The sequence below is a fragment of the Marinobacter sp. C2H3 genome (genome assembly GCF_037080155.1).
Classification (GTDB): Bacteria; Pseudomonadota; Gammaproteobacteria; order Pseudomonadales; family Oleiphilaceae; genus Marinobacter.
Map to the genome: position 1 here is coordinate 630,325 of NZ_JBBBNZ010000002.1, position 57,671 is coordinate 687,995.

49 protein-coding genes (2 of these 49 only partly in view) are annotated in these 57,671 nt (G+C 59.6%); 7 read left to right on the forward strand and 42 right to left on the reverse strand.

Annotated elements, in window-relative coordinates; all coding sequences use genetic code 11:
• The 6 genes from V3388_RS07975 to V3388_RS08000 form a co-directional block, all read right to left on the reverse strand.
• On the reverse strand, positions 1–930 hold the 5' portion of the coding sequence (locus V3388_RS07975; protein ID WP_336366994.1) for a flagellin N-terminal helical domain-containing protein. Its footprint begins 558 nt before the window's first position; the window shows 930 of its 1,488 coding nt (coding positions 1–930); the start codon lies at positions 928–930; its stop codon lies off the left edge, out of view.
• 157 nt (positions 931–1,087) lie between these two features.
• Positions 1,088–4,717: a glycosyltransferase gene (locus V3388_RS07980; protein WP_336366995.1), complete on the reverse strand. Its 3,630-nt coding sequence runs from the start codon at positions 4,715–4,717 to the stop codon at positions 1,088–1,090.
• Positions 4,714–5,535, reverse strand: a complete 822-nt coding sequence (locus V3388_RS07985; protein WP_336366996.1) for a sulfotransferase — start codon at positions 5,533–5,535, stop codon at positions 4,714–4,716. The genes V3388_RS07980 and V3388_RS07985 overlap by 4 nt, the downstream gene beginning before the upstream one ends.
• Positions 5,532–6,218, reverse strand: coding sequence for a class I SAM-dependent methyltransferase (locus V3388_RS07990; RefSeq protein ID WP_336366997.1), 687 nt, complete (start codon positions 6,216–6,218; stop codon positions 5,532–5,534). The genes V3388_RS07985 and V3388_RS07990 overlap by 4 nt, the downstream gene beginning before the upstream one ends.
• Positions 6,215–6,931, reverse strand: coding sequence for a WbqC family protein (locus V3388_RS07995; RefSeq protein WP_336366998.1), 717 nt, complete (start codon positions 6,929–6,931; stop codon positions 6,215–6,217). The genes V3388_RS07990 and V3388_RS07995 overlap by 4 nt, the downstream gene beginning before the upstream one ends.
• Entirely contained in the window at positions 6,932–7,984 is a 1,053-nt protein-coding gene (locus tag V3388_RS08000; RefSeq protein ID WP_336367302.1) for a DegT/DnrJ/EryC1/StrS family aminotransferase, read from the reverse strand.
• 396 nt (positions 7,985–8,380) lie between these two features.
• Between V3388_RS08000 and V3388_RS08005 the strand changes: the two genes are divergently transcribed.
• From V3388_RS08005 to V3388_RS08015, 3 genes are all read left to right on the forward strand, one after another.
• Positions 8,381–9,889 carry a flagellin N-terminal helical domain-containing protein gene (locus V3388_RS08005; protein WP_336366999.1) on the forward strand — a complete coding sequence of 503 codons (1,509 nt, stop codon included), beginning with the start codon at positions 8,381–8,383 and terminating at the stop codon, positions 9,887–9,889.
• Positions 9,890–9,926: 37 nt separating this feature from the next.
• On the forward strand, positions 9,927–11,930 hold the full coding sequence (locus V3388_RS08010) for a hypothetical protein (protein WP_336367000.1): 2,004 nt from the start codon (positions 9,927–9,929) through the stop codon (positions 11,928–11,930).
• A gap of 222 nt (positions 11,931–12,152) precedes the next feature.
• Entirely contained in the window at positions 12,153–12,791 is a 639-nt protein-coding gene (locus V3388_RS08015) for a transposase (RefSeq protein WP_336367001.1), read from the forward strand.
• A 247-nt stretch (positions 12,792–13,038) separates the two neighbouring features.
• On the opposite strand, the gene sbcB is transcribed toward V3388_RS08015, so the two are convergent.
• Positions 13,039–14,487, reverse strand: coding sequence for an exodeoxyribonuclease I (gene sbcB / locus V3388_RS08020; RefSeq protein WP_336367002.1), 1,449 nt, complete (start codon positions 14,485–14,487; stop codon positions 13,039–13,041).
• Positions 14,488–14,534: 47 nt separating this feature from the next.
• Positions 14,535–15,422 (reverse strand): hypothetical protein, encoded by an 888-nt coding sequence (locus tag V3388_RS08025; protein WP_336367003.1) that lies wholly within the window; start codon positions 15,420–15,422, stop codon positions 14,535–14,537.
• Between the two features lie 252 nt (positions 15,423–15,674).
• Between V3388_RS08025 and V3388_RS08030 the strand changes: the two genes are divergently transcribed.
• Positions 15,675–16,703 carry a response regulator gene (locus tag V3388_RS08030; protein ID WP_336367004.1) on the forward strand — a complete coding sequence of 343 codons (1,029 nt, stop codon included), beginning with the start codon at positions 15,675–15,677 and terminating at the stop codon, positions 16,701–16,703.
• Between the two features lies 1 nt (position 16,704).
• Entirely contained in the window at positions 16,705–17,658 is a 954-nt protein-coding gene (locus tag V3388_RS08035) for a GGDEF domain-containing protein (protein WP_336367005.1), read from the forward strand.
• Positions 17,659–17,712: 54 nt separating this feature from the next.
• Here the strand turns inward: V3388_RS08035 and V3388_RS08040 are convergent, their stop codons facing one another.
• The 6 genes from V3388_RS08040 to cysC form a co-directional block, all read right to left on the reverse strand.
• Positions 17,713–18,081 (reverse strand): histone-like nucleoid-structuring protein, MvaT/MvaU family, encoded by a 369-nt coding sequence (locus V3388_RS08040; RefSeq protein ID WP_336367006.1) that lies wholly within the window; start codon positions 18,079–18,081, stop codon positions 17,713–17,715.
• 161 nt (positions 18,082–18,242) lie between these two features.
• Complete coding sequence (locus tag V3388_RS08045; protein ID WP_336367007.1) at positions 18,243–18,947, reverse strand: hypothetical protein; 705 nt, start codon at positions 18,945–18,947, stop codon at positions 18,243–18,245.
• A gap of 93 nt (positions 18,948–19,040) precedes the next feature.
• On the reverse strand, positions 19,041–20,258 hold the full coding sequence (locus tag V3388_RS08050; RefSeq protein WP_336367008.1) for a methyl-accepting chemotaxis protein: 1,218 nt from the start codon (positions 20,256–20,258) through the stop codon (positions 19,041–19,043).
• Between the two features lie 182 nt (positions 20,259–20,440).
• Positions 20,441–21,577, reverse strand: coding sequence for a glycerate kinase (locus V3388_RS08055; RefSeq protein ID WP_336367009.1), 1,137 nt, complete (start codon positions 21,575–21,577; stop codon positions 20,441–20,443).
• A gap of 39 nt (positions 21,578–21,616) precedes the next feature.
• A complete protein-coding gene (locus tag V3388_RS08060; protein WP_336367010.1) occupies positions 21,617–23,392 on the reverse strand; it encodes an SLC13 family permease in 1,776 nt (591 codons plus the stop codon).
• A gap of 43 nt (positions 23,393–23,435) precedes the next feature.
• Complete coding sequence (gene cysC, locus V3388_RS08065; protein ID WP_336367303.1) at positions 23,436–24,041, reverse strand: adenylyl-sulfate kinase; 606 nt, start codon at positions 24,039–24,041, stop codon at positions 23,436–23,438.
• A 92-nt stretch (positions 24,042–24,133) separates the two neighbouring features.
• Here cysC and V3388_RS08070 point away from each other — a divergent pair, with 92 nt between their 5' ends.
• Positions 24,134–25,582: a phosphomannomutase gene (locus V3388_RS08070; RefSeq protein ID WP_336367011.1), complete on the forward strand. Its 1,449-nt coding sequence runs from the start codon at positions 24,134–24,136 to the stop codon at positions 25,580–25,582.
• Positions 25,583–25,666: 84 nt separating this feature from the next.
• Here the strand turns inward: V3388_RS08070 and V3388_RS08075 are convergent, their stop codons facing one another.
• From V3388_RS08075 to V3388_RS08210, 28 genes are all read right to left on the reverse strand, one after another.
• Entirely contained in the window at positions 25,667–26,827 is a 1,161-nt protein-coding gene (locus tag V3388_RS08075) for a glycosyltransferase family 4 protein (RefSeq protein WP_336367012.1), read from the reverse strand.
• The gene (locus V3388_RS08080) at positions 26,803–27,693 is read right to left on the reverse strand and encodes an NAD-dependent epimerase/dehydratase family protein (protein ID WP_336367013.1); all 891 of its coding nucleotides are present in this window, start codon (positions 27,691–27,693) and stop codon (positions 26,803–26,805) included. Before V3388_RS08080 ends, V3388_RS08075 begins: the two co-directional genes overlap by 25 nt.
• Complete coding sequence (gmd, locus tag V3388_RS08085) at positions 27,693–28,748, reverse strand: GDP-mannose 4,6-dehydratase (protein ID WP_336367014.1); 1,056 nt, start codon at positions 28,746–28,748, stop codon at positions 27,693–27,695. Before gmd ends, V3388_RS08080 begins: the two co-directional genes overlap by 1 nt.
• 101 nt (positions 28,749–28,849) lie before the next feature.
• Complete coding sequence (locus V3388_RS08090) at positions 28,850–32,560, reverse strand: glycosyltransferase (protein ID WP_336367015.1); 3,711 nt, start codon at positions 32,558–32,560, stop codon at positions 28,850–28,852.
• A complete protein-coding gene (locus V3388_RS08095; RefSeq protein WP_336367016.1) occupies positions 32,560–34,155 on the reverse strand; it encodes a hypothetical protein in 1,596 nt (531 codons plus the stop codon). The genes V3388_RS08090 and V3388_RS08095 overlap by 1 nt, the downstream gene beginning before the upstream one ends.
• Positions 34,152–35,441 (reverse strand): ABC transporter ATP-binding protein, encoded by a 1,290-nt coding sequence (locus V3388_RS08100; RefSeq protein ID WP_336367017.1) that lies wholly within the window; start codon positions 35,439–35,441, stop codon positions 34,152–34,154. Before V3388_RS08100 ends, V3388_RS08095 begins: the two co-directional genes overlap by 4 nt.
• Positions 35,441–36,238 carry an ABC transporter permease gene (locus tag V3388_RS08105; RefSeq protein ID WP_442915632.1) on the reverse strand — a complete coding sequence of 266 codons (798 nt, stop codon included), beginning with the start codon at positions 36,236–36,238 and terminating at the stop codon, positions 35,441–35,443. The genes V3388_RS08100 and V3388_RS08105 overlap by 1 nt, the downstream gene beginning before the upstream one ends.
• A complete protein-coding gene (locus V3388_RS08110; protein WP_336367019.1) occupies positions 36,219–37,643 on the reverse strand; it encodes a mannose-1-phosphate guanylyltransferase/mannose-6-phosphate isomerase in 1,425 nt (474 codons plus the stop codon). Before V3388_RS08110 ends, V3388_RS08105 begins: the two co-directional genes overlap by 20 nt.
• A 6-nt stretch (positions 37,644–37,649) precedes the next feature.
• Positions 37,650–38,792 carry a glycosyltransferase gene (locus tag V3388_RS08115; protein ID WP_336367020.1) on the reverse strand — a complete coding sequence of 381 codons (1,143 nt, stop codon included), beginning with the start codon at positions 38,790–38,792 and terminating at the stop codon, positions 37,650–37,652.
• 5 nt (positions 38,793–38,797) lie between these two features.
• A complete protein-coding gene (locus V3388_RS08120) occupies positions 38,798–39,805 on the reverse strand; it encodes an NAD-dependent epimerase/dehydratase family protein (RefSeq protein WP_336367021.1) in 1,008 nt (335 codons plus the stop codon).
• Between the two features lie 149 nt (positions 39,806–39,954).
• Entirely contained in the window at positions 39,955–41,904 is a 1,950-nt protein-coding gene (locus tag V3388_RS08125; protein ID WP_336367022.1) for a polysaccharide biosynthesis protein, read from the reverse strand.
• Positions 41,901–42,455 (reverse strand): sugar transferase, encoded by a 555-nt coding sequence (locus tag V3388_RS08130; protein ID WP_336367023.1) that lies wholly within the window; start codon positions 42,453–42,455, stop codon positions 41,901–41,903. Before V3388_RS08130 ends, V3388_RS08125 begins: the two co-directional genes overlap by 4 nt.
• A 51-nt stretch (positions 42,456–42,506) precedes the next feature.
• Positions 42,507–42,785: a hypothetical protein gene (locus tag V3388_RS08135; RefSeq protein ID WP_336367024.1), complete on the reverse strand. Its 279-nt coding sequence runs from the start codon at positions 42,783–42,785 to the stop codon at positions 42,507–42,509.
• A 34-nt stretch (positions 42,786–42,819) separates the two neighbouring features.
• Complete coding sequence (locus tag V3388_RS08140; RefSeq protein ID WP_336367025.1) at positions 42,820–43,218, reverse strand: hypothetical protein; 399 nt, start codon at positions 43,216–43,218, stop codon at positions 42,820–42,822.
• A gap of 13 nt (positions 43,219–43,231) precedes the next feature.
• Positions 43,232–43,600, reverse strand: a complete 369-nt coding sequence (locus V3388_RS08145) for an STAS domain-containing protein (protein ID WP_336367026.1) — start codon at positions 43,598–43,600, stop codon at positions 43,232–43,234.
• The gene (locus V3388_RS08150; protein WP_336367027.1) at positions 43,581–44,018 is read right to left on the reverse strand and encodes an ATP-binding protein; all 438 of its coding nucleotides are present in this window, start codon (positions 44,016–44,018) and stop codon (positions 43,581–43,583) included. Before V3388_RS08150 ends, V3388_RS08145 begins: the two co-directional genes overlap by 20 nt.
• A gap of 2 nt (positions 44,019–44,020) precedes the next feature.
• Positions 44,021–46,405 (reverse strand): GAF domain-containing SpoIIE family protein phosphatase, encoded by a 2,385-nt coding sequence (locus V3388_RS08155; protein WP_336367028.1) that lies wholly within the window; start codon positions 46,403–46,405, stop codon positions 44,021–44,023.
• Positions 46,406–46,409: 4 nt separating this feature from the next.
• Positions 46,410–48,239, reverse strand: a complete 1,830-nt coding sequence (locus V3388_RS08160; RefSeq protein ID WP_336367029.1) for a pilus assembly protein TadG-related protein — start codon at positions 48,237–48,239, stop codon at positions 46,410–46,412.
• The gene (locus V3388_RS08165; RefSeq protein ID WP_336367030.1) at positions 48,220–48,555 is read right to left on the reverse strand and encodes a hypothetical protein; all 336 of its coding nucleotides are present in this window, start codon (positions 48,553–48,555) and stop codon (positions 48,220–48,222) included. Before V3388_RS08165 ends, V3388_RS08160 begins: the two co-directional genes overlap by 20 nt.
• A gap of 48 nt (positions 48,556–48,603) precedes the next feature.
• On the reverse strand, positions 48,604–49,476 hold the full coding sequence (locus tag V3388_RS08170; RefSeq protein WP_336367031.1) for a type II secretion system F family protein: 873 nt from the start codon (positions 49,474–49,476) through the stop codon (positions 48,604–48,606).
• Complete coding sequence (locus V3388_RS08175) at positions 49,469–50,383, reverse strand: type II secretion system F family protein (protein WP_336367032.1); 915 nt, start codon at positions 50,381–50,383, stop codon at positions 49,469–49,471. The genes V3388_RS08170 and V3388_RS08175 overlap by 8 nt, the downstream gene beginning before the upstream one ends.
• Positions 50,380–51,573, reverse strand: a complete 1,194-nt coding sequence (locus tag V3388_RS08180) for a CpaF family protein (RefSeq protein ID WP_336367033.1) — start codon at positions 51,571–51,573, stop codon at positions 50,380–50,382. The genes V3388_RS08175 and V3388_RS08180 overlap by 4 nt, the downstream gene beginning before the upstream one ends.
• 11 nt (positions 51,574–51,584) lie before the next feature.
• On the reverse strand, positions 51,585–52,778 hold the full coding sequence (locus V3388_RS08185; protein WP_336367034.1) for a response regulator receiver-like protein: 1,194 nt from the start codon (positions 52,776–52,778) through the stop codon (positions 51,585–51,587).
• Between the two features lie 10 nt (positions 52,779–52,788).
• On the reverse strand, positions 52,789–53,955 hold the full coding sequence (locus V3388_RS08190; RefSeq protein ID WP_336367035.1) for a type II and III secretion system protein family protein: 1,167 nt from the start codon (positions 53,953–53,955) through the stop codon (positions 52,789–52,791).
• The gene (cpaB, locus tag V3388_RS08195; RefSeq protein ID WP_336367036.1) at positions 53,945–54,829 is read right to left on the reverse strand and encodes a Flp pilus assembly protein CpaB; all 885 of its coding nucleotides are present in this window, start codon (positions 54,827–54,829) and stop codon (positions 53,945–53,947) included. The genes V3388_RS08190 and cpaB overlap by 11 nt, the downstream gene beginning before the upstream one ends.
• A 43-nt stretch (positions 54,830–54,872) precedes the next feature.
• Entirely contained in the window at positions 54,873–55,319 is a 447-nt protein-coding gene (locus tag V3388_RS08200; protein ID WP_336367037.1) for a TadE/TadG family type IV pilus assembly protein, read from the reverse strand.
• A 160-nt stretch (positions 55,320–55,479) separates the two neighbouring features.
• Positions 55,480–55,695: a Flp family type IVb pilin gene (locus V3388_RS08205; RefSeq protein ID WP_336367038.1), complete on the reverse strand. Its 216-nt coding sequence runs from the start codon at positions 55,693–55,695 to the stop codon at positions 55,480–55,482.
• A gap of 256 nt (positions 55,696–55,951) precedes the next feature.
• Positions 55,952–57,397, reverse strand: coding sequence for a hypothetical protein (locus tag V3388_RS08210; RefSeq protein WP_336367039.1), 1,446 nt, complete (start codon positions 57,395–57,397; stop codon positions 55,952–55,954).
• A gap of 98 nt (positions 57,398–57,495) precedes the next feature.
• Between V3388_RS08210 and V3388_RS08215 the strand changes: the two genes are divergently transcribed.
• Positions 57,496–57,671, forward strand: the start of a protein-coding gene (locus tag V3388_RS08215) for a hypothetical protein (protein WP_336367040.1). 427 nt of this gene lie beyond the right edge of the window; the window shows 176 of its 603 coding nt (coding positions 1–176); its start codon is at positions 57,496–57,498; its stop codon lies beyond the right edge, outside the window.

A 57,671-nucleotide genomic window follows, 5' to 3' on the forward strand; every position in this document is an offset into this window, starting at 1 on the left:
GTTGCGCAGGACCACGGAAGCGCCGTCTTCGGAGACTTCGGCGGTGATGCCGGTCTTGGCAGACTGGTCATTGATGGCGGCCACGGCGGCGGACAGAGAGTCCTGGCCACTGGTTGCATCAATGGTGAACGAGATGGACTGAGCGGTGTCGTTCTCGCCGGACAGATTCAGGGTGTAGCTGCCGGAGGCTGCGAACGCCAGATCCACTTCCGTACGGGCCGTGGCGGTGACGCCGGTGCTGCCGGTTTTGGAGTTGATGTCGCTGGCGATGTCGTTGGCTTCAGCATTGGCGGCGATGCTGATGGTCTCTGAACCCAGGTAGCCGTTGATGGCAACGGAACCGGAGGTTACGCCGTTGACGGCAGCGCCGCCGGATGCGGCTGTACCGGCAGCCGCGCCGCTGGCCAGTACCTGGTTGTTACCGAAGCTGCTGGTTCGCAGGTTGGTGGTGGACGCCGAGATGGTCTCGTTGGCGTTGGCACCGACCTGGAACTGGGCGGTCCCGAAGGTACCGTCGAACAGCTTCTGGCCGTTGAAGTTGGTGGTGGTAGCGATGCGATCCAGCTCGGAAACCAGCTGGTTCACTTCGTCCTGCAGCGCCTGACGGTCAGACGAGCTGTTGGAGGCGTTGGCAGACTGAACCGCCAGTTCACGCACCCGCTGCAGAATGTTGCTGCCTTCACCCAGCGCACCCTCAGCGGTTTGCGCCAGGGAGATGCCATCGTTGGCGTTGCGGGTTGCCTGGTTCAGGCCACGAATCTGGGCCTCGAAGCGGTTGGAGATCGCCAGACCAGCGGCATCATCCTTGGCGGAATTGATGCGCAGGCCAGAGGACAGCCGCTCAAGTGCCTGGTTGGACAGCTTCTGGGACTTATTCAGCTGGTTCTGGGCGGACAGTGACGCCACGTTGGTGTTGATACCGAGAGCCATGATGCTTCTCCTTGAACAATTTGGTTTTCTCTAGAAGTGGTCTGGCGCCCTTCCTGAGAGTTGGGTGCGCCGCCCTACTGTTCCGTTTAACGGCGCTACCCCGACCAACTTTAAGGAGCTGGGCACTTTTTTTGTAAATGAATGTAAAACGTTGAATTCAGCGCCCGGTCCAGGCTTTTCTCCAGTCCGCCAGTGCCTGTCCTTCGAGCATCCAATCGGCCCGCACGGCCTGCTGAAGGCCATCTCCTTCCCGGGCAAGATCGTCCAGATTCGCAAGCCGCTCGCGAATGGCGTCCATCCAATCCTTATAGCGGTTCTTGACCCGGGTCACCGGTAACCCCGCCCGACGATAGGGCAACACGTCACTGCAGATGACCGGATACCCGCACACGCCGTACTCCAGCAAGCGAAGGTTGCTCTTGCAGCGGTTGAACAGGTTGTCTTCGAGCGGCGCCAGGGCCAGGTCCAGATTCAGCGAGGCCAGCTTTCGGGGGTAATCCTGGATATCGATACCATCGTGATACTCAGCGACGAAGGGCCGAAGAGATTCCGGACACATGCCAAAAAACACCCACTCAACCTCATCCGCCAGGTCTCGGACCACGTCCGCAATCAGCTCCAGATCGCCCGTATGCCCCATACCTCCGGCCCATCCCACTCTGGGGCGCGCGCCACGCTGGCGTAGGCTGCTGACCCCACCCCACCAGTCCACCGGCAGCCGGTTCTCCACCACTCGGATATCCGGATGCATGCCCTCAAGCGCCTCAGCCAGCGGCGCCGTGGAGACCACAAACCGGTCGACGTGGCGAACCGCCCTCCGCAGGGATTTGAGGATGTCCCTGGGCATGGCATCGCGATAGGCACTCTTCATCGGAAGGTTGGGGAGGTAATCGTCCAGTTCATAGACGAGGGGTGTGCGGGCCAGCTCGCGGATACGACGCATCTCGGCAATCTGATCGTCCGTGACCTGCCGCTGGACAACCACCACATCCGGATTCATCCGCGCCAGCTCCGGCAAGGTGAGTGGCTCCCGCGCCAGTATTCCGGCCACTTGCCCGTCGGCGACCATGGCCTCGTAGGGTTTGATCATCCGGTAGTGCCCGCAGCCCCAGGGATCCGCCGGATAGCAGACCACGGATGGCCGGCCATTGCCCGCAGCCGGCCGCCAGGTGAGGTCGATCCGCTGCTCCACCTCAAAGCCCTGGCCCACCAGGGTCAGGTTTGGATTGTACGCCGGGTCATTGGCAATAACCGGCAGCCAACGCTCGTAGATGCGATCCTGCTCGCCTTCGAAACGCACCCGCTTCTGCGTCAGCGCCGTCTCATCCACCGTATTCTGGCTGGCGTTGGCCACATGCATGACCAGAGAGTGCGGCGTCCAGACCACGAGATAGCCCGCCTCGCGAACCCGCAGGCAGAAATCGACGTCGTTGTAGGACACACTGAAGGCGTCCTCATCCAGGCCACCGAGCTCCTGGTACAACGATGCCCGGACCATCAGGCAGGCGGCGGTGACCGCGCTGTAGTTCTGGTCCACCTGCAGGCGGTTCATGTAGCCCGGCGCCTCCGGGGACTGGTCAACGAAGGCGTGTTCCGCGGGCCCTCTCAGCCCGAGAATCACGCCGCCATGCTGAACCCGTCCGGACGGAAACAGCAGCTTTGCACCGACAATCCCCACCTCAGGCCGCAACGCGTGATTGAGCAGCGCATCCAACCAGTCGCCACGGAGCACGCCCGTATCGTTGTTCAGCAGGACCAGGTATTCCCCTCGTGCCTGGCGGGCGGCCTCATTGTTGATGGCCGAGTAATTGAATGGTTTGGTGTACCGGAGCACCCGCACATGGTCGAGGCCCATGTTTTCAAGGCCGGCCAGCCAGGCCCGCGCCTCGGCGGTCTGGCTGTTGTTGTCCACAATCAACAGTTCAACGTTCGGATATCGGGTCTTTTCCAGCAAGGACTCCACACAGGTCTGCAGCAGGGGCAACTGGTCCTTGGTGGGGATGATGATTGACACCAGCGGTGTCGCATTGTGATTGTACCGGACCCGAAAGGTGCCCAACCCCGGATTGGGTTCGACATCGGCCTGGTAACCCCGCCGTTCAAGGTGGGACTCAATGACCCGCTGCTCCTGCCCCAGGTCTCGCACCGGGCGACCGGGCTCGCTGATCACCAGTGGCTCCGGCACGTGGCCGAAGGCACCAAAGCCCGCTGCCTCCAGCAAGCGGAGCGCAAAATCGAGCTCGAACGCCATCGGATAGCTGGAATCAAACCCGGACAGCTCCGTCACCGCGTTGGTCCGAAACAGCCAGTGGCGCGCCAGCGCCCCGGGATTGCTCAGCAGCATGTCGAGATTGAAGTCGGGGCGGAACGCGCCGCCACCGATAAAACCACCCTCGCGGACCAACCCATCGCCGTAAACCGCATGGCAGGTGTCCGGGGCCTCCGACAATTCCTGTGCCAGCCGCCAGACCCCTTGGGGATTCAGTTCATCCCAGCTGTCCATCAGCATCAGCCAGCCCGGGTGCTCACTCGCCAGTTGCGTCAGAACCTCCGGTACGTCCCCCGGCGCAGCCTGCACCATCAGAACATCGCGGAAGTACGCCTCCGGGTACCGGCTGACGTCCTCGGTGATCACGATTCCGCGCAGGGTCGGCACAATGTGCCGTGTGATCCTGAGGGCACTGACGGCCAGCGCCAGTCGCTGATCCCCTGGAGAACGATCCCAGATGCAACAGTGTATGACGGGCCCGGTTTGCGACGCTTTTGCCTGACGATCGGCGGGGCCCGGAATGCGGCTGGCCAGCCAATGGCCAAGGGCGATGGGGTATCCCCGCTCCCGGGAAACCTGGCGGGCCTCATCCAGCGCGAACACCGAGAGTGCTTGCGGGTCAATCTGGCCCACCGTCAGCAGGTGCTCCATCAGGGGAAACTGGCCAAAAGCACCGTCGTCCCCGAGTCGCCTCACCCGCACCCGCCCGTCCAGCGGCAGAGGCTCAACGCCCAGCCGGTCCAACTGGGCCAGGAACACCGAGCGGCCGTAATCGCCCACGACGTTCGCCGTTGCCTGTCTCTGGGCCTGGCCGGCGTGGGTCCGGAAACAGGACTGGGCGTCTGACAGGTAGGCCAGGTGCCGATGATTACCGAGGGCATTCACAAACAGGGCCAGGTCGTTCACGGAATTGACCATGCGGTTACCGAGGGCGCTCATATGGGGCCAGCAGGCCCGCAGAGGCTCAGCGCGGAGCAACACACTCGTCGGCTCCCCCACGAAATTGATCGGGAACCGGGACCAGAACCGAAGCAGGTCCTGGCCATGAACGAGCGCGTCTTCGTCGAACGGGCAGTGCGTGGCCAGGATGTCCGGCAAGGTCTCGCCCTTGTCGTCGATCAACCGGCGCCGACCGGTCACCAGGCCGATGTCGTCGTTGGCCTCCAGGACGGCCACCATCCGGGCGGTCGAGCCTGGCAGGAGCAGATCGTCGTCGTTCACAAACCGGAGGTAGGTGCCCTTTGCCCGCTCAAAGCAACGATGCATATTGATCAGGCCGCCGCACTGCGGGTTGTTCCGCTCATAGCGGACCGGCAGCGACGTTGTTTTTGTGAATCGCTCAACAACCTTCTGCACTTCGTCGTCCGGCGAGTCGTCACCTACGATGATTTCAGCGTCGGTAACGCCCTGGTGCTCAATCGACTGCAGCGCTTCGAGCAGAAAATCCGGCTTGAACGCAGGCACAAGATAACTGACGCGAACGCGAGCGCGGTCAGCGTTGGAGGTTGAGAGAGTCATAGGTCGAAATCAGTATCGTCAAGAAATTGGTCGAGGCCCCGTTCGCGGGTCTCCCGGATAATGGTATTTGCCAGCACTGGATCAAGCTCGTCCCGCCAGCGATCGCTGACCGACCGATCTTTGAACACCGCGTAGGGGTCGTCGTGATGGTGCTCGTTCGCCGTCTCCAGAAACCCCCTGGTCTGCGCCGTCCACTGGAGTCCAGCACGCTCGAAGATCCATTGGGAGGTCGCCACCGATGCCTGAAGTAATTGCGCATAGTGAACCAGCGTAAACCGCTCCGGGTAGGCGTCGGCCAGCTCCACGAAACGCTCCGTCACCGCGAGCCAGTCGTCAAAGCCCCAGTATTCACCCACACCGTCTTTGCGGCAGGCCCCGCTGCGCCAGTCCTTGTCAATCTCGCATCCCTTCTTGGCAAACTCTCGGTGGGAGTGAATCCAGGAATTCATCGCGGCGCAGGGGTGCCGCACGATACCCACGATGTGGATATCCAGCGACGACGTCAGAAAGCGCTCCAGCAATTCATGGTGCCGGGACGTCTTGTAGGCCAGCACGGACGGCGCGGTCTTGGTGAACGCCGGATAGGCTCCGGACGCCACCAGGTGACGCTGCATCAGGAAATCGTCGTCGTCCGCCGCCAGCAGGTCCGTCAGGAAGGCCGAGATCGCCTGGTCAGAGTCGTCCGGGTGCAAACGATTCTTGAAGCGATAGGCAAACAACGGTTCGGTACGAAAGGCCACTGCCGGATCGCTGTTAACGATCTGCCCGAGCCAGCTGGTACCCGACCTAGGCATACCAGTCACAATCACCGTTTTCATGCTTCAGGCTTCTCCAGTACGCAGTCAAAACGATATCCCTGGGTATAGAGCGCCTCGGGTTGCGCGTGAATGCGGCAGACCAGGCCCAGGGACCGGGCAACCTCATTAAAGAACTGCGGATGGAACCAGGTCCCCATCACGTCGGCGCCGTCGGCCAGTGCAGCCAGATACTGCCTCAGGCGCTGCCCTTCACCGTAGAACGACCATTGTTCCAGCGCGTTCGGAACACCGCCAATCAGGACGCGCCCGCCGGGCGGCAGCGCTACGGACAACCGCGCCAGGAAGGCCGCCATGTCTGAATAGGAAAGGTGTTGTGCCACTTCATACAGATAGACCTTGGAGAACGCCAGGCGCTGCCAGTCCTGCGTCATCAGCGATCCGCAGATGTAGGCAATCCGCTCACCCGCCGAAGACGCTTCCGCTTCCCGGACCAGATCGGCGTTGCGTTCAATGCCGGTCACCTGCCGGCAACGCCGGGCGACCCGACGCGTCAGTAACCCATTACCCGCCCCAATATCCAGAACACAATCCGATGGCGTAAGGGACAGCAGCGTCGAGATCTGCTCCACGATCAGGTCGATTTGGGCTTCCGATACGGGTTCGCCGTTGACCGTCTTGCCCACTTGCCAGAGCGGGTTGCGGCTCTCGCGGACGCGTCTTGAATAGTAGTCATCGGTACTCACGCTGAGAATACTCCCTGTTGCACCATACGCCGGGTATCGCTGACGCCGTTCCACAGCAGCACGTCCAGAATCGAGAGGCCCGGCACGAACGGGCGGTGGCCCTGTTCGTAAGGCGTCAGCAAAGGCTCGTGGAAGGCCAGCTCAATGCCCGAAGCGTCGAACTCCTCTTGCCGAAACAGAGCCGCGCCGCCGGCTGGATTCAGGTACCGGGTCGCGCCCAGAGCCTCGGCAAGGCGCAGCGCCCATTGTCCGGCGTGCTCGACGTCTCCAAGCGGCAGATCGGCGCCGCTGAGGGTCACCCACTCAGGCGCAAGATCCAGAACCCCAGCCATTCGACGCAACGTCTCGCACACAAGGACGGACAGATTCTCCGTTTCAACGTCCACGCAATGATCAAACACGTCCATTGCCTCGGCAAAACAGGGCGCGCGCCTTTTGAGAAACGAAAGTTGGCCCCGAATGCGGCCGCGCCAATCCGCCTGGGCGATGGCAATGTCATTAATGGCATCGAAGCGGCTTTTCCCGGCCAGCGGGACCGTCATGAACTGCCACTCTTTCGCAGGGTCCGGATGCAGGATCCGGTTTCGATTGACCCACCCCTTGTTCACAAACTGGATACGATCAAAAAAGACCCAGGTATCCACGCTGGCCATGAGCTGGAAGTACCCGATGTAGGGGAAAAAGTACGGCTGCATGGCGCCCAGCGTCGTCATTCAGCGCCCCGCCGCCGACGTGAGAACGTCCGAAATGCGCAGAAAATCCTGTTCCGACAGGTCGGGGTACAGGGGCAGACACAGAATCTGTTCCGCCGCTTGCCGGGCATTGGGCAGCGGCAACTGGCGTGCCTGCCGATACATCGGAAAGTCCGTGATCAGCGGATAGAAATAGCGCCTCGCCAGGATGTTGGCGCGCCGGAAGCGATCGTAGAGCTCGTCCCTTGAGCAGGGAAACGTGGGGCGGACCAGGACGGGGCAGTAGGCATAGTTCCAGGATACCCCGTCGGGCTCCGGCATCAGCTCCAATCCCTCCAACGTTGACAGGAGCTCACCATAGCGGCGATACCAGCGCTGTCGGTCGGCAATCACCCGCGGCATATTGGGTAACTGGAGGAGGCCAACCGCCGCCTGGAACTCGTTCATCTTCCCGTTGATGCCCGGCGCCACGACGGTCACCTCATCCGCAAACCCGAAATTCTTGAGGTAATCGATCCGGCGCTTGGTCTTCAGATCCGGGCAGACAAGCGCCCCACCCTCAAACGTGTTGAAGATCTTGGTGGCGTGAAAGCTGAGCACCGAGAGGTCTCCGGCGTTCAGCAGACTCTCGCCATTGGCCTCGACGCCGAAGGCATGGGCTGCGTCATAAATCACGCTCAGCCCATAGATGTCGGCAATCCGCTGGATTTCCGCGGTATTCGCAGGCACGCCGTAGCAATGGACCGGGAGGATGGCTGTGGTTTCGGGTGATATTGCTGCCTCAATCGCCGCAGGATCCAGATTGAACGATCCCGGCTCAATATCCACGAACACCGGCTTGAGTTTGTTCCAGATCAGGGAGTGGGACGTTGCCACGAACGAATAGGGCGTGGTGATGACCTCGCCCGTCACCCGCAACGCCTGGAGGGCCGTGACCAGGGCCAGGGTGCCGTTGGCAAACAGGGACAGGTGCTTCACGCCCAGGTGACTGCAGAGCTGGCGCTCCAGCTCAGCGTGGAACTGGCCACCGTTGGTCAACCGCCCACTCTGCCAGATGGCCTCCAGCATCGGCATGAGGTCACCGAGTTCCGGGAGCACCGGGCGCGTGACGGTAATGTCTTCGTAACGGGCTTTATCGCTCTTATTGGTCAACGTCTTTTCTCTCCACCGACGCGCTCTTCAGTCTGAACACATCCTAGCATCATAACTCTGAACGCTCGCCAGACCGCGCCAAATAACCGGCAACGGTCTGCCGTTTTTTTGCCCATTCGCCGGTTTCGACCCATCACCGACGAACACCAAACGCCGAAAAAGTCCGCCTAGCTCATTGTTTATTAAAACATTCCAAAGATCATGGCACGCCCTTCGCTTTGTGCAACCCAGCGGCACCTCAATTTGAACCGCCGGCGGGGCATCCTTTCTCGGGTGGACTCAGAGTACCGGCGACTCTGCATGGTAGGGAGAACAGCTATGCCTCAGATCATTAATACCAACATTGCTTCGCTGAACGCTCAGCGGAATCTCAACGCGTCTCAGTCCGACGCCAACACTACGTTGCAACGCCTGTCCTCTGGCCTTCGTATTAACTCGGCGAAAGACGACGCCGCGGGCCTCGCCATCGCAGAGCGCTTTACCTCCCAGATCAAGGGCATCAATCAGGCGGTCAGAAACTCTAACGACGGCGTGTCTCTGGCGCAGGTCGCTGAGGGGGCCCTGGGTGAATCCGGCAATATTCTCCAGCGGATGCGGGAGCTGTCCGTGCAGGCGGCCAACGCCACCAACTCCGCGTCTGATCGAAAGGCGCTTCAGTCCGAGGTGAACCAGCTTAAACAGGAGCTGGAGCGGATTGCGACCACCACCGAGTTCAACGGGCTCAAACTGCTAGACGGCACGTTCCAGGCGCAGAAATTCCAGGCCGGGGCCAACGAGAACCAGACCATTTCGGTTTCGATCACCGGCTCTCGCATCGACAGTCTGGCCAACAACACGATCACCGCCAGTAACGCGGTATCCGGCCAGGGCACCGGGTCTGCCATCGGGCCGGCCAGCGGCTCGGCGCCGGCGTTGAACGGCCTGGCACCCCAGGACATCACCATCGCCAGCTCGCTGGACTCAAAGACCGTGTCCATCACGGCCTCTGGCGCCACGGCCGGTGATATTGCCGCCGAAATCAACAAGCAGGCGGAAACCACCGGCGTGACCGCCACGGCCCGAACCACGGCAACCCTGGATGGCCTGGCGGCCAGCGGCACGGTCTCGCTCAAGCTGTCCAGCGGTGGCTCCAGCTCGGCGACCATTTCCGCCCAGATCTCCGACGTCAACGATCTAGAGCCGCTGGCCCGTGAGATCAACGCCGCGTCCGGCAAAACCGGCATCACCGCCGAAGTGGACAACGGCAAGATCACGCTGATCGAGGAGACCGGTCGAGACATCACCATCGAAGGCTTTACCTCAAACGCGGGTGCCGGCACCACCGTCAACTTCCAGGGCTCGGCCGATACGTCGGCCATCCAGTTGACGTCTGGCAGCACCGACAGCGCCAGGACCTCCGGTGAGATTACCTTCGACTCGGCGCAGTCCTTTGCCATCACGTCAACAGCTGATGCCGCGGCAGGCAGCATTCTGAATGTGGCGGCGAACACCGCCATCGGGTCAACGCCGGAAACCATTGCCGACGTGGATATCAGCAGCTTCGAAGGTGCCAGCAGTGCCCTGAGGGTGATCGACTCCGCGCTGGAAACGATCAACGGCATCCGGGCCGATCTGGGTGCGGTTCAGAACCGCCTGCAATCAACCATTGCCAACCTGAGCACCACGTCCGAGAACCTGTCGGCGGCCCGCTCACGGATCCAGGACGCAGACTTTGCCGCAGAATCCGCCAACCTGGCCAGAACCCAGGTTCTGCAGCAGGCCGGCCTATCGGTCCTGGCCCAGGCAAATGCCCGGCCGCAGCAGGTGCTTCAGCTGCTGCAAGGCTAACCCACTACTCTAAACCCAGGCGGCTGACGAGGTCATCATGCACGCACACCATCAAACGGCAGAACAGTCCCGGCAGGCCCAGGCCCAGGTTGCGCGGCTGGTACTGCAGGCCAACCTGGCCTACGGCGAATCCAACAGCCAGGAGCTGAGCTACGTGCAGCGCCTCAAGGCCCGCCAGGAGTGCCGGGAGTACCTGACCCGGGCGCTCACGGAGGAGCCGGGCAGCGCACAGGCCCTGGGCCTGCTTGGCCGGGTCGAGCTGGATGATGGCGAGCTGGAGCGGGCCCACGCGCTGTTCAACGCCAGCCTGAACAGCCAGCCGGGGCAGAGCCAGCAATACTGCAACCTCGGCTACTGGGCTTTGAAATCCGAGCGGCCGTCTCTGGCGGAAGCCTATTTCCTTCAGGCCCTGGAGTGCGACCGGCAATCCGCCGCCGCTTTCTGCGGCGTTGCTCACGCCAAGCGCCAGCAGGGGCAGTTTGATGTGGCCTACCTGCACTATCGCAAACTGCTGCGCACCGGCGCCGAGTGGCCGTCGGTGTACTCCGGCATGCTCACCTGCGCCCAGCACCTGAAGGTGCACCAGGCGGACACAGAGCTGGCGGCCGATGCCATCGCCCTGCTCCGCCAGGACGGCCTGCCCCATCAGGACATCGGCGGGTTTGTCGCCGCTATCCTGACCCAGCAGTACGATCTGATAAACCCAAGCGCCGAGGTTTTCCTGGATGCGGCCGCCGATGACGAGTTGCTGATCCTCGCCCTGCGACGGACGTTGATGTCCAGCCCCGAAGTGGAAGAGCTGGTGGCCCTGCTTCGCCGGGCCATTGTGGCGGAGGTGGCTCACACCACCACCCTGCGGGACGAGTTGCAACCCTTGTGCCTGGCGATAGCCGAGTATGCGGACCGCACCGGTTACGCCCTGGCCGCGGAAGACGATGAAGAACGGCTGGTTGACGCCATTAACGACAGCCTCAGCGCGCAGTTCGCCCTCGCCGAAGACCTGGACTCCCTGGTCGGCTCGCTGATGATCAGCGCGCTCTACGGGGCGCTGTTTCACCAGCCCTTTGCCACCCAGCTCGGCCGCTGGGACCTGTCTGACTGGCCGGCGGCCATGCAGCCCATGATGGCGGCCAGCTTCTATCACCGGGCAGCGGAAGAAGCGGTGAAACAGAACTTCGAGGAGAAAGCCGACGAACTGTGCCTGGCCAAGACCGATGTTCCCCAGGCCTGGCCGGTATGGAGCCAGTTGGCCTACCACAACGAATCGAGCCTGCACGCCGTGATGGAGCAGGAGCTGGGCCTGGCCTCCGGGCGCCTGCCGGACACCCTCCGTTTGATGGTCTGCGGAGCCCAGTCCGGCCAGCGAGCCCTGGAGTTGGCCCGCTACCTCGAGGATGTTGAAGTAATTGCCGTGGACGAGTCCCTGGCCAACATTGCCAAAGCCACCCGCATGGCCGGGGAGCTTGGCCTGGACAACATCGTGTTCTGGCCCTGGTCCATTGCCCAACGCTTCGTGGCGGACGGCCATCAGGTTCACTGGGTGGAAGTCGGTCGGCTGCCCTCCCCCGCCATGACGGGGCTCTCTCTCGCGGCCCTGATTAACAGCGCCGCCTGCGCCGGCGCAGTCGTGCACATGCACACGGCCATGGCGGAACAGACTGACGGCGACCGGCAAATCCGGCAGCTGATTACCGATCACTCCCTGGCACCCACACGGGCAACGCTGCGCCAGCTGCGCCGCATGGTCCTTGCCAACCGGCAGGATGCACTCTGGACGGCCCTGCTGAGCGATAACGATTTCTACAGCCTCGGCGGTTGCCGCGACCGCTGGTTCTGCCCGCAGGATCCCGCCCAACTCCGTGACTTGATGGCTCTGGTCAGCAATGAAGTGGAATGGAAGCTGATCAAGGCCCGTGACGAGGACGGCCACAGCCTTGCCACCGCGCCGGTACAGCGCCAGATCCAGGCTGAGGCGCTAGGGAGTGAGGTTCAGAGCCTGATGGGGCAGAATCTCAGCGTGTACTTCGTTCGGCGCCGGTAAGTAAAACGGGGTCAGATGAGCTTCATCTGACCCCAGGTCCAGCCTCCAGGTTCGCAAAGCGGGGTCAGATGACATTCATCTGACCCCAAGCTCTACGCCTGTTCCCGGGGTCAGATGAAGCTCATCTGACCCCAACGCCAACATGACCCCAACACCAACAAACCATGGTATAGTCCTCGCTCGTTTTCGAAACTCACTTAACGTCACAAGGACTGTGATGCCATGCCCAGACCAGGACGGCTCTGCCCCCCAGGCGTTCCCCAACACATTATCCAGCGCGGCAACAATCGGCAGGCGATCTTCGGTGGCCGTGGCGATTTCGCGTTTTTCTCCGGCCTGTTAAAGCGGTACAGCGAAGAGCACGCCGTTGCCATTCATGCCTGGGCGTTAATGACGAATCACGTGCATCTGCTGGTTACCCCGTCCGATGAAACAGGGGTGTCGGATTTCATGCAGTCCATCGGCCGGCGCTACGTACGGTTTTTCAACCGCCGTCACGACCGTACCGGTGGCCTTTGGGAAGGTCGTTTTCGGTCATGCGTGATCGATTCAGAAAACTACCTGCTGAGCTGCCAGCGCTACATTGAGCTGAACCCGGTGAAAGCCGGCATGGTCAAGAACCCGGAAGACTACTGGTGGACCAGCTACCAGTGCCACGCCCTCGGCCAGCAAAATCCGATGCACCAGCCCCATGAGGTCTACCAGTCCCTGGCGAAAAGCCCGTCTGAACGTAAACGTCGCTACCGGCAGCTGTTCAATCTCCCTCTGCCGGAAGATGTGGAAGACCGGATCCGCAAGAGCATCAAGAATGGTAAGCCGCTCGGGGATGAGGCATTCCGCCGAAAGTTTGGGGAGGAGTAAAAGCAGGGGGCAGATGTAAAAGGCAGGGGTCAGATGAAACTCATCTGACCCCGGTGTACGAAGGTAAGTCTGGCGTTGAACCTCTGGGGTCAGATGAGTTTCATCTGACCCCGATTTACGCCGGTGAGTCCGGAGCTGGACCTCTGGGGCCAGATGAGTTTCATCTGACCCCGATTTACGCCGGTGAGTATGGAGCTGGACCTTTGGGGTCAGATGAATTTCATCTGACCCCTTTCCCGCCCCGTTCTCACATATACGGAATCAGCGACTCACCGTACAAATGCAGATCCTCCAGGATATGCTGGCGTTCCGGGGTCAGGTTCGGGTCGGCCGCGAGGCGCTGGAGCTCCTGGCCATAGGCCTCAAGCGATCGCCAACCTTTCTTGGGGTGCATCAGGCGCTCGGCGCGGAATTGCTCCCACCGCTCCATCTCTTCCCCATCCAGTGTTGCCGGGTAATTCCGGGCGCGGTAGCGAAACAGCATCTCCGGCAGGCGCGTGTCATCAAATCGCACTTCCTGCTCGCCCAGACTGTCAACGGGCTGAGCCAGCAGCCAGTCAAGTTTTTCCCGGTCGGTCCGGCTCATGAAACCACCGGTGTAGAGCTGCTCGTCCGGATCGGTCAGGTCGCCGGCGGGGCCGTCCTGGCCGAAGGCCTCGGCAATACGTTGGGGCAGGCCCGGGTCGCTGCGAAGCTTCGCGAGATTCGCCCGCAGGGTATCGCCGTCCAGGGCCAGATCGGCCAGGCGTTCGGGTGTGAGGGTGGAGAGCATGTTGGCGGGCGCCAGCACCGGGCACTTGTTCAGTTGCACGCCTTTTAACGGAAACCGGCTGACGCCCGCCTCCAGGTCCGCCTGGGCGGTAAACACCCGCTCCCGGATCTGGTCCGGCGTTGCCTTCAGCAGCTCAGTCGGGTCGTCCCGAAGGTCGTACACCACCACCAGGTTCTTGTTGGTCGGGTGCTCGGCCACCGGCGCCACCAGTGCGCAGCAGCCTCGGGTGGCCGGATACTTGGCGGAAATGTGGAACACCGGCTTCATGGCGGCGGTATCGAGCATCTGGCGGGCAGAGTGCTTGTCCTTGTTGTTGAGCACAAACTCGAACAATTTAGGCTGTTTCTCCTTGATCAGCTTCGCCACCGCGATGGTGGCCAACACGTCGGACATGGCATCGTGGGCGCTCTCGTGGGCGATGCCATTGGCCTTGGTGAGCTCCTCCAGCCGGAAACTCGGGCTACCGTCCTCCTTTTTCGGCCATTCGATGCCGTCGGGCCGCAGGGCGTAGGTCAGCCGCACCATGTCAATAATGTCCCACCGGGAATTGCCGTTCTGCCACTCACGGCCATAGGGGTCTCGCAGATTGCGGTACAGGGTGTGACGGGTTACTTCGTCGTCGAACCGCAGGCTGTTGTAGCCCACCACGCAGGTGCCCGGCTGGCTGAATGCCTCGTTGATCTGGGCGATGAATTCGGCTTCCGGGAAGCCGTCTTCCAGAGCCTTCTGAGGGGTAATACCGGTAATCAGGCAGGCTTCCGGCGACGGCAGGTAATCATCCGCCGGCTTGCAGTAGATCACGAGGGGGTCTTCGATGATGTTCAGATCCGCGTCGGTGCGCACGCCGGCAAACTGGGACGGGCGGTCGTGAATCGGGTCCACGCCGAAGGTTTCGTAGTCGTGCCAATAGAAAGACCGGATCAAGGGGCCACTCCTGCCAGTAGTCAATTAATCAGGCAGGAGTGTACCACTCAAAACAGTTTCGTCCCCAGATCCACCCGCTGGGTCTGCAGGCGGGCAATGCCGTCCGGGCCGGCAAGCTGGCTCATATTAATCTTCATACTGCTGGGCAGATTAATGAACACACCCTGACCGGCGTTAATGGTTGCGCCCGTGCCGTCCGGGCTTTGCCAATTGACGCCTTCGCGCTGGAAACCGATAAAGAAATCGTTAGTAAATCCGGTGGTGCCGTCGCCGTTATCGGAGCCCACGACCAGCGACTGCAGGTGGCTCAGGGGCGCGCAGTTGATGCCGGTGCTGCAGTCCGCAGCCACACTGCCATCGTTTATGCCGATGTAACCGGCCCGGTAGTTTGTGGCCTGGCTGGCGGCGTCAAACAGGGTGGCATCGTGCGCCACGCCGGCATCGTCCACCAGCTGCACGCCGATGTTGCCGCTGAAACTGGACGTTACCGACGAGACAGAGCCGCGAGCCTGCTGGAAACCCATACGGAAGCCGGACAGCTTGCCATCGGTGGGGTTCTCCGCCAGCTCCAGATACGGCTGCACCGCTTCAAACGGCACGACGTCGCCGGCAGAGTATGTCTGGCCGTTGTATTGCACGCCGTCTTCCCGGGCGATGTGGCCCATAGCAAAATGGGCGGCGGAGAAATCGGTGCCGCCGTTGATCTGGCCCACCTGAAGATCGTCAATGTTGACGCGGGTTTCCACATCCATCCCCAGCGTCAGCCGGGTGAACTGGTGATCCACACCAGGGATGGTTTCCACGTCCATAAAGCCCTGGCCTGTGACTTCGCCCATGGCCTGGTCGGTCATGGCTTTCATCTCAGCCTGGGCATGGGGCGCGCTGCCCAGGCAGAACACGGCGAGGGCAGCGTATCCGTACGCAGTCATTCTCATGTTGTGTGTCTCTGATGTTGGTTATTCGGAGCCTTGTTTCGACGCCCGGCTCTCTACCCCGATCTCTGTCGGGTTTTGCTTCAACGCCACTATATCGGAGGCAAATGGGCCAATTGAGTGAGGGCGTTCACAAACGGCAACAATTCGTTCAGGCTGGTTACAAATTGATGAGAAACTCGCATTTAATATGTATACAAACCATACCGGTGGTACAATGGCGGTTTTAATTGCCACCCCTCCACGGCTGTAGCAATGACCACCCGCATCCTGATTTGCGACGATTCTTCCCTTGCCAGAAAACAGATGGCCAGAGCCCTGCCGCAGGCACTCCAGGGCGCTGTCTCGTTCGCCACCAACGGCCAGGAAGCGCTCGAACAGCTCCGGGCGGGAACGGCCGACCTGCTCTTTCTCGACCTGAACATGCCCGTGGTGGACGGCTATGAAGTGCTGGAATGCATTCGCGCGGAAGACCTGCCGGTGCTGACCATCGTGGTCTCCGGCGACATCCAGCCCGAAGCCCGTGCCCGGGTGCGCAAACTCGGCGCCATTGATTTCATACGCAAGCCCACCGATACCGCGATTGTTCTTCGGCTGCTGGACCAATATGGCGTTTACCGCCCCGGTGAGCTTGAGAACACCGCCCTGCGGGACAAGTCACTGACCACCGATAGCGTCAGGACCCCGGATATCTCGGTTTCCCTGAGCGACTATCTGCAAGAAATCTCGAACGTTGCCATGGGCCGATCGTCCGATTTGCTGGCCCGGTTGCTCGGCATCTTCGTCCGCCAGCCCATTCCGCGGGTGGCTTTCATCGCCAATTCTGAGCTGCATATGGCCATTTCCGCCGCCGGGGACAGCGACACCTACTCTGCGGTCTGCCAAGGCTTTACGGGCGCAGGGATTGCCGGTGAAGCCCTGCTGCTGTTTGCAGACACCAGCTTCCAGCGAATGGCAGAAATGCTCCACTACGACAACCCGACCGACGATACCGTCAACGTCGAAGTGCTCATGGACATGTCCAGCATCCTGTTCGGCGCCTTCCTCAAAGGCCTGGGCGACCAGCTCGACATCCGTCTCGGCCTCTCTCACCCGCAGGTCCTGGGCCAACATCGCCACATCACGGATTTACTGGAACATCATCGATCCCGCGACGAACAGCTGCTCTGCCTGGAAATCAGCTACGCGCTGGAAAACCAGGACATCGAATGCGATATGCTGATCCTGCTGACGGAAACCTCCCTGCCCTTCCTGGAACAACGCCTGCGCTACCTGGTGGACTGACATGACCCTGAACAACATCGACCCCGGCGCCTTTCACTGGCTCGTGGATATGCTCGAATCGGTCGAAGTGGGCCTGGTGGTTCTGGACCTGGATTTCCGAGTACATACCTGGAACGGGTTCATGGAAAACCACAGCGGCATCACCGCCACCCAGATTCAGGGCAAATCGCTGTTTGACGTCTTCCCGGACATTCCCGAAGCCTGGCTCAAGCGAAAAGTGGATGCGGTTGCGTTGCTGAACACCCGGGCGTTCATTTCCTGGGAACAACGCCCCTACCTGTTCAAATTCCGGAACACGCGGCCCATCACCGGCATCGAGGAGTACATGTTCCAGAGCCTCACCATCACACCGCTGACCGCGCCGACCGGGGATGTCGATAAAGTGTGCCTGATGGTGTACGACGTCACCGACATCGCCACCAGCCGGCGGGCCCTGGAACGGGCCAACGAGCAGTTGGAAAAACTCAGCATGACCGATCGCCTGACCGGCCTGCTCAACCGGGGCACCTGGGAAAACCTGGTGGACGCGGAGTACGAGCGGTTTCGCCGCTACGGCCATCTCACCAGCCTGGTGATGTTCGATATTGACCACTTCAAGCCCATTAATGACACCCTCGGCCATTTGGCCGGGGACGAGGTGATCCGCCACACCGCCCGGGTGACCAAGGACGCCATTCGCCAGTCTGACAAAGCCGGCCGCTATGGCGGTGAGGAGTTCGGCATCATCCTGCCGGAGACAGACGCTGAAGGCGCACGGGTAATCTGTGAGCGCATACGGGAAACCATTGAACAAAGCCTGGTGGATACCAGCAACGGCGAAGTGCGGTACACCATCAGCATGGGTGTCGCGCAGTTAAATGACGCGCCTGAAAACTACATGCAGTGGCTGCAACGAGCCGATGAGGCATTATATGCGGCGAAAGAGGCGGGGCGGAACCGGGTGGTTATTGCTTGAAGTCGGGGTCAGATGAAACTCATCTGACCCCTTTTTCACAATCTATAGCCCGGATTAATCCTGGGCCCAGCTTTGCACGGCTTCTTTGCCGTACTTGTCACGCCACTCATTCAGCGTTTTGTGGTTACCGCCACGGGTCTTCACAACTTCACCGGTGTGCGGGTTTTTATAGGTTTTCATCGGGCGCTTGGGGCGGCCGGTAGCAGTGGCGTCGGCTTTGGCACCGGCGACAGACGGATCAATGGCCGCCAGAATCTGGAGCACGTCCTTCGGGGACTTGTCGTATTCCTTCATCAGGTTGCGGACTTTGTTTTCAAAATCCAGTTCCTTTTTCAGAGACTGGTCTTTTTCGAGCTGCGCCAGCTCACCCGCAAGCTTTTCCATAAGCTGTTTCTTCTGGTAGTAATCGTTGATTTTTGCCATGGAATCACAAACCCTGTTTGAAATGAGATACAAATAATAAACCAGATTCGGAAAATCCGAAACCAATAATAATCAAGCCGACATATATTGGCAAAACTTTATCGATTGCTCCGGCAATATATGTATGGATGGTAATACCATTGTTCAGCTTAAAACAAAGCTCAGGACAACCGGGACTGCCCCATAATCGCAATGGTTAATTCACGCTGCTCCACTTCAAGTCGGCCAAGTATACGGTTTACCTGCAACGCTTCGGGCCCATGTGCGGATTCGCCCAGGGTCACGTACTGGCTTTGGAGCATCAGGTTGCGCTGCAGAACAGCACTCAGTTGCGTTTCGGTTTTATCAGAAAGCGCGCGCCAGGAGGATAACAGCGACGATCGCCGGAAGCGGGCCTCGTTAACCGGCCGCCCACCCTGTACCGCCATCACGATTTCCACCAACTCAATCATGGTCGCCAGATCCCCTCCGATAACGGGAGGGCGAAACAGCTGCAAACGCCGTTCCGCAAACGTCGCCGGCAGGTCCGGCGGCGTGGCGTCCCAGAGCGTCTGAGCAAGAGCGACCTGTTCCCGGCCAGCCATCTCCAGCAGCGCGTCGGCCGCCACCGCCTGCCAAGTTGCATCGTCCATCAGCTCGGTCAGCGGCGCCTGATGCATTGCCAGAAGCACGGTGGCCGCCGGTTGGAAGCACACCACGCTGTCGCCCCCACGCAGGGCCTGCAATGCCGCTTGATCACAACACGTAACCCAGCGGACCGGAGCAGGCTCGCCCACGCCAAAAATCAGGTGAACATAACCGCTGAGTTGGGCAGGGTGCCCCTGCGCCCGAACGAGAGAAGCCAACGCCTCGTGGGGGTTTGTCATTGGGTGCCTCTAATATAATCGCATAGCCTAATCTATACTAACACACCCAGAGAATACCGCCATGAGCTGGGGTTGGTCGCTCCAGCATACACGCTAGGTCAGCGCCGTCATCATTCTGGCAAGCTCGGTGACACCCCGCTCCACCTCACCGATCCCGGCTGCCACGGAGCCAATGCGCTGAGCACTGCTTCCGGAGAGCTCGCCAACCCCATCCATGCGGGCTCGCAGCTGCTGAATCAGGCGGCTGTTGGCCGCAACGACACCGGCGATCTCCGCAGACGATTGCGCTGTCTGAGCCGCCAGCTTGCGCACCTCGTCGGCAACCACCGCAAAGCCCCGCCCGGCATCGCCGGCGCGGGCGGCCTCAATCGCCGCATTCAAGGCCAGCAAATTGGTCTGATCCGCCACCGCCTGAATGGCCGTAACAATACCGTTGATTCGCGACGCCTGAGCTTCCAGTTCCTGGCTGAGCCCCACAGCAGCGCCAATTTCGGAGACGGTTTTCTCGGAAACCTCAACCGCCGATTCAATGGCGTCGTTTACTTCTCCAGCGATCCTGGATGCCTGCTCGGATGTGGATGCTGCACTGTCCCGGGCCTCCCGGGATTTCAACACCTGCTCGGTCACATCCATGGCGAACTTGACCACTTTGTACACCCGCCCGACTTCGTCGGTCACCGGGCTGTAGGTCGCGTCCAGCCACACGGGCCGGCCCGCGCTGTCTTTGCGCTCAAACCGGCCTGAAAAACTTTCGCCCCTGGCCAATCGTTCCCAGAACGTGGGATGTTCGCGGTAGAAGTCGTCAAAGCAGAACATGCGGTGGGTTTTACCGACGATCTGTTCGCGGCGATACCCCAGTGTCTTCAGGAAGTTGTTGTTCGCCTCCAGCACCTCGCCCTGCGGCGTGAAGCGAATCACCGCCATGTAGGTATCCAGGGCGGATAGCAACGCTTCCTTGTCCGCATGAGCGGCGTGCTCACGGGTCACATCCGCTGCCAGCTTGATGATCCGGACCACCTCACCCGCATCGCCGAACACGGGAAAGTAGCTCGCCTGCAGCCAGACTTTCTCGCCCCGGGCGTTCACCCGGGGAAACCAACCGCTCTTTGCCTGGCCGCTGGAAAGGTCTTTCCAGAACTGTCGATACTGCTCGGACTTGACGAATTCCGGATCGCAGAACTTGCGGTGGTGCTGGCCGATCACCTGGTCAGCTCGGTAGCCGAACAACGACAGGAACTGATCGTTGGCCGATTCAACCGTACCGTTTGGGGAAAAGGTAATGTAAGCGACCGCACCCTTGATCGCCTGCATGGTTGCGTTGAGCTCTGCCGCTCTTGCCTGGCACTGCGCTAGCTCGGACGCTTGGGTTACTCGACTCGCTTTCGCTGCAAAACCGAACATTGTCCGCCCTCCGTGACCTATGCTCTCTTTGCAGTATGTCGGCGGCCGGCGAAAAAAGCTGAGCGAATTTTGTAATAATTTGAAAAGTAAACTTAATTTTTTCTTAAATTATGCGCCAGTCGAGCCAGTTGCTCCGCCACCCGCGCCAGATTCGTCGGTGCGTCTGCGTAGGCCTCTGCCAACGTCAGCGGAGCGGGAGTGATGGAAAACGCGGCGGTCAGGCCAATATCGTGCAGATTATCGAGAGGCGTCCCCACCCTGCCGGCCAATCCAATAACCGGCACTCCGTGGCGTTTGGCCAGGGCGGCCACGCCAGCCGGCGTCTTGCCTGCGGCACTCTGGCTGTCGATCGCGCCCTCGGCAGTAATGACAACATCCGCCCAACGGACGTGCGCTTCAAGCGCCAGTGTCTCCATTACCAGCTCAATGCCACGCCGCAGCTGGCCACCGAGCAGGCCCGCCACCGTACCGCCAATCCCTCCGGCGGCGCCGCTGCCGGGGAAGCGGGCCATGTCGTACCCTTGCCTGGCCACGGCCTTGGCGAGGCGCTCGAGGTTGGCATTCAACACGGCCACCTGCTCCAGGCTCGCGCCCTTCTGCGGCCCGAAAACGGCCGCTGCGCCCTCTGGCCCCAACAACGGGTTGGTCACATCGCAGGCAATGACAAGGTCCACGCCGGCTAATCGGGACACGGCCGGTGCCAGATCCACGGAGGCAAGGTCCGCCAGCCCACCGCCGCCGCGGGCGACGGGTTTACCGGACGAATCCAGCAGTTGCGCCCCAAGCGCCTGCAGAATACCGGCACCCCCATCGGTGGTGGCGCTGCCGCCCAGCCCTATTACCAGAGTGCGTGGCCGGTGGCTCAGCGCCGCGAGCATCAATTCGCCAGTGCCAAAGCTCGTGGCCGCCATGGCGTCCCTCGCCTCTGCCGGCACCCGATGCAGGCCGCTGGCTTCTGCCACTTCAACCACGGCTGTGTCGCCGTCGTCCAGCAAGCCGTAGGCTGCCTGCACCGGATGGCCTAATGGCCCGGTAACCTCCGCGGTCATCAAGCGCCCGCCTTTGGCCGCCACCAACGCCTCAGTGGTGCCCTCCCCGCCATCGGCCAGGGGGACCTCCACAATCTCGTCCTCCGGCGCCACCGAGCGCCAGCCCCGGGCAATGGCGGCGGCCACTTCCCGGGCGGTCAGGCATTCTTTGAAGGAGTCGGGGGCGATGAGGATGTTCATGGGGGGCTCCGGAGACAGGGCAATGGTGGGGGTATCAGGTTAACCCACAAACGGCCAGAACAGGGGAATCAACCCAATGCTGACACCGCCAACCAGGACACTCAGAGGCACGCCAATGCGCAAGTAATCAGAAAACCGATAGCGTCCCGGGCCATACACCATCAGGTTTGTCTGATACCCAAGGGGGGTGATGAAACTGGCCGAGGCGGCGAACATCACGGCGACGGCATAGGGCAAAGGGCTCACACCCAGGTGATCGGACACCGCCAGCGCAATAGGAAACATGAGTACGGCGGCGGCGTTGTTGGTAATCACTTCGGTGAACACGGCAGTGACCACATAGACCAGCGCAAGCGCCATCCAGGGAGAGACGTCACCACTGACGCTCATCAGGCCCTCTGCCACCGCCCGCGCAGCGCCCGTCTGATCCATGGCATTGCCCAGTGCAAAAGACGCGGCAATGACCACCAGCACCGGCAAGTCCACGCTACGGCGGGCCCGGCTGGCGGTGATACAGCGGGTGGCAATCATTGCGCCCGCCGCGAGAAACGCGGCTTCAAGAATACTCAGCAGACCGCTGGCGCTGGCGATAACCATCGCCAAAAGGATGGCCAGGGCTTTAGGCGCCTTGCTGAAATCCGGCGGGGTGGAGTCGTTCAGGGCGCTGACCAGAAGAAAATCCCGGCGGAAGCGGTATTGCTCGACAAACTCGTGACTGGCCTCCAGCAGCAGCGTATCGCCCATTTTGAGGACAATATCGCCCAGCTTGCCCGGCACCCGGCGCCCGCTCCGGGATACCGACAGCACAACCGCGTTGAAGCGGCTGCGGAAGCGGCTGTCCCGGATATTCTGCCCCAGAGCGGCAAACTCCGGCCCCAGAACCACCTCTACCAGCACCCGCTGATGATTGGCAATGTCCAGCTTATGCACGCTGCCACTGGCCGGGCGCAAGCCCTGAATGCGGCGCAGCTCGCTGGCGCACTCCGGCGCGCCGACAAAATACAGCTTGTCGCCGGCCTGGAGCGTGCGGTTCGGCTCCGCGGCCGCAATCAGACGGCCCTGCCGATCGATCTCCGCCAGATAGCCATAGGTAAGCGATCGCAAACCCGCCTCGGCAATGGTTTTACCCACCAGCGGTCCAGGGCTGACCACTTCCACCTCTACCCCGTACTCCCGCACCGCCTCCAGGTCTTCCGAGAGGCCGCCGCGATCGGGCAACAGGCGCGGTCCAACCAGCACCAGGAAAGCACCGCCGATCACCAGCAACGGGACACCAACCCAGGCGAGATCAAACAGCCCCAGGTGGGTTCCCAGCGTGGTCTGCAAAAGCCCGTCTACCACCAGGTTGGTGCTGGTGCCAATCAACGTGCACGTACCGCCCAGAATGGCCGCGTAGCTGAGGGGAAGCAGGAGTTTGGACACAGGAATCCGAAGCCTCTGTGCCCAATCCTGAATGGCAGGAATGAACATCGCCACCACAGCGGTGTTATTCATGAACGCGCTGAGCATTCCGGTGGGCACAAGCATGCGCAGCTGCGCGCCACGAATAGACTGGGGATGGCCCAGCAACCGCCGGGCGATCCACTGCACCGCACCTGTCTCCTTTAGACCTGCCGCCACCACGTAAAGCGTCGCGATGGTTATCACACCGGGGTTCGCAAAGCCTTCCAACGCCTGGCCGGGCAGTAACACACCGGAGAGCACCAGCAGCGCCAGCGCGGACATGAGTACCAGATCGGCAGACAAGCGGGTAAAAACAAGCGCTGCAAGCACAGAGCCAAGCATTACCAGCGTAATCAGCGCGCTCCAATCCATAACACCCATCCCTCGTTGCTGGCGTTGTACCGGTGATCGACCGTTACTGTGAACGTTCCAGAATCAACCGACGCGTCTGCAGGTACCCAACCAGTTGCGCGACACACTCATCGACGCTCAAGCGCGACGTGTCCAACGACAATTCCGGGTGTTCTGGCGTCTCGTATGGAGAGTGGATTCCAGTAAAGTCAGCAATCTCACCGGCCCGCGCCTTCTGGTACAGCCCCTTGGGATCGCGGCTCTCACAGACTTCCAGCGGCGTGCTCATGAACACCTCGACGAATTCGCCGGCGGGGAACAGGTTCCTCACCATGCGCCGATCCGACTCAAAGGGCGAGATAAACGCACTCAAGACTATAAGGCCGGCATCCGTGAACAGCTTGCTCACCTCACCAACCCGGCGAATATTCTCCACCCGGTCTTCATCAGAAAACCCCAAATCCCGGTTCAGCCCGTGCCGGACGTTATCGCCGTCGAGAAGGAACGTGTGATAGCCACGTTGATGCAACGCCACATCCAGCGCATTGGCGATGGTGGACTTGCCCGAGCCGCTGAGGCCCGTGAACCAGAGCAGGCAGGGATGTTGGTGTTTCAGCTCGGCGCGCTCTGCTCGCGAGAGGCTATGCTGGTGCCAGGTCAGATCCATCATGCTTTCCTGTTTGTCTCGGTTCAAATTGAACTCCTGAATCGCTGGATAGTAGAATTTGCGCCTTCATTTTGCCATCAATAACCGGAAGCCGAATGCCTGACATAAACACATCTGCCCGTTCAGTAATCGCAAACAGTCAAATCGCATTCGGGACGAGCGGTGCTCGCGGGCTCGTCGAGGACTTCACCAACGAGGTCTGCACTGCCTTCACCGTCGCGTTCATTAACTCGCTGCAAACGGGCTACTCGTTCGACCGTGTTGCGATCGGTATTGACCGCAGGCCAAGTAGCCCTCGCATGGCCGGGGCAATCGCCGGCGCAATTGAGCGCATCGGCCTGAAACCGGTCTATTATGGCGTACTGCCCACCCCTGCACTGGCACTCAAGGCAATCACCGATGGCGTGCCGGCCATTATGGTTACCGGGAGCCACATTCCGTTTGATCGCAATGGCATCAAGTTTTATCGCCCGGACGGCGAGATCAGCAAAGACGACGAACAGTTGATCCTCGCCAGCGAATCGCCGCTTCCCGACGTCTATGTCAACTTGCCAAGAGTCTCCGACACCGCGGCCATGGAGTATGCCAGCCGGTATACCGGCCTCTTTCCTGCTGATGCCCTGAGCGGAATGAGGATCGGCCTTTATGAACATTCGGCGGCCGGGCGCGATATCAGCCGCCAAATATTCGAGCAACTAGGCGCTTCCGTTGTCTCTCTGGGGCGAACCGATACCTTCGTACCAATCGACACAGAGGCCGTTGCGGAGGAAGACAGGACCCGTGGGCGACAGTGGGCAGAAAAACACCAACTGGATGCCATTTTCTCCACCGACGGGGACGGCGACCGGCCACTCCTGGCTGACGAAACGGGCGACTGGCTTCGCGGCGACATTCTAGGCCTTCTGTGCGCCCGGGAACTGGGCATTGAGGCGCTGGCCGTGCCGGTGAGCTGCAATACTGCGATCGAACTCTGCGGCGCCTTTACAGCCGTTGCCCGCACAAAAATCGGCTCACCCTACGTGATAGAAGCTATGGCAACCCTGAGCCAAAAATACGGCTCCGTCGCGGGCTTCGAAGCCAACGGCGGGTTTCTGACGGGCTCTGACATTCTATCCGGAACCCATTGCCTCAATCACCTCCCTACCCGGGACGCCATATTGCCGGCGCTGGTACTGCTCGCCGCCGCGAAACGCAACGGCAAGCCGTTGTCCAGCTTGCTGACAGAGCTACCGCCCCGCTACACCGCCAGTGACAGGCTGAAGGATTTCGCCACCGAAAAAAGCAATGCGTTGATTGCCAACTGGAAAAGCAACCCCGATGCGCTAAAAAGAGACCTGGCCATGCCGGCCGGCATCCGGACCATCGATTTCACCGACGGCTTAAGGGCGACGCTGGACAACGATCAGGTTGTCCATTTAAGGCCTTCAGGAAATGCCCCTGAACTGCGTTGCTACTGCGAGGCGGAATCTCATTTGTCTGTTCAGGCGCTTCTTACCGAATGCCTCCGTGCGCTTGCCACTGCAGCGGCATCAAACGCTGACTGAGCATCACCTGCATGGCCGGCCTATCACCCTTTGGTGACCGGCCAATGCCGTGCCATTAGACGTCAAGCCGGGTAAAACTCACTGTTACCTGGCTAACGTCTCGTACGCGCTTATGGTTTCAGAAGAACACCGCCGCCAGTTGAATCCAGCCGCTTGCCGAGCCCCTGAAGCCGACATTCTGTCCCGCTCTGATGCATCCTCGATCCCGACATGGATGGCTTCCGACAGAGCGGTACTGTCCTCTGCGTCTACCAGCAAAGCGGCCGTACCAACCACCTCCGGTAAAGATGCCCGGTCAGAACTCACAACCGGGACACCGGATTGCATCGCCTCCAAAACCGGTAGCCCAAAGCCTTCATACATCGAAGGAAAAGCAAACAGTCGCGCGCCCGAGTACAGCAACGGCAACTCATCCGCCGGCAGAAATCCCAGGTATTTAGCCCAGCCCTGGCGTTCGGCCTCCTTGATTCGGGCGTGAATATCGTCACTTCTCCATCCCCGGTAGCCGCTCAGAATCAGCGGCCAACGTTCGCGCACGGCCTTGGGCAACCGCTCATAAGCAGTCAACAGAACGTCAATATTCTTGCGCGGTTCAATGGTCCCGACGAACAGACTATAACCTTGATATTCAAGGCCGTATCGGTTCAGGAAAGTCCGAAGCTCTGCCTCTTCACGTGGCCTGAACTCCGGCCCGGCCGCCAGGGGCACCGCTTGGATTCTATCGAGCGGCCAGCCGGAGAACTCGGCCAACTCCTTGCGGGTAAATTCCGAATCGGTGATCAAGGCGTCCGCGGTTCGCAGGGTCTTTTCAAACTCTTTCTGGAGGTAGCGCACTTTGGCCGGATCAAAGCAGTGAGACCATTTGAACGGAGACAAATCATGGAACGTGGCCACCTTACGCCCCGGGAACGGCGGCAAGAAAAAGTTGGGGCCGTGATAGATGAACTCCCCATACCCCTTGAGCGCCTGCTTTCGGAGTAGCGGCATCAGCAGGCGGTAAGCCTCCATTGCCAACCCGCTCGTCTGAACCAGCCGCTTCAACCCATGACCACCACCGGATGCGCTTTGAGGCTCGGGCAGTCCCGGTACGAACCGTGTGCCGGAAAACAGTTTCAGCTCAGAGACCGCTGTACTTGCCTGAAGCCCCTTGGCTAACTCGTAGGCATACCGGCCGATACCCGTGAGGGGAAAACGTACGGGCTCAACAGAAAGAACGACCTTCACGCGGTGCCATCCAACATCCACCGAAGGGTGTCCTTCAGTTCCGGTGTCTTCCAATCCCCTATGCATGCACGCAGTTTGTCCGCATTGCCGCACAAGGTTTTCACCTCATTGGCGCGCACGAATGCCGGGTTTACCCGTACCTCCAACTCATGACCAGATAACTCAGTACACAAGGCAAGGACTTCTCTCAATGAATGTGTCCTTCCAGAGGCCACGTTGAATGTCTCACCCACCGGTTTGCGCTCAATCAGTTTGCGATACGCCTGAACAACCGCCCGCACGTCGCTGAAATCGCGCCATACATCAAGATTGCCCAACTCAATAACGCTGGCTTTCCGCTTGAAGTGCGAAACAATTTTGGGAAGCAGGAAGCTATCTGCCTGCCCTACACCCGTGTAATTAAAGGGACGGACCAGCGTGATGGGCAACGCCGGGAGCCAGGTTCGGGCCATGTGCTCCATCGCCAGCTTACTGACGGCGTAATCGTTGGCCGGCGCTGGAGGGGTATGCTCCGTCAGCTCGCCTTCCTTCTGATTGCCGTACACATTGGCACTGCTGGCCAGCAACACGCTCTCCGGCGTTTTTCCGGAGGCGCCGAGGGCCTCCAGCAGATTGCGTGTACCCATCAGGTTTACCCGGTAGAACGCGTTCGGGTCGCCGTGGCCAACAAAGGCCAGAGCCGCCAAATGAATCACCACATCGGGCTGGACATCCGCGATGGCCGCCTTGAGGGCCTCAACCTCCGTCAGGTCTGCCTGAATGTAGCCCTTCGCGGAAGACTCATGGCTGCCAAGGCCCACTACCTCGTAGCCCGCGCCTTCCAGCTCCTCAACCAGGTATCTACCGGTGAAGCCCTCGCTCCCTGTTACCAGTACACGCTGACTCATCAGAACGAGAACCCGATCTTGTTCCGCCGCAAGTCTGCCTCCACCATCATCTGGCACAGCTCTTCCAATGTAGTCTTGGGCTCCCAGCCAAGCTTCTCCTTCGCCTTGGCCGGATCACCAATCAGCAGATCCACTTCTGCGGGACGGTAAAAACGCGGATTCACCGCAACAATCGTTTTACCGGTGACCGTATCAATTGCTTTCTCCGACTCACCTTCGCCCTGCCATTCAATACCAATATCCGCGGCCTTACAGGCCAGAGACACAAAATCCCGGACGGTTTCCGTGCGGTTGGTGGCCAGCACATAGGTATCCGGCTCATCCACTTGAAGCATGCGCCACATACCTTCTACGTAGTCTTTGGCGTAACCCCAATCCCGCTTGGCGTCCATATTGCCCAGCTCAAGCATGTCCTGTTTACCAAGCTTGATGCGGGCAATCGAGTTGGTGATCTTCCGCGTGACGAACTCTTGCCCGCGCAACGGCGACTCGTGGTTAAACAGGATGCCGCTGGTTCCAAAGATATCGTAGGATTCCCGATAGTTAATGGTCATCCAATGGGCGTAAAGCTTGGCTACACCGTAGGGGCTGCGCGGATAAAACGGCGTATCTTCCTTTTGAGGAATGGCCTGGACTTTGCCGAACATTTCGGATGTAGAGGCCTGGTAGAAGCGGATTTTCGGGTTGACGATCCGAATCGCTTCGAGCAGATTGACTGGACCGAGGCCGGTAATGTCAGCCGTGGTGATCGGCTGATCAAACGACACCCCGACGAAGCTCTGAGCCGCAAGGTTATAGACCTCCAACGCTTCGGTTTGCTGAAGCAACCGGATACTGGAGGAAAGATCTGTCAGATCGTATTCAACGAGGTGGAGATTCGGGTGCTGGGCGATACCCAACTCCTCGATGCGCCAGAAGTTTACGGACGCTGTGCGGCGGAAGGTGCCATAAACCGTGTAGCCCTTTTCTAACAGGAGATCTGCCAAATAGGCTCCGTCTTGACCGGTAACGCCGGTAATGATTGCTTTTTTCACTGTACTTCCTTCTCGGTTCATTTTGTCAATACGACAAACTTCATCGGTTTATGTAATCTTATAATTTCGTAGGTCTACTTGGTCTAAAGTTCCTTCATAACATCCACGGCCACAGCCTATCCTCAAATACCAAGAATGCTATCCATAAGCATGTCAGCACTTTCTTTCCAAGTCAGCCAAGCCATGTTATCGGAGGAGGGATGCTCGCCCCTGCGATAGAGGCTTAGCCAGCCTTCAACAACGGCGGCAAGTTCGCGCGCATCGTCACTTTTAAAGTAGTAGGCATAATCACCCGCCACTTCTCTAAAAACGGGAATATCTCTAGCAATAATTGGCAACTTATGGTGCGCAGCCTCAATGAGCGGCAACCCGAATCCTTCGCCGTAGGAAGCGGCTATCAATGAAGTGCAAGCTTTATAGACCTCCTCCAAGTATTCATCACTGATACCCTCCAACCAGAAGAGTCGTATGTTCATTTCTGGGTGAGAAAGCAGACGCTGTAGGAGCCGCTCAACAAGCCAGCCACGCCTCCCAACAATGACCAGGTTAGCATCGACCCCGGAGCTCCAAAGGTACTCGAACGCATCTAGCACTTGCTGATGCCCTTTCCGCGGCTCAATGGTTCCTACCATAAGCAGGCTAGGTCGAGACCGAAACTGAGCCAAAGCATTAGCAGCTCCGTGTGGTAGACCTCTAGAACGGTGTAGGTGATCAAACTCCGCCCCCAACGAAAACCAATCGACGTCAAGCGAATGCTGGCCTTCTGGGAAATTATTGTGAAGCCAATCTACTAGTTCATGAGCGACCGATTTTGAAATACAGACTGCACCATCACTTTCTATGACGACCTCTAACCAGCGAGCAAATCCATCTGCGACGCCTGGAGCGAAATATTTGGGTATAGACATACACAACAGGTCATATACGATGAACTTTACCGTCACTCCCTGACTACGCATCGCTTGATAAAAGGCTCTTTGCTCGGGGACGAACTCAGGCTGAAGATCTAGGCCCGCAAAAATATCACCCTTGGCATATTCCATAACCTCATCTCGTAAGATGTTCTTTGGAATACCGAGAAATTCAGCAGTAAATTGACGTGCATATCGATATGGCTGATTAGCTTTTGCATAGACCGGCTCGACACGAAAGCCCTCTGGTGGGCTCTTAAGCCACTGACCGAGAATATTACGCACTACTCTTTGGATCCCGGTTCCAGAATCACCTCTCACCAATTCGGAAATATCGACGAGTATTTGGGTTTGCCTGTTACGTGGAGGAAAGTTTTGAGCGATAGCTTCAGCCAGTGCGAAAAGCTCCTTCTCGCGAGGAGAATCGTCAGAAATTTGCGCAATACCGCCGAGCAATGCAGGCACGCTTCCGCCTATAGGTTCGTAAAACCGCTCAATGGCACGCCGGTAAAGGTTTGCGCACATTCGCGGGTCATGCTGCCGTAGCAGAATTTCACGGGCTACATCACCAAGTTTCTGCCTTCTTGTGTGATCTGACCTCAGAACTTCAAGTGCCTCTGCGAGTTGTGCATTGGTGAACTTATCCGGAAGTTTCCAAACGGCGCTATCATCAAGATCAGCCATACTTCCATTAGCGTTGACGATAGTCGCAATGCCATGATTCATACAATCTAGTACGGCAGCTGAAGTCTCCCCGCGAGATAGCCCCCTCAACTGAACTGCCAGGTCTGCAGAGGAAAGGTATTGCTGGAAAAGTTCTCTGTCCGCCCAACCCGTTATACGGATAGTACTGTTCCCTTTGAATTCTCGAATGTTCTTGAGAAGCTCATTTCCGTAATCCCCCGGGTGGTTCTCACCAACAAAGATCAAGTGACACTTGCTATCTGCCGCGAGATTTGATGCAAGCCAAGCATCGATAAGGGTATCATTAAGTTTGGCTGGACCAATCAGTCCAAATGTGCAGACTACAAAGTCATCAACCCCGAAACCTAACGCCTTTCTGGCTTCGGCACGATCAACGTTAATATCGGTACCCCGCGCTAATGGAATAACTTCCCAGTCTTCGCACCCTGCGCCGTACCAGTATTCATTAAGTCGAAGTGAGCTTGGCGAATGCACTATGATGCCACGACTGTCTTGGATAACGCTCAAATTGCAAGGAAATTCCCAGACGACATCGATAACATTCTCTTCGTGAAAGCGCTTGTAAAGAGCCCGGTAGCCATGGCTCAAATATAGCTCTCGAACCCACCTGCCTTGCGAAAATCCAGTGCTTTCCATATTGAAAACGATGTTGGAGAGGAAAAAATCGTGTAGGACCACGACTCCGGGAACGGCCGCAAGTAGATCAAACATATGCTGATGCATATGTGAGTTTCCAAAGTGATAAAGAACCCTGTCATAATCATTAGCATGTTCGACAAGCCATTTGACGGAACGTACAACGCAATTGGCGTTAACCCAACTATCCTCTACAGTATCTTGCTCAACAATAACTTCTATTTCGTAATGCCGGGAAAGTTCGGGCAACAATTCTGCACTGTAATCCGCTATACCTGAACGTTCCGGGGGAAGCGGAGAAACGTAAGCCAACTTTGGGCGGGGCCTTTTATCTTCTTTACTTTCCAGATTACTAATTTGAGCTGAATGCAGGCTCTCCATTGCAGAGATCGTTCGTCTCGCTGTCTCGTCCCAAGAAAACTTCTCAGCTTGCAACTCGGCATTCTTGATGAGCTCGGCGCGAAAGCTCTCATCTGACAACGCGCGCAAAATGACCGCAGTCATGCTGTCGTCGACATGCGGATTAAATAATGCCTTCTCCCACCCAATAACCTCCGGCAAGCTGGAAGTGTTTGCTCCTATTACCGGAGCACCGCATCGCATTGCCTCCAGTACCGGCAAGCCAAAACCTTCGTGCCAAGATGGAAACACAAACAGAGAACACAAGTTATAAAGGGCTCGAAGATCCTCCTCTGGCACGAAACCAGTTAATACGAGCGCGCCTTTTTTTAATCCTTGCTTCAGTGCCAAAAACTCCAGAGCGTCTTGGGTATCTTTCTGGACGGAGCAAACAATTGCTAATTGGTGCGAGCTAAGTATCTCCGGCGGGAGATTTGAGAAAGCTCGGATCAAACCTTCGATATTTTTCCTATGGTCAGTGCCGCCCGTATACATAATGAACGAGCGTTCCAAGCCGTAACGGGACCTAATGGCCGAGATTTCGTCAGTTGCCATATCGACTCGCTGAAAGTAATTATCAGCAGCTGTGGAAACATTGACCACAAATTCCTCGGGCAAATGAAGGTGATCGATACCCTCCTGCCGTGAAGATTCAGAAATGGCTAGCCAGAGATTGGCACGACGTAGAGATTCAATTTTTTCGGAATACCAAGCCGAAACGATTGGATTGTCTAAGTAAGGTTTTCGATGAATAAACGGAATAAGATCAAACAGCGTAACTGAAGTGGGCACATTACGACACAACAGGCTAATGCTTGCTATGGCGTCGTCGCCTAGGCCCTCAAATAATGAGGTGACATGCAATACATCGGGCTTTAGCGAAGCCAAGAATGCCTCTCTGACCAGTTCTGCCGAATGGCGACGCCATTGATTGTCGGAATGCGCGAATGCCACCTCAGGCGGCGCATGCCAAACGCGGATGTTGTCTGGCGGCAATAGTTCATCTAAGGCGTTACGTATAGGAGCAATAGTTTCGGGGAAAAGCGCATTAAGCGCAATTATGACTTCATGCTCTCCACGGTTGCGAACAACAGCCTCGACAAACGAAAAGGTGTACCGCCCTATACCCCGCGTACGTGATCCCGAGGATTGTGCTCCCTGCATATCAATCACAATTCGCATTAGTCTCGCTTCCTGTTTTTACTAATTGCAACGACCAAGTTTTGGTATATATGCCGACCTCGTGGCGTTAGGCTATCTAGCTCATAAGGAACTCTTTGATAGCTAGAAGCCTTAAAAGTAGAATTTTCCTTTCCAATATTTATTAACCGATTCTTCAATCTCGGAAAACGGTTAATCATCTTCAATGTAAATCGCTTTAATCGAGGACGCCTTTGGACATAAAGCATTACGTGTCGCAGCAAAGATCTTACTTTAGGCATAGCAGGCACTTTCGCCCAACTAGGAGCACGATTAAATTCTCTTGCATGTACCTTCGCCTCACTCAGACCTCGATTCAATGCTCTTAATGGTGCTGTTATACGCCACGATCGACTATTTACTATCACTTTAATCGCCATCTCAGACTCAGCTGCTTTGGCCATGAGTTGAGTAATTGCCTTATCCGCTTTATTTAGTCGGGCCTCAGCTTCTAGTGCTCTCGACTCTGCTGAAGTCAGCCTTTCTTCAGTATCGTTGATCTTAGCCGCCAAATGAGAGCGCAGATTTTCCTGCCCCCTTGCAACAGTGCGCGCACGACTCACCTGCTCCGCCATATCAGCTGGTGAGCGGTCGGAGACCGAAACTGCCCATGAAATCGGCTGGCTTTCGTGCCGGATGGTCAATATCTTTTGAAGTTCGTTAGAAGTCCAACGATCATTTAACAAAGCTTGATGAACCTGGGCCTCCAGGTTACTGAACCACTCGCGCTCCTTTTCAGCATAATATCCTTGCGGGATGTGGCAACTCGAAAAGTCAGGCGATTTTAGTCCTGCTTCCTCCAAGCGCCTCCGGACCTCAAACTTAAATTCCTTAGAATCGCTCAACCGATCTATACTAATAACGTTATCAGCGTAAAGTTGCCCTTCACGCATAGCCATCAACCAGAGAAAATAAAAAGCTAGGTAACTTTGTTCGCTCGTCAGAGGTCTTTTACGATAAAATTCAAAAGCCTCGAATAGTTCGCCACCTTTATACCTCGGCAAGTTCATCGAACTAACCAACCCTTTCAAGGATTCTGGAGCGTCTTTTGAATTGACGATAATCTGGTTGACTGTATCAAAGTATGAATCTGCCTTGTAAGACCACCATTGATCCCAAGGATTACGCCAAAGGTAAATGTGATATCCACCCATCTGGCTTTTTATTGCGCCGATGCGGCATGCCGTACGACATTCCTGAAACAAAGGTCTTTTTTCTTCCGGGGCAGCCGTCGAAAGGGCCTCCCAATAACGGACCCCGATTTCGCCGTCAGAACTTGAGAAATAGGCGTCATAAATTATCGGCGAGGATATACTGTCCTTCCAAATTGGCCAAGCTTTAAACAACTCTTCAAAATAAGGTCTGCTCAAGGGGGGATGGCGGAGTAACTCGACTTTCTCAGCGCCCATGTCGACGAAAAGTTGTTCAGGGTTGTCTTTCGCAACAACGGCAATCTCATGTAAAGGCTCCTGATAACACCAATAGTCATATTCAAGCTGCCGAAAGCGATCAAATAAAAACGTGCTCCCGGACCGGAATAATGAGTGAACAAATATTGGTGCTCTTTTTTCTCTCATTTCATTACGTCCTCAGGTCGGTAAGCAATTAACGACAAATTTGCTCGCATTTCGACGAGACCAGATACGACGGACGTTTTATCACTCGACGTAACTCTAAGAATGGCCGCATCCACTCTTCGGCTCAAAAAATCTCCTCCAGTTCCTTCTTTGATCCCGCAATTGACATAATAAATCCCAGGCGCCAGGCGATTTTCGAGTTTAAAATCTACTTCAATCACCTCACCGGCGCGATGAGGGCCTGACTCAGCGCCAAGTGTCTTTGAATCCGTACCATAAATGGCTACACCCTCTTTGGTTTTAAACATAAGGGCATAAACGAAAGAATCTATATCTTCATTGAGTCGAACGCGATACCGCCAATGAAACGATGCTTCAGACTCGATCACATTTATCGGTGACCCATTTTCATCTTCCAGCCAACACGCTTCGATATCAGCCTTTCCGTTGCCGTAAATCATTTCGCAACTGGCAGAAAGAGATGGATCAAAGAGCGCAGTTTTATCATTGCTAACATTCGTATTCTTAGCATTCTTTGCACTGACGCTATCAGTCCGGTTCCCGAACAAATGCCGTTCGTACTGATCACAAACAGTCTTGGCAGTCCCCCAACCCGCAACAATACCTTCGTTAATGAAGAGCGCTCGATTACACAGCTTTTTAACTGCTTCCATGTCATGACTAACGAAGAGAAGTGTGGTTCCCTTTTCCCTAAACTCTTCAATTCGTTGAAAGCACTTTCGCCCAAAAGCTGCATCGCCAACGGATAAAGCTTCGTCTATGATGAGAATGTCAGGGCGCACGGCAGTTGAAACGGCAAATGCTAGACGAATTTGCATACCGCTCGAATAAACACGTACCGGTTGATCAATATACTCACCGATTTCTGAGAACGCCTCAATCTCGGGCATCAATTCATCGACAACATCAACCTTGAGCCCCTGAAGCTGGGCTGCCATATAAACATTTTGTCGGCCAGTAAAATCTGGATGGAATCCCATACCCAATTCCAGTAACGCGGCCACTCTCCCTTCAATTTTGACCGAACCGGTGGTTGGTAGCGTGGTTCCGGTAATTATTTTAAGTAAAGTACTTTTTCCCGCTCCATTAACACCGAGGATGCCCACAGCCTCGCCAGGGTTAACGGTAAAGTTGATTTCTTTTAAAACCCACGTTAGATCATGTCTCTTTCTACTACCTGGTACAACCCACTCGGCCAACCGGGCCCACCGATTTGGATATCTTTTATAGGCTTTACCTACATTTGTAACGGTAATTGTTCCCATTAGAGTTCATCCACCATTTCGCCAGCGTGTTTACGGAACAGACGCATACCCAGCCAACAGAAAACAATGCCTAAGAGCAGCACTGGCATCAGTGCTATCCAGTCCGGCCACTGGCCTCGGGCCAATACGGTTTGGTAAGCGCTCATAAGGCCTGTCATCGGGTTGTAGGCCAACAGCTCCTGAACACGTGGGGGCAGAATATTCGACGGATAAACGATAGGCGTTAGCCAAAACCAAAATTGCAAAACGACACCAAATGCCTGCCCTACATCACGAAAGAAAACGTTGAGCACGCCCAGAGTGATTCCAAGCCCGATGGAGAAAATAACCTGCACAATCAGCACAGGTACGATAGCCAGGAACTCCCACCCTGGAAAAGAGTTCGTTATCAGCAAAAAAAGCACGAACAATCCGAAGATGATACTGAAATTCAACAACGCCGTTGCCACGACCGTTACCGGCAAACACATCCTGGGAAAGCTGAGTTTTTTGAGTAAGTTGGCGTGCTCGATGAACGTATTCTGGGCCCTGCTAGTAATCTCTAAAAACAGCCCCCAAGTAAGAACGCCCGCGCAAAGATAGATGCTGTAGCCAAAGCTGCTTTCAACACCTGGCAATTTCGCCCGCATGATCTGGGAGAAAATGACGGTGTAAACGATGATCATCGACAGCGGCTGAATTACGGTCCAGGCCACACCTAGCAAAGAATTCAGGTATTTTGCCTGAAACTCTCGTTTTACGCTTCCGATAATAAACCCACGGTACGCCCATAAAGCCTTAAGTGCGCCCATACGTATCCTCGAACCGAACAATGTCGTCCTCACCCACGTAAGCGCCGGACTGCACCTCTACCAGTTCCAGAGGCACTTTGCCGGGGTTCGTGAGGCGGTGGGTTGCGCCAATCGGAATAAAGGTCGACTGGTTTTCCGTCAGCAGTTTTTCTTCGCCGTTGCACTCCACGATCGCCGTGCCTTTAACCACGATCCAGTGTTCCGCGCGGTGGTAGTGCATCTGAAGGGAAAGCTTTTCGCCGGGCTTAACGGTGATGCGTTTCACCTGGAAGCGATGGCCCTCGTCGATGGATTCGTAATCGCCCCAGGGCCGGTAGACGCGAACGTGAGCGTGATGCTCGTTCCGATCGCACCCTTTAATCGCCTGGACCACCTTTTTGACGTCCTGGACGTTGTCTTTGTGCGCCACCAGGACGGCATCTTTAGTTTCAACAATGACGACGTTGTCCATACCAACAGCCGCCACCAGGCGGCTTTCAGCGCGGACATAGGAGTTGCGGGTGCCGTGGGCGACCACGTCGCCGACCGAAACGTTGCCATCGGCGTCTTTTTCCTCCACGGCCCACAGGGCCGACCAGGAGCCAAGATCGTTCCAGCCAGCGTCAAATGGCACAACCGCCGCCCGCTCCGTGGTCTCCATAACGGCATAGTCGATGGACTCGTCCGGGCAGTGCTGGAACAGCCCGGCTGGTACACGCTCAAAATCGGCGTCCTGCTTAATTTCCGCCGCTGCCTTCTCGCAGGCGTCGAAGATGTCCGGCCTGGACGCTTTGAGCTCGTCCAGATAAGCAGACGCGCGGAAGATAAACATGCCGCTGTTCCAGTAGAAGTTGCCGGCGGCGAGAAACTGTTCGGCCCTGGCCTGATCCGGCTTCTCAACAAACCGGTTTACGGTGAAGGCGGTTTCATTGGCCGTTAACGGCTGCCCTGCATCGATATAGCCGAATCCGGTCTCTGGCCCTGTAGGCACAATGCCAAACGTCACGAGGTGGCCCGCCTCAGCGATTTCTGCGCCCTGATTAATCAACGCAACAAACCGGTCGGTATCATCGATCAGGTGATCGGACGGCAACACCAGAAGCAGTGGATCTTCTTGCCTGGCCCGTTGCTGCAGAGCAACCAGTGCAATGGCGGGCGCGGTATTGCGACCGAACGGCTCGAGCATGATTCGGTCGAGCGACAGCTTGTGCTGGCGTGCCTGCTCGGCAACGATGAAACGGTGCTCTTCATTACACACCACGACTGGCGCCCGGGCGTCCAGCGCCGCTGATCTAGACAGGGTCTGCTGGAGCATGGTCTGGGCGCCCGTCAACCGGATGAACTGTTTGGGCATCAGCGTTCGGGACAGCGGCCACAACCGCGAGCCGTTACCACCGGCAAGAAGTACCGGGAGAATGGATGCATTTGCCATAAATATTTACCTGTCTGTCCTTGGTGGGGTGTTTGTATTGTGTTCGTAGAGTTCACGATAAAGCTGGCTGTAGCGTTCACCGACTTGCCGGCCGGAGAAGTGCGCCTCAAATCGTTCTCGCCCGGCGCGGCCCATCATTTGGGCGCGTTCCGGGTCCTGCGCGAGCGCAACCATCGCTTCAGCCAGAGCACCGGCATTCCGGGGCGGGACGACCAGGCCGGTTAAGCCGTTCTGATTGACATAGCTGGTTCCGGTCCCGATGTCGCAACTGATCAGCGGCAGGCCGTGCATCTGCCCTTCCAGCAACGTTACACCAAAGGCCTCTGAGCGTTCACATGACGGAAAGACAACCGCTCTGGCATTTTCCATAAGCGCCTGTTTGATGTCGTCGGACACAAAGCCGGCGAATTTCACGTTGGGCGCGCCGGCGCGTTCCGCTTGCTGCTTCAGCGCTTCCGCTTCCGGCCCATGGCCAGCGATTACAACGGGCAAGCCGCTCAAGGCAGCGGCTTCTATCAGGTACCGAAGCCCTTTGTAATATCTCAGAACACCGATAAAGAGAAAATAACCGTGCCCATAGGCCGTCCGAACCTGCTCCTGGGCCTCCGGGGAAGCGTTTGAATAGCTCTCGGGCTCAAGCCCGAGGGGAATGACGCTAACGCGGGAGCCCAGGCCCTGCAGTATGGGGCTGGATGCAGCGTAATCGGGTGACGTCGCCACGAATCGGGTCACGGAGCGGAAAAACCAGCCACGTAGAGGCGCGTAGAGTTTTTCGAGGGCGTTCTGACGAATAATGTCCGAGTGATAGGTCAGCACTAGCGGCTTGTGGACTCGTGAGAGCGTATGGACGAGGTCCGCAAACGGCCAAGGGTAATGAACGTGAATCAGGTCGGCCCAGCGTGCCGCCTCCCGATAGGCGGAAAAAGTGGCAATGCCCATGGAGCAGGAGGCAGGTTCCAGTTGCAGGGGGACCTGGATGACTTGCGCCTCAGGGCGCTGAATAACGGTTTGCTGTTTGACCGGGGCCAGCGTGAGCACCCGATGCTCAATACCGAAACGCTGGGTGCCTATACAGATCTGGCGGATGGCTTCTTCAACGCCACCGTGAGTTTCCGGCAAATAGGTCCGATAGAACTGAAGAACGCGCATTGCTATCACTGAACCCCGTTGGCGGCCGAGCAGTCACTGAAGTATCGCCGGATCAGCTCATCCGTGGGGGCAAGGCGGAGGTTCGGCAAGGCCGCAGCCAACTTTGTGGTATTTACCACGGCGCTTTCCGTCAGTTTCGCGAACGAGGCCGACACGCCAACCATTCGCGCCGCGACCCTGAGTAAGGGAACCGGGAAGCGGAACAGCCTGGGCGTGCAGTGGCGGGCCGACCCGAGCGATCTCAGCAACTCGGGTGTAGACATGGTGGTGGGGTCGGCAACATTGAACACGTCATTGAGCTTGCGCTCATCCAAAACCAGCGCGGCGACAACGGCTGCCAGATTATCAAGGCCGAGCAGACTTCTGCGATTGTCCACTGAGGCCAGCGGTAACGGCATGCCCCGGTAGGCCAGGCGCATGAGGCGCGCGAAATTGCCTTTGACGCCGGGCCCATAAACCAGGGGCAGCCGAAGCACGCAAACATCCAGGTTTTTTGCGCAGCCGCCAGCGAGCAACAGTTGTTCCGCTTCGGCTTTACTCATACCGTAATCGTCGTCAGGACTGAGTGTATCGGCCTCGCTGAAGCCGCCCTGATCAGACGACACCTCGCCATACACCTTCACTGAACTGAGAAAGATCAACCGACGAACGCCAACGTCTTGGCATGCCTTGGCCAGTGCCGCGACGGCGTCCCGGTTGACTCTGAAAAGGCGTTCGGTCGCCAGCGGCCCCTCGGGTTTCTCCGCAAACGCAGCACAATGAACAACCGTGTCGACACCACGCAGGCTTTCAAGCCACTCGGGCTCTGCCGCCAGATCACCGACCGCGTGGCAGCGCCCGTCCACGCCACCATTGCGAACCAGTCGCCGAACCCGTGATCCGTCGCTTTCCAGTGAACGTACGAGGAAGCTGCCAATGAAGCCATTGGCTCCGGTGATGGCTATGAGAGTCTGGTTGTGCACGGTGTTCCTGACTGAACTCGAATAACAAAATCCGATGGTTGCTAACTCCAAGGGACATTCCCGGAGATGGGTTCGTAAGTCACCCATTGATCAAACGCGCGATGTTACCATATCGAGCGCTCTCACGGGATGAACTAGCCGGATTGAGCGACTAACAAACTGTAGCGTTGGGCGGCAGTTGAGCAACGTTCATCCGGGCGTCACAGGGGAAGGCGCGTTACATTGGCCCCCGCGGCTTTTCGCTCCGGAGGTTCACGTTCTTCAATGCGCGGCCGCGCACTGCCCCCCGTGTACCCTGTTTCTGCACCCTCCAGCAATTCCACGACCGCCTTGATGTCGAATCGTTTGCAAGCGTTGTTCAACTGATCAAGCAGGGCAGAAATGTCGCTCCACGGCATGCTGCTCTCCCGCGCCATCAGAATGCGGGGGTGAGCAGTCGCGCGAGGCGAGCCGCCGATCAACAGCTCCTCGTACAGCTTCTCGCCGGGGCGGAGCCCGGTGTAGATGATTTCAATGTTGCCACCGGCGTGCTCGTTGGTTCGCTCCGTCAGGCCCATCAACCGAATCATTTTTCTAGCGAGATCTGCGATTTTGACGGGCTGGCCCATGTCAAGCACGAAAACCTCTCCGCCCTGCCCCATAGCCCCCGCCTGCAACACCAACTGACTCGCCTCGGGAATCGTCATGAAATAGCGGATAATGTCGGGATGGGTCACGGTAACCGGGCCGCCGTCCCTGATCTGGTCCCGAAACAGCGGTACCACAGACCCGGATGAGCCGAGCACGTTGCCGAAGCGAACCATCGAAAATACGGTCCGCTTCTGACGCAGAGCCATGCCCTGGAGGACAAGTTCGGCCAGGCGCTTGGACGCGCCCATGACGTTCGTGGGCCGCACCGCCTTGTCCGTTGAGATCAAAACAAATTTCTCTACACCAGCGGATATAGCGGCCTCAGCGCAGTGCCATGTGCCCATGACATTGTTCTGTATGCCCTCAATGACGTTGTTTTCCACGAGTGGCACGTGCTTATACGCCGCAGCATGGTAAACAATCTCAACGCCGTGTTCCCGCATGATGGTTTCACATCGGCGGCGATGAACAACGCTTCCGAGCAGTGCATGAATGTTCACCTCGAGGCCGCCGATTGAAACAATGGAGCGAAGCTCCCGCTCAATTTGGTACAACGCGTATTCGTTTTGCTCCAGCAGGACAATGGCCGCCGGACCGTTCAGCGAAATCTGGCGACATAGCTCCGAACCAATGGACCCGCCGGCGCCCGTCACCATCACCACCTTGCCCCTGAGACTGTCAGCGACAACCGCCTTGTTTGGCTCAACCGGGTCACGCCCGAGCAAGTCGGCGATGTCCAGGTCACGAATATCATTGATGCGCGCCTGCCCGGAAACGAGTTCAGACATGCCCGGCACCGTCTGAACCGGCACATGCACTTCCTCAAGGCGTTCAATCAATTCGCGGCGGCTGACTTCGCTTTTGTCTTCCAACGCCAGAAAAATTCGCTGTATGCCCTGCTCACTGGCCGCACGCTTGATGTGACCAATGCTGTAAACGATGTTACCCGCGATGAGAGCCTTGTGCTTGTGGCTGTCCAGGGAAACAAAGCCCATGGGGCGATATTCGGTGCCCTGAATCAGCGCGTAATGAAGCTGAAGCGCTTTCGGGCCGGTACCGACAATCAACACGCGTCCCTTGGCCTTTTCCCGGGGGCGATTAATCATGCCGCGAACGCTGAACCGGGTGCCCGCCACCATAATGAACAGCAACGACGCGTAGATAACGGGAACCGATCGAGGAATGGTGGCGTGCACCAGAAAGCCGGAAATAATCAGCGTTATCGCGGAGGCCACGACGCCCGTTACCATAACCAGCAGAACTTTCTCACTGATGTAACGGATAACAGCCCGATACAAGCCGATACGGATGAACACAATGATGGAGACGGCGGCCGTAAGGGCAAGCGCCATAGACTGGTGCTGATTGGGCAGCCAGGCGCGGTCTTCGTAACGGAGGGAAAAGGCAATCCAGAGCGCGACCGCGATGAAGACAACATCCGCAGCAACGGAAATCAGCCGCTTTTGCGACCGGGGCCGCTCGAACAACCAATCCCGTAACCTGCTTATTGCTTTACTCATCCTTGCCTCACTCGATCACCGGTGCCCCGCCCTACTGCGGTTATAAGAATATAATAAAAATACCGCTTCAGGGTCATCTCGCTGATCATCTGGGCATCTGTCCGTGCCAATAACTCAGGCGTGGACATATCGATACCCCGCACCTGTGCGAGCCCGGTAATCCCGGGCCTAACCCCAAACACACCATATTGTCTGCGGCAGACCACCAATTCCGTCTGGGATGGCAGGCAAGGCCTCGGGCCGACGAGGCTCATATTCCCTGTCAGCACGTTCCAGAGTTGTGGCAACTCGTCGAGCTTGGTTCGGCGGAGGAAAGCGCCCAACCGAGTCACGGCGGCTGCGTCTGCCAGGTGCGTGGCAACCGAAGCGGTGCCCCGTTTCATGGTGCGGAATTTTACCAGCCGGAAGGGGCGCTCGTCGCGGCCGACACGAAGCTGGATGAACAGAGGGGATCGCGTATCACAATAGCCGGCTAGCAAAAGAAGCAACAGCACAGGAGCGCCAACCGTGAGGCCCAGGGCGGCGAGCAGGATATCCAGGGTGCGTTGCACGAAAACGTCCTTTCAGTGAGTCTTGCAGACTTGGTGGATCTGGCGGTAACTTCAGTTTTGAATCGTTGATTTTCGCTTTGCGGTGGCCAATTGGCCGGAACGCGTACCCAAACGCTGAGCGCTGGCCTCGCTGACCGCCAGGGAACCGTTGCAGCGGCTGGTCAGGGAACGCACAAGTTCTTCACCCATGAAGCCCTCGGCGCATGCCCGGTCTTTCCGCTGCCGCTGCCGCTCCCGCACCGCCCGCCCATTCAGCAGAAACACATCCATGCCTTCCGCAATCATCGCCTCCACAGCGGACTGGTAGGCGGTGTCGTAAGTCTGGTTCATGGCGGCTTCCTCGTGTTTGTGGCTGGTGCGTCGGTCAGCCGACGCTGGCCAGATCGCTGATCATGGTCACGTAGTCGTCGTAGCACTTCACGGGGGTGACCCACTCCCGTCTCAGGCTTTCGGATTCCAGCGTCGCATTCTCCCGGAGGCTTGAAATCAGGATGAACCCGTATTTTCGATAAAAGTTTCGTAATTCATGGGCCTTGAGCCGTTCCGGCGCCTGGTCCCAGTCCGCGTAGATCACGTATTCCTCGCCACCCATGTCGAAGGAAACCATCTGGGGCGAGTTCTTGCCGAAGGATTCGTTCAGGAACACCGCGTTGCGGGGTTCGCCGTCGTCCTGGGGCAAGCCGTACAGAAACCAGACGACGTTGGCGATGTCGCCCCGGTCGTCCCGCTGAATGCCGACGGTTCCATCCAATACAATAGACACGCTGCCTCCTGCCCTAGAGTTCCGCCCGGCGTTGGACGGCTTCCAGGTAGTCGTCCATTTCCTTTTGGCTGGCGAACACGGTGAGATCGGGCATCACCCGCACAATCTCAAACACTTTGCGCACGCCTTTGCTCATGCCGGAGACGGTAATCTGGCCACCCCGCGCCTTGAGCTGCTTGAGGGTTTTGAAAATCACCCGCAGGCCCGCGGAGCTGATAAACGTGAGTTCGGACAGCTCCAGGGCAATCACCCGGGTCTCAGGGCCGGCTACGCGGGCCAGGCACTCGTCCAGCTGGGGCGCCGTGTCGCTGTCCAGTGAGCCCTGCAACTCAAGGCTGACGGCTTCGTCCGATGTTTTACGCTCAATGATCTTTAACGACATGATCGTCTTCCTTGGGTGGTTGCGGTGCATGGAGGGTGACGGTCAGGGTGTTCAGGCCCTGTTGATAACTATAGTCCATGTGGTCGCTCAGTTCGGCGATAATGGCCAGCCCCAAACCGCCAATACGGCGGTATTCGATGGGTTGCTCCTTCACCGGCTGGCCCTGGCTCGGATCGAAACACGGGCCGCGATACCGAAACGCCATTGTAATAGTGCCGTTAGCGGCCGTCACGCTCAGTTGCCAGGGTTCGCCGGGCGAAGCGGGCCACACGTGGGCGCGCATATTGGCGTGAAATTCGTCAATGATCACGCAGCAGTCAGACGCGCGATCGTCCGAGAGTTCGCGCAGGCCGGCCGCGCCGCCGAGGCGTTCGAGAATACCGGCTGTGGTGTCCGTGGATGAAACGGTCAGCTCCATGCTTACAACCCGTGATGCTGGATGGTCATCAGAGTAATGTCGTCCGATTGGCCGGCATCGCCGATAAACGCGCCGACCTGCGCCCGCATGAAATCGAGCGGGCCCTCGGCTTGGCTGGCGGCCCGGTAGCCCATGCTGAGCAGCCGGTCGTCCCCGAATTCCTGGCCGTTCGCATCGAACGCTTCGGTGACCCCATCGCTGTAAAGGGTCACGCTCTGCCCTTCGCCAATTGTGGCACGGCCGACGCGGTAGGTCGCGTCTTCATAGAGGCCAAACGGCGAATCCGGCTCCCGATTCAGCAGGCGTGGGTAAATGTGGGCGTCCGCCAGCATCGGCGGGTTATGGCCGGCGTTCACCCAGGTACAGTCGCCCGTGGCGAGATCCAGAGTGCCCAGCACCATGGTGACAAACATGCAGGCATCGTTGGCCCGGCAGAGTTCCCGGTTCAGGCTGGGGGCGATGCGGGCAAGATCGCCATCAAAGCTGCGCGCAAGGAAGTTCAGCAGGCTGACCGTGCGGGCCATGAACAGCGCGGCCGGCGCGCCTTTGTCGGACACATCCCCCACCGCCACCAGAATGTTGCCGCCGGGCAGGCGAATAAACTCGTACAAATCCCCGCCCACCGCTTTGGCCGGGTGCAGCCAGGCCTCGATGGTCCAGTTGCGGTACTGCTCCCGGAACCGGCCGCCGCCGGGCACCATGGACATCTGGATGGTGCGGGCCACCGACAGCTCGCTCTCCAGCTTCTGGCGGGCCGATTGCTCCCGCTCCATCGCGGCGGACAGCGACTGCACCAGGCGCCGGTTGAGCAGCACGGTGCGGATCATCGAAGCAATCACCTGCAGGTGTTCGATGATGTCCTGGGCAATAAAGACGTGGCGGGACTGGGCCGTCACAAAGCCCAGCGGGCGCGTTTCGGGGGTGCCGTGGCCGACATCCGGCAGAGGCAGGATAAGCACGGGTCGGCCGTCCTCGGACAGCCGTAGCGGGTGATACAGATCGTGCTGGCCGGTAAGGTACTGGGGGCCGGCGATCAGCCCCTGCCCGTCCAGCCTGGCCTCCGGCAACCCCGGATGATCGTCGCCGCTCGGGGCACTGGGAGCACGTATATTGGAACCCGCCAACGGCCTGAACGCTCGGTCCTCCGCGGAACGCTCCCACACCACGAGCGCTCCGAGCCCGTAGTGGGCCACGACCCGTTGCAGCAGCTCCCGGAACCCCGTCAGAAAGCCATCGCCGCCGGGCAGGTTGACCATGTCCACACCCAGCTCCCGAACGAACTTCTCCCGGTCCGCCGACGCCTCCAGCCGCTCCCGCCATTGCTGGCGCTCTACCGCCAGACCGGCCAGCGAAACGATGGCGGTCATTTCCTGGAGCCTACTCTCATCCGGCGTGCCCATTCGCTGGCTGAACAGTGAAATCACGCCAAGCAGCGCGCCGTTGCCCCCCAACACCGGTTCCGACCAGACCGCCTGAACGCCCACCTGGGCGACCACGTGGGTGTATCCCTGCCAGCGGTGATCATCCTGGATACGGTCACACAGCACCCGGGCTTTGGTGAAAGCGGCGGTGCCGATGGAGGTGGCGCCGTACGTGGCAGGCACGGAGGGCAAGGCGGTGTTCAGGGCCCGGGCGAAGGTCGACGTGCCATGGTTGACCAAGCGGTCCCGCTGGCTGTCGTAAAGGGCAATCTGGCAGCGGCCGTCGCCCAGGCGGGTTTCCGCCAGGGTGCACAGGCTGTCGATAACCGTATCCAGGGGCTCGCCGGTATTGATGGCGGTGAGCACCCGGTTGCGCAGGCGGTCGGCCGCCCGGTCGGTCTTGTAAGCGTGGATGTTGTGGCCGGTCAGCAACCGGGCGGGCTGCCCTTCGAAGGCCGTATTGGCCACCACGCAGTCCATCCAGATGCCCTGCCGCTCCGCGCCGGTAAATAACCACTCACTGCGCTGAGTACCGGTACTGCGCAGGTTGTCCAGCCAGCGCTCAAAATCCAGCAAGGCGTGGGGTTTCGGCTGCCAGGCGTCCGGGTTCATCAGCACCCGCTCGGACACCTCGTCCACGTTGGCACAGCCAAACAGCTCCAGGGCCTGCTGATTGGCGTACAGCAAGGTGAGCCGAGAGCGCTCGAACACCAGAACCACGGAGGTGTCGTGATCCAGCAGCGCGCGGGTGTCGTTGACGGCAGAGCGCCACTGTCTTCGGGCCGTTTCCAGGTCGCGTGCCATGGCCTGCTCCCGGGCGGCGGACTGGCGTTGCTGCCGGGCGCCACGCACCACGAAAACAAGCAATATCAGCCCAAGCAGTACCGTCAGACCAGCAAGGCCCCAGAGCATCGGGTCCACCGCCGCAAGCGCCCCGAGTTGGCCATCGGGGAGATAAGCTGCCACCCCGTTACTCCACGACATTTTCCACCAGTCGGGCGCCCGATTGATCGGCGCCCAGCACGGTGACCTGCACGCCGCCAAGGTCCGCCCCCAGCGCGGTCAGCAAGGGCGCCACCAGCCCAGAGAGAACGGGTTCGGTAACGCTGGCGACGGTGCTGGTGACCGGTGTGATGAGCGCGTTCAGCAAGGCGTTGGGCGCCGGATTGCTGCCACACTGCAGGCTGACGTTGCTCAGGGCAACGTCGAGGTTATCGAGCGCGCCGCCGTTTATGCCCGCCGGCTGGGTCTGGCACTGGCCGTCCGGGCAATACAGGTTGTAGCCCTGGACCTGGCCGACCGTGGCATCGCCCTCCACCGCCACCGCCAGATCGGCGTTCAGGCACACGTCCGCATCCAACAGCGTGGCGTTCAAAAGCGTTACGTTCAGGTTGAGAATCTGGGCCTGGATGGCCTCCGGGGTCACGGTGCCGCTGGCGCCGCTGATCATGCCGCTCTCAATGCTGGCCAGTTTCGGCTGAACCGCAAACTCGAAATCCGCGGTATTGTCGCTGCCGCGTGCACAGCGGGCGCCCACCAGGGTGGCCTCGCCTCCACCCGCCTGGATGGCGAGCGGCACGTGGATGCGGTCCAGCGCGGCGATGTTCAGTATGCCCAGGGTCAGGGTGGAGAGCAGATCGCCGACTTCCCCGGTCGCCAAGCCGATGTCCACATCCGCCTGCACTACCAGGTCCGAGGCCCGAAGCCGGGTCATCCACTCACCGCTGCTGTTCTGTCGCGCCGGGCCGAACACCAGTTTGGGGGGTTCGCGCACCCCAAGCCCCAGGGAGACGTCCACATCCCCCAGCAGGGGCAGGGCTCCATCCAGGCCGCCCAGGAGCGTGGAGTTGCTGGTATCCAGGCTGACGGACAGCAGGCCGCCGGTAGAGTTGTTCAAGGCTTTGACGCTGTTGAGCACGGTGCTGAGCACCACATCCGATACGGGCACGCCCGCGTCCAGCCGGGCCGGCACGTCGCCTACCACGTCGAAGACTGCAGAAGCCTTGAGGCCGCTGATACCGGCGGCACCGATCAGATCATCCAATAGCCCGCCCGCCGACGAAGCCGGGCCGCCCACCAGCCCGGAGGCGGCGCCCAGCACATCCGCCAGCGGCGCCTCAGCAAGGCCGGCCAGGGAATCCACGCCCACGGCGTCCAGCAGATCCCCCAGGGTAATCACGGTGGCATCCAGGTCGGTCACGTTCACGGTATGGCCACCGCTGCCGGTGATGCCGTCAATCAACTGGCCGAGCAGGCCGCCTTCAATGCTCGCGGTGTTGCCGGTGGCGCTCAGGGCCGCGTAGACGTCTTTGCGGGCCGTGGCGGTAACGCCAAGGGCAATCGGGTCCAGCGCGGAGGACGGAATCAGTGAAAACAATGGTTCGGTGCGGGTATAGCGCACTCTTGCCGCGTTGGTGCGGGCCATGCCGCTGGCGGGGTCCACGCCGGTAAACGCCAGCGGGCCGTTGGGCTCCGGGCCGCGTTCGAGCACGCCGGGCACCACCTCGAGGGTGCCGTCGCCCTCGCTGAATCCGGCAGCGGAAGCGGCGGCCAGTGCCCGATCGCGCATGGCACTGAAGGCGGCATCGCCGGCGGTGCAGCTCTCGGTTTCGTCGGCGGCGGCGGTGGCCGCGGCGTTGGCGATGCTCTGCATGTTCGAACGCACCATCAGCAGGCGTGCACCATCAATCAACAGGGTGGCGAACAGCGCCACCATGATGAGCAGCAGCGGGGTGGTCAGGATCAGAATGCCCCGCTGCCTCTGAAGACCGGTAAACCGCCTACGGGTTGCTCGGGCCACGGCTCGGTGCCTTCAACTGCTCGGGAATGGGCTGATCGAAGCTGTCGGACAGCCGCTGCAGGGTTTTCACCACCACCCGGTCACTCAACTCGCCGCCCCGGGGCGGCTGGCTGGCCTGGGCCTGCAGCGCTTTGCGGACATCGGACGACGGCCCGGCATGGGTTTGCACCCCCATCAGGCCTGCGGCATCGGTGGTATCCGCGCTCACGGTCATAGTGGCCTCCGGCCGTTCGCCGGCTTGCGCGGCGGTGGTCACCAGCGCCGGCGCGGCCGCAAGTAGCAGAGCCAGCGTGGCGTTACAGATCCGTGTGTGCATGGGCAACTCCCGTCTGGGTGAATCGTCCGGTGCCGGGCAACCGCCGGGCTACCTCTGGAATGCGTCAATAATGGCCAGCACCGCCGGCCCGCCGATCAGCATGAACAGTGAGGGCAGCATGAACAGCATCATGATGACCGTCATCCGGGCACCGATGCGGTTGGTCTGTTCCTTGAGCTTGCCCCGTTCCTGCTGCTGGGCTTCTTCGATAATCTGGTCCAGGCCACCCGCCACCCGGGAACCCAGGGTGCCGGCCTGTTTCAGCAAGGCAACATAGCTGCGCAACACGGTCAGGTTGCGGTTGTGGCCGAGCTCGTTCAGGGCGGCGGTGCGGTCAGCCCCGCTGTCCATCACCCGGTTGAATCGATCAATCCGGTAGATCAGCCCGGGCATCAGTTCCCGGGCCTGGTGCGCGATCAGTTTCAGGGAACGTTCGGGGCTGAGGCCCGCCTCCATCAGCATGCGGGTCATGTGGCACAGCTCGATGGCTTCCCGGTTTTGCTGAATTTCCGCTGAACGGCCGGCGCTACGGATAAACCGCCGGGGCAGGTAAAAGCTGCCCAGCAACGCCAGGGCAGCGCTGACCACGTCGAACAGGTGGAACGCCACCGCCGCGACCGCCGCCGGCAGGACCCAGCACAGTGCCAGGTAGTAGGCCCGGGCACCGCTGCCACGGCGGCCGGTGGCGTCCAGCGCGGGTTCCAGTTCCTGGAAGTCTCCGGCGAACAGTTTGCGGTCCACCAGCCAGATCAGGGACTGACGTGTGGCGGATTCCCCGCCGGGCCCATCCAGGTCCACCCGCTGGCGACGCAACCGGGCGCTGGTGCGAATTTTCAGGGCCCAACGGGGCGCGCCGTATACCACCACAATGATGGCGGCCAGGCCCAGCAGGGCGGCGGCGAGGTACAGCAGGTTATTCACGCCCCACCCTCCGAATCAGGTTCCAGATCATGACGATGCCGCCCACCTGCAGCGCGCCGGCAATGTAAAGCAGCGTCATGCCGGTGTCCGAGCCCAGCAGCTTTTCACCAAATTCCTTGTTGATCACCACCATGTACACCGCCAGCGCCGGCGGCATGATGGCAAACACCACGGCGGTAAACCGGGTTTCCGCCGTGGCGGCCAGGAACTCCCGGCGCAGCTCCTGCTGGGCTCGAATGGCCTTGGCCACCTCCGACACCACGGGCCGCACCGACGAGCCGAATCGGGAAGCGGTGCGCAGGGCGATGGCAATCTGCTTCAGCGCCGTCACCTGGTAGAGCCCGGCGAAAGCATCCAGCACCTGGGTGTAGTCCCGGCCCTGGGCAATCGCGTTGCGCAGCCGGAACGCCATGGCCTCGAAAACCGCCGAGGCATCGCTGAAGGCGCTTTGAACGCTCTGCTCCACCGACCGGCCGACGGAGAGCGACCGCAACAGGTCGTCCAGCAGCCCGGGCAGCTCGTCCTGAATGGCGCGACGCTGTCGTTCGAATCGCACCCGCCAGAGGGTCACCAGCAGCGTGATCACGAAAAACAGCGCTATGGCCGCTTCCACCCAGCCCCTATAGACCACGACCAGTGCCAGCACCACCGCCAGCGTCGCCGCGATCAGCAGCGCCCGGGCGGGCGAGAGCTTCACACCGGCCCGGAGCAGCAGGTTTTCCACCGGCCCCAGATCCACCACCGGCGCCTGGGCCTCTTCAACGAGCTCCGCAGACAGGCGCCGGGACACTCGCTTGCGGATGGCCGAGCCCGCCAGCCATTGACTGATCAGCAGCTGGGAGAACATCACCACCAGCGCTCCGAAGCCGGTCATCAGGCACGCCAGCCAGATCATCTGCTGGCTCATGAATCCGTGCCCTCCAGCTCCGCCCATTCGATCTCGCGGGAACGGTACAGGGTCTCCATCCGATAGGGGTTGGCTTTGGTGGGCTTCAGTGCCACCACCTCGCTGACCAGACGCCGGCCGTTGGGCAGGCGGGCAAGCTGGACAATCACATCCAGCGACGAGCCGATCAGCCGCGCAATGGCTTGCTCGCCGGCATCGTAGCCGTTCACCGCCAGCAGGGTTTCAATACGGATCAGCGCGTCCTTGGCGGTGTTGGCGTGGATGGTGCTCATGGAGCCTTCGTGGCCGGTGTTCATGGCCTGAAGCAGCTCGATGATTTCCCCGGAGCGGACCTCCCCCACGATTATACGGTCCGGCCGCATCCGCAGAGCGTTCACCACCAGATCCCGAGCGCTTACCCGGCCGGTGCCCTCGGCGTTGGCCGGGCGGGTCTCCAGGCGGACGATGTGGGGATGGTTCAGTTGCAGTTCCGCCGAGTCCTCAATGGTCACAATGCGCTCGTCCTTGGGGATGAACGCGCTGAGCAGGTTCAGTATGGTGGTTTTGCCGGTGCCGGTGCCGCCGCTGACCAGCAGGTTGCGCCGGCCTTCGACGATGCCGGTGAGCAGCGTCAGGCAGTCGTTGGTCATGGAGCCGAGGTTAACCAGTTCGGCGGCGGTCAGGTGTTTGCTGTTGAACTTCCGGATCGACATGGACGGGCCGTCCAGCGCAATCGGCGGGATGATGGCGTTCACCCGGGAGCCGTCCGGCAGCCGGGCGTCCACCATCGGGCTGCTTTCATCCAGGCGGCGGCCGAGGGGGGCCAGAATGCGGCGGATAACTCGCAGCACATGGTCGTCGTCAACGAAGCGGGTCTGAACCCTCTGGAGCACCCCGGCAATTTCCACGAACACGTTACGGGCGCCGTTGATCAGGATATCGTTGATCTGGGGGTCCGCCAGCAGTGGCTCCAGAGGACCAAAGCCCAGGACCTCATCCACCATTTCCCGTACAAGAACCGCGTGGTCGGAACTCGCCATGGGGATCTTGTGGTTCGCGACATACTGGTCAACGCTGGCCTGGATCAGCCGGGTGATCTGCGAGCGATCGGCCCGGTCCATTTCCAGGCCCTCATCGTCCAGACGCTCAATGACGTACAGGTGAACGCTGCGCTTGAGGGCCTGGTACTCGTCGTCGATTCGGGTGGCCATGGCTCAGGTCCTCAACCGCCAACGCGGGCAAACAGCGTGGATGGGAAGCTCCGACCCGGCGCGTCGCCGGCATTCTGGAGAAAGCGCCGGCGAATAAACGTCTTCATTCGGGATTCGTAGGTGCTTTTGGTGGGCACGAGGGTGATGGGCACACCCGCATTCATCGAATCGAGCCGGGAGCGCCAGGCAATGGACAGGGTCAGATCGACGCCCTGGCCGACGGTTTTCTCAATCTCCGGTAACGCGATGCTGCTGCGCTTTTCATAGCCGTCCAGCACAAAGTAGAACCGGCAATCTTTGCTGACCCAGCCTTTGGCAGCCGACAGCAGGGCCTCAGTGCCCTGCACCTGGTCCACCGTCGGGTGCGAGACCAGGATCACTTGGTCAACGTCCGATCCCATGGCCCGCAGCCAGGGCTCCACCTGCGCCGTGTTCACACGAATCACCACGTGATCAAAGAGGGTGGCGAGCTGGGCACCGGCAATATAGAGATCCGCGCCGGAATCGCCCTTGAGCCCGTCCGGCGTCATCTTGCCGGACAGCAGGCGGAGGCCGGGCGCGTACTCCTCGAGGGCCGTGTCGATGAAGGCCTGGTCGATGCTGTCGCTTCGAGTCACGAGGTCGGAGAGCGTGACCCGGTTGAGGTTATCGAAGTAGAAGGTTTTGTTGGGATCGGCGTTTGAATCAATCGCCAGGATGGTCTCGTCCTTCAGGATTTCGTTCAGGATGCAGGCGAAATTCTGGGCGAAGAACCGGGTATCCACCAGCGGCGACGCGGACGCCACCACCGTCACCGACGCCTGCCGTCGACGGCCGCCGGACTCGCCCCCGCGCCGGGCGCTATCGACGGTACGACGGATGCGTTCCCGCGCGGTGTCGGCATCGGTGCCGGTAATCAGGCAGTCCCGGGCGCCGGCGCGCATGATGTTCAACAGCAGGTCCTGGGAGATGCGCTGGGATACGCCCATCAGGCTCGCGTCCGGACAGGCTTTGTGCACCGCCTCGAACACTTTGATGGTCCGCTCGGCGTCGCCCTCATCCACCGCCACGATAACCACCGGCGCGCCGGTGGCCTGGGCGAGCCGGCTGACCCGGGACAGATCGGAGGAGCTTACGCATTCCAGGTTCCATTCGGACTCCAGCAGGCGCTCAAGCCAGACCCGGACGCCGACATCATCGGCCACACAGATAATGCTGTCGTTCATAGCGGCCTCCTTACCAGCTCAGCCCGTTTTCAATGGGTTCGTAGGGGCGGTTGGAATTGCCCATCATGTCGAGGAAGCCGGTGCTGCTTTCGCCGTAGGCCTTGCCGAAATTGCGGGCTTCCAGCGGCAGCTCATCCATGGGGCTGACCAGGTGCGGCGTGACCACCATGATCAGTTCCTTGTTCTCCGATGACACGCGGTCAGAGCGGAAGAACGCGCCGAGAATCGGGATGTCCCCAAGGCCCGGAATCCGGTCGCTGTTATTGGACGTGGCCCGGCTGACCAGGCCGCTGATGATAAAGCTCTGCCCGGACGCCATGGACACCATGGTCTCGGTTTTGCGCACCCGCAGCCCGGGCACGGAGACACCGCCGGTGGTCACCCCAGAGGAGAAATCCAGCTCGCTGACCTCCGGAGCCACTTTCAGGACAATCTGGTCCTCATCCACCACGGTGGGGGTAAGCGCGAGGCTGACGCCAAACTGTTTGAACTCGATCTGGATATCGCCGTTGTTGGACGACACGGGAATGGGGAATTCCCCGCCAGACAGGAAGGTGGCTGTCTGCCCACTGAGACTGACCAGCGAGGGCTCAGCCAGGGTGTAGGCAAAGCCACCGGACTCCAGGGCATTGATGATGCTCAGGGAGCTGGAGCCAAAGCTAAACAGGTTAAAACCTTCGGTGCTGATCGGGGCCGCCGCCGAACGCGCGCTACCAAAACCTCGGGCACCAGCACCCGGCGGGGCGATGGTGATGCTGTTTTCGCCGCCGTTAAACAGCCGGGCGTAATACACCCCCAGGCTGTTCAGCTCGGAACGGTTGACCTCCACGATCCGGATGTCCGTCTGAACCTGCATCGGTGTCGGGTTGCGGTCGCCGGAGAGGTCCGACACCTGAAACTGGGTGACTCGGGGCTGGTCCTCGCCCTGCAACCATACCCGCACCGTGGTGGTACCGGAGGCTTTGCCGGTGACCAGGACGTCCCGCTTCCCGGAGGCCGCCACGGAGGCCACCTCGGGATCGGAAACGGAAATCGTGGCCAGGGTTCCCGGGAACGCCAGTACCTGCTGCTCCCCCGGGCCAAGGGCAATCCGCTGGTTGGCGGCCTGGGCAACGCCGGCAAGCGCCAGCCCCGCCAACAGCATACACACGAGCGCCGCAGCGCGATCAGCGGACATAAACGCTCCTCTTTTCAGACCCTTCGAAGATGTTGACCCTGGTGCCCGGCGGTGGCGGCGGCGCCTGCTTTGCGGTCGACGAACCGGTGCCGGCCCGTGTGGTTGCAGGTGGCTTCACACTCGGCAGGATATCCGAGAGATACGCCACCGGGACGTCTTTGCTGGAGGCTTTGATGGCCGGCAACGCGCCGGCATCGGGCCGGCTGGCAACCACGCTGAGGGTGGTCTGGGTCTGAGCCAGGGCCAGCTTGGCCACATCGTTGTCTGGCACCGCCAGCACCATGGTCTGGTTGCGGCGCGCATCGGTGTTGCCGCTCGTATCGTCCTCTGAGCCGGCGACTTTGCCGCGCACCGCCAGTACCTCGAGATTGTGGCTGAGCCCAAGGGTGACGGTATCGCCGTTCCGGCTGCCCTTGACGGTGCCGAGCAGATCTACCCGGTCGCCCGGCTCCACCAGGCCGCCAACGCTGGACAGGGCATCAAGGGAAAAGGCCATGGCCCGAGTGCCCGGGGGCAACGCTGCCTGCAGCACGGTAGCGTCAATGAAAGCGCTTCTGGTCAGCAGCTCGCCGGCCTTGAGGCCCCGGCTGATGGGGGCGCCAAAAGGCGCGTCACCCGCGGCGATGGCATCCGCCAGGGCGGTATCCGAGCGCACGGTTTCAAACTGCGTTTTCGCCAGTACGGTGCCGGGTTGGAGCGCGTTCAGCGCCAGCAGGTAGTCGTGCCCCGGTGTTGGTTGCGGGACCGGCGCCTGCGGCTGGGCGGGGCGCGAACCGCTTCGCTCGGGGCCCGACATCAGACCGTAAAACGCCAGGCCCACGGCCAGCAATGCCAGCACGAGGGAGGGCAATACATACACGAACCTGGACTTCATCAAACGCATCCTCTGATGTCAGGGTATTGGCGACCGGCCCTGCTCAGAAGGCGATGGACGCGCTCGCGATCAGTTCCTTGGGTAACGGCGGGAAGGCACTCCCGAAAAGCCTCACCTGGGGCAGAAACGCCGAAGCACCGGCATCCGCCACGAGCTCGCACTGAAGCAGTTCCATGCCGTCTTCCGTGGCGACCAGACACCGGCTGGACGCGATGCGCGTCGCAACCAGCGGCGGCAGTTTCTGAGCCAGGTTGTCCAAGACCTGGTCGCTGTGGGCCACCGCATCACTGGCAAACGTGGCCGAGTCGCGACGGTCCAGCGAAAACACCGAGGCGGCGGCGTTGTCCACCGCCGACTGCATCTGGTACTTGCTGAAAAACACCACGCCATAACTGGCCGCGCCGTAGATCAGCGCGACGATAATCGGGAATATGAAGACAAATTCCAGGGAGATGACGCCCCGGTTTCGATCATGGCGACGACCGTTCATGCCATTAGCCTCCAGACTACTGGCGTTGCTCGACAAACGTCCCCCGGCTGCGCCGAGATGACCCCGGATACGGGATGCGAAGCTCTGTCGAGAAACGCCGATGAACCCGCACCGGCCTGAGCCGGTGCGGCTGTCTGCTCAGGTTGCTGCCAGGACGGCGTCAGCCGCCATTCGCGGCGCTCTGAACATCGCTGAACAAACTGTCGAAGGTCGCTGTGATCTTGTCGGAAATGGCGTTGTCTGTACTGACCGTGACCAGAATCGCAATGATGACGGCGGCCAGCATGAGGTATTCCAGCGACGAGGCCCCTTTCTGGCGCTTGCGGCTGGTCAATGAGGGGGTAACACGATGGGTACGTTTATTATTCATCAACATCCTTAAGCTCCTTAATTACCGCTTCCCTGAACCTAGTATTTGGATGCCGGTTCGAATCCGAAGGGCAGTGACCAGACTTTGGTTGATGCCCACCGTTTGTCGCTCGGTCTTGTCGTTATGGGTCATCACATAGAAAACCATGAACGTATTCATAGAAAACTATGAACTAAGCCTCAGTCTATCCGGACTTGGTCCTCATTACCGCAGATAATTGCAAATAATTGTAAATTTGTTCGACAGTTTGGCGGGCATCTATTTACTGATGCCACCGCCCGTCCCGCCAGAACTGCTCGAGGCTCAGTCCACGGGCACGCACTTCGTCTTCAACGCAGTCCCAGAGCGCCTCGACGATGGGTTCGCCGGCCCGCGTACAGGCACTGAACACCATGGATAGACGCCGCGCAAAGAACGGGCAAGGCGTACCTTCACTGGCAAAATCGTAGCTCATTACCCGGGAGGCCCCGAATAATGGCCCAAGCTGACTGGTCCGCAGGTCCGGGCGCTCTCGGCGAATCGCCTCAAGGATGTCGGCACCGGCCATGGGCGGCGGAATAAACAGGTCAATGTCGCCCGGATATCGGAACAGGTAACGAAGGAGTATCGCCGTTGGTGCGTCTACCCGCCGGTCCGGGCGCTGTCGGAAACGGTAGAACGCTTTTACCTGGAGCCCCAGTACCCAGTAGGCCTCGGCACTGGTCAGGCCGAAGCTCTCCCGGAACAGGGAGAACAGGCTGTCGGCACGGCCCAGAATGGGCTTTTGGGGCCGGCTGTAAGTGGCGAAGTCCGCGTCGCTCACCGGCGCGCTGTTCGCCCATTTCCCTTTGACCAGGGCCTCGTCCAGGGAGAGATCCCTTGAACGGGCTTCGTCTGCCAGTACTGCCAGGTACTGGTCTTCAAACCAGTGCCGGAACCCCTCGGCCACCCGGGCCTCGAACCGCAGCAATTGATCGTCGCCCATCCAGTCCGTCAGCGAATCCCGCTCCCGCAGCAGCCCCCAGCCGCTTCTGGCCGCCAACGTCTGCATCACCGAATCCGGAGCCGACGTGTCGGCCGCAGCCTCCTCCCGCAGGGCCGCGGCAAACACCCGGGCGTATTGCCCGACCACCAGCAATTGCAGCCGCACCACGGGCACGCCGGCGGCCTGGGTGCCGGCATCGGTGTCCGCCAGCATTTTGTAGGAGGAGACCGACGAGCGCCCGAACAGGGGCGCAAAACCGCCCTTCCCTGCCGGAGCCGGCATGAACGGCTGCAGCAGCTCGAACAGGGCCGCGGGTGAAGGCCGCAAAGGCATCGGCACCCATTCCGGATGCTGGAGCAACAGGCGAACGAGAATCGCCTGATTCGGGCGCAGGCCTGGCAGATCAGCGGCGTCGGGCGGGACAGCCTCCAACTCGCCCACCGCGGCACTCCGGGCATCGTCATCGTCCGACTCATCGTCGCCCGCTTCGGTGTCCACGTCCCGGCCCACGGTCTCGATGGACGAGCGCGCCCTCTTGAGCTGGCTCAGACGGTTCAGCGGGACGTTCATCAGCATGGCGAGGTCCAGATCACGCACCTCGCCGCCGACGCCATCGCCGCCGAGGTAGCTCTCCAGCATCATCTTCAGGTTCATCAGCGACCGGCCGCGAATAGGCTCGGATGGAAACATCAGTTCGTTGCGCGGAGCGGCTCCGGCGGCGGTCTGGGACGAGTCTCTGGGCATGGCGCTCACGTCGGTGTGGTTAAAAAGGGCGCGTGTTCCGCAAAAGGGTTCGATGGTACCATAGCTCCTTTTGGTCCCCGCTGAGGTTGAATCCCGCTGTGTCTGTCATTGGTGCCAAGACCTTTTTCTTCTATGACGGCGACGCCCAACCCGCCGCCTACACCCTGGACGCACCGGATTACTTCCAGCCGCCGACATTCCGGTTCCCCAAAACCGGCGTTACCTTCCTGTACGGCAACAAAGGTCCCGGCAGCCTGATCGGCGCTGCGGTCCG

Excerpts from the sequence above, each read along its gene's own strand:
- cysC (WP_336367303.1), bottom strand. The coding sequence starts at position 24,041 with ATGATGGATCTGACCTGGCACCAGCATAGCCTCTCGCGAGCAGAGCGC.
- V3388_RS08025 (WP_336367003.1), bottom strand. The coding sequence starts at position 15,422 with ATGAGAATGACTGCGTACGGATACGCTGCCCTCGCCGTGTTCTGCCTG.
- V3388_RS08125 (WP_336367022.1), bottom strand. The coding sequence starts at position 41,904 with ATGAGTAAAGCAATAAGCAGGTTACGGGATTGGTTGTTCGAGCGGCCC.
- V3388_RS08080 (WP_336367013.1), bottom strand. The coding sequence starts at position 27,693 with ATGAGTCAGCGTGTACTGGTAACAGGGAGCGAGGGCTTCACCGGTAGA.
- V3388_RS08005 (WP_336366999.1), top strand. The coding sequence starts at position 8,381 with ATGCCTCAGATCATTAATACCAACATTGCTTCGCTGAACGCTCAGCGG.
- V3388_RS08185 (WP_336367034.1), bottom strand. The coding sequence starts at position 52,778 with ATGAACGACAGCATTATCTGTGTGGCCGATGATGTCGGCGTCCGGGTC.
- V3388_RS08115 (WP_336367020.1), bottom strand. The coding sequence starts at position 38,792 with ATGCGCGTTCTTCAGTTCTATCGGACCTATTTGCCGGAAACTCACGGT.
- V3388_RS07985 (WP_336366996.1), bottom strand. The coding sequence starts at position 5,535 with ATGAAAACGGTGATTGTGACTGGTATGCCTAGGTCGGGTACCAGCTGG.
- V3388_RS08165 (WP_336367030.1), bottom strand. The coding sequence starts at position 48,555 with ATGCACACACGGATCTGTAACGCCACGCTGGCTCTGCTACTTGCGGCC.
- V3388_RS08000 (WP_336367302.1), bottom strand. The coding sequence starts at position 7,984 with ATGCCGATGCTGGAGGCCATCTGGCAGAGTGGGCGGTTGACCAACGGT.
- V3388_RS08150 (WP_336367027.1), bottom strand. The coding sequence starts at position 44,018 with ATGGAGCTGACCGTTTCATCCACGGACACCACAGCCGGTATTCTCGAA.
- V3388_RS08045 (WP_336367007.1), bottom strand. The coding sequence starts at position 18,947 with ATGACAAACCCCCACGAGGCGTTGGCTTCTCTCGTTCGGGCGCAGGGG.
- V3388_RS08145 (WP_336367026.1), bottom strand. The coding sequence starts at position 43,600 with ATGTCGTTAAAGATCATTGAGCGTAAAACATCGGACGAAGCCGTCAGC.
- V3388_RS08205 (WP_336367038.1), bottom strand. The coding sequence starts at position 55,695 with ATGTTGATGAATAATAAACGTACCCATCGTGTTACCCCCTCATTGACC.
- V3388_RS08135 (WP_336367024.1), bottom strand. The coding sequence starts at position 42,785 with ATGAACCAGACTTACGACACCGCCTACCAGTCCGCTGTGGAGGCGATG.
- V3388_RS08095 (WP_336367016.1), bottom strand. The coding sequence starts at position 34,155 with ATGAGAGAAAAAAGAGCACCAATATTTGTTCACTCATTATTCCGGTCC.
- V3388_RS08070 (WP_336367011.1), top strand. The coding sequence starts at position 24,134 with ATGCCTGACATAAACACATCTGCCCGTTCAGTAATCGCAAACAGTCAA.
- V3388_RS08010 (WP_336367000.1), top strand. The coding sequence starts at position 9,927 with ATGCACGCACACCATCAAACGGCAGAACAGTCCCGGCAGGCCCAGGCC.
- V3388_RS07995 (WP_336366998.1), bottom strand. The coding sequence starts at position 6,931 with ATGACGACGCTGGGCGCCATGCAGCCGTACTTTTTCCCCTACATCGGG.
- V3388_RS08180 (WP_336367033.1), bottom strand. The coding sequence starts at position 51,573 with ATGGCCACCCGAATCGACGACGAGTACCAGGCCCTCAAGCGCAGCGTT.
- cpaB (WP_336367036.1), bottom strand. The coding sequence starts at position 54,829 with ATGAAGTCCAGGTTCGTGTATGTATTGCCCTCCCTCGTGCTGGCATTG.
- gmd (WP_336367014.1), bottom strand. The coding sequence starts at position 28,748 with ATGAACCGAGAAGGAAGTACAGTGAAAAAAGCAATCATTACCGGCGTT.
- V3388_RS08110 (WP_336367019.1), bottom strand. The coding sequence starts at position 37,643 with ATGGCAAATGCATCCATTCTCCCGGTACTTCTTGCCGGTGGTAACGGC.
- V3388_RS08175 (WP_336367032.1), bottom strand. The coding sequence starts at position 50,383 with ATGAGCCAGCAGATGATCTGGCTGGCGTGCCTGATGACCGGCTTCGGA.
- V3388_RS08190 (WP_336367035.1), bottom strand. The coding sequence starts at position 53,955 with ATGTCCGCTGATCGCGCTGCGGCGCTCGTGTGTATGCTGTTGGCGGGG.
- V3388_RS08060 (WP_336367010.1), bottom strand. The coding sequence starts at position 23,392 with ATGGATTGGAGCGCGCTGATTACGCTGGTAATGCTTGGCTCTGTGCTT.
- V3388_RS08055 (WP_336367009.1), bottom strand. The coding sequence starts at position 21,577 with ATGAACATCCTCATCGCCCCCGACTCCTTCAAAGAATGCCTGACCGCC.
- V3388_RS08090 (WP_336367015.1), bottom strand. The coding sequence starts at position 32,560 with ATGCGAATTGTGATTGATATGCAGGGAGCACAATCCTCGGGATCACGT.
- V3388_RS08210 (WP_336367039.1), bottom strand. The coding sequence starts at position 57,397 with ATGCCCAGAGACTCGTCCCAGACCGCCGCCGGAGCCGCTCCGCGCAAC.
- V3388_RS08015 (WP_336367001.1), top strand. The coding sequence starts at position 12,153 with ATGCCCAGACCAGGACGGCTCTGCCCCCCAGGCGTTCCCCAACACATT.
- V3388_RS08030 (WP_336367004.1), top strand. The coding sequence starts at position 15,675 with ATGACCACCCGCATCCTGATTTGCGACGATTCTTCCCTTGCCAGAAAA.
- V3388_RS08035 (WP_336367005.1), top strand. The coding sequence starts at position 16,705 with ATGACCCTGAACAACATCGACCCCGGCGCCTTTCACTGGCTCGTGGAT.
- V3388_RS07980 (WP_336366995.1), bottom strand. The coding sequence starts at position 4,717 with ATGACTCTCTCAACCTCCAACGCTGACCGCGCTCGCGTTCGCGTCAGT.
- V3388_RS08050 (WP_336367008.1), bottom strand. The coding sequence starts at position 20,258 with ATGCAGGCGATCAAGGGTGCGGTCGCTTACATTACCTTTTCCCCAAAC.
- V3388_RS08040 (WP_336367006.1), bottom strand. The coding sequence starts at position 18,081 with ATGGCAAAAATCAACGATTACTACCAGAAGAAACAGCTTATGGAAAAG.
- V3388_RS08100 (WP_336367017.1), bottom strand. The coding sequence starts at position 35,441 with ATGGGAACAATTACCGTTACAAATGTAGGTAAAGCCTATAAAAGATAT.
- V3388_RS08200 (WP_336367037.1), bottom strand. The coding sequence starts at position 55,319 with ATGAACGGTCGTCGCCATGATCGAAACCGGGGCGTCATCTCCCTGGAA.